The following is a 57,671-nucleotide window of genomic DNA, read 5'->3' as shown; positions in this document are numbered from 1 at the left end:
AACAAAGACTGTGGGACCCGCAGTTTTCGGGAGGTTGTCAACGAAATCTCGACCTTAATGGCATATGAGGTTTCACGCGATATGCCGCTGCAAGATAAGAAGATCGAGACGCCAGTGGCTAAGATGACGGCCAAAGAGCTTTCCGGTAAGAAAGTAGCTATTGTTCCGATCCTGCGTGCTGGGATTGGGATGGTCGATGGTATCCTTGAGTTGATTCCGGCTGCTAAGGTTGGTCACATTGGGATGTACCGGGACGAAAAAACACTCCAGCCTCATGAATATTTTGTTAAGTTGCCGTCCGATATTGATCAGCGACAAGTCTTTGTTGTGGACCCAATGTTGGCAACCGGTGGCTCTGCAATCATGGCAATTGATGCCTTAAAGAAGCGTGGTGCTAGCAATATTAAGTTTGTTTGCTTAGTATCCGCTCCTGAAGGGGTCAAGGCCTTGCAAGAGAAGCACCCCGACGTTGACATTTACACGGCGGCACTTGACGACCACCTGAACGAAGACGGCTACATTGTACCTGGTCTCGGCGATGCCGGTGACCGGCTGTTTGGGACGAAGTAAACTTTAAAGAGATTCGGCTTAATTTGGCCGAGTCTCTTCTTTATTTCAGTAAGGTCAGTTTTTTAATGATTTGGGTCATGTTTTTAGCGGGGCAATTGCGCACGCAAATAGACTGTGAAAGCGTTAACTATCCTTTTAGGGCTTGAGCTTTCCCCCATTAGTTGAGAATGTTTAGCCTGTGAAAAATTGTTTTGTTTTTTATTAGGATTGGTGGTATCATTTCCAGTGTATTTGAATGGAGCACTCGCTTCGTTCGCTATTCCGCTTTTCATGAGAGAACCGCTTGCATGAGGGGGTTCACCTTAGGAATTGCGTCCACATAGTGTTGAAAAGAGGTGATATTCGGTGAGTGATGATCCAGTTTCAACCTTCCAGTTCTTGGGACTGACATTTAGTACTGCTAACGTTGTATCCGGTTTGGTTGTTTTCCTACTGGTAGTGGCAATCGTCTTTTTCACTTCTAGGAAATTGGCCATGAAGCCGACCAAGGGGCAAAACTTCTTGGAATGGTTGATTGATTTTACCAACGGAATTTTGAAGGGATCCATTCCTGCCGGCGATGTCGGTAAGTTCGGTTTGTGGGGGTTCACTCTGTTCCTGTTTCTCTTTCTTTCTAACGAAATTGGGTTGTTTATCCAGGTGGCGACCCGAAGTGGGGCAACGATTATGCGTAGTCCAACTTCAGATCCTATCGCGACGTTAACGTTCTCGTTGATGACGATGATGATTGCCCAATTCGCAGGAGTTTGGAAATTAGGTTACAAGGCGCACTTTGCAAACTACATGAAACCCTTTGTGTTCTGGCTTCCAATCAGTATTTTTGAGGAATTCACGAACTTCTTGACGTTGGGTCTTCGTATTTTCGGGGTTATCTTCTCTGGTGAAATGCTATTAGGAGTAATCTGGGATCTGGCAGTTTCACACGGTATTGTAACGATGATTATTGCATTGCCAATCGAAATGGCTTGGCAAGGATTCTCCGCGTTCTTAGGGGCTATCCAAGCGTTCGTTTTCGTTACGTTGTCATCAGTTTATATTTCTCAAAAGCTAGAACTCGAGGAATAAGTTTTATCTAATTTAAGGAGGAAACACAGATTATGGGAGCTATTGCAGCTGGTATTGCTATGTTTGGTGCCGCCATTGGTGGGGGTATCGGTGATGGTATCGTTATTTCCAAGATGCTAGAAGGTATGGTTCGTCAGCCTGAATTATCAGGTCAATTACGGACGAACATGTTTATTGGTGTTGGGCTGGTTGAAGCCATGCCTATCATTTCCTTCGTTGTTGCTTTGATGGTTATGAACAAGTAGTTACAACGAACAACCGGTAAAAATTTGTAAATATCTGATAGCAAAAGGAGGTGTCAATAGATGCTCTCACATTTAGTAGTTGGTCAGACGCTTTACTTTGGAGATTCGCTTTTCTACATTCTTAGTTTCGTACTTTTAATGTGGATCATTAAGATCTTTGCATGGGGTCCAGTGACGAAGATGATGCAGGACCGGGCTGACAAAATCAGTAATGATATTGACTCAGCAGAAAAGTCCCGTACCGATGCCGCAAGTTTGGTTGAAAAACGCCAAGCAGCTTTGTCAAATTCTCGTTCTGAAGCCCAAACGATTGTGAGCGATGCCAAGTCCAATGGTCAACAGCAACGCGATCAAATCGTGACGCAAGCACAAGCGGACGTTCAAACGATGAAGCAAAATGCCCAAAAGGATATTGAACAAGAACGTCAAGACGCTCTGTCCGATGCCCGTAACGATGTGGCGGATTTATCTATTGAGATTGCTTCCAAGATCATTCAACGAGAATTGAAGGCTGACGATCAAAAGGCGTTAATTGATTCTTATATCGAAGGGTTGGGGAAGCAACATGAGTCTTAATAGGGCAACGGTAGCCAAGCGCTACTCTAAAGCATTATTTGATTTGTTGTCCGAAAAAGACCAACTGGAGTCAGGCTACACAGAGTTACAAGAACTTCGGCGTATCTTCCAGGACAACCCAAAATTGAGCACGATGCTCTCAGACGCTAGCCTGCAGGTTGCTGATCGCGAAGCGTTACTTCAACCACTGTTGAAGCAAGCATCACCGTATATCAAGAACCTGATTCAAATGGTCTACGACTACGGTCGCGTGGAAAATTTGGTCGAAATTATCGATCAATTCCAGGTCTTATATGATGACCTACATCACACGGTTTATGCACAGGTTACAACGGCAGTTACATTATCTGATGATCAAAAGTCACAGATTGAGACTGCTTACGCTAAGCGCGTGGGTGCCGAAAAAGTCATTTTGAGCAGCCGGGTCGACCCAGCTGTGATTGGTGGTGTCATCGTTAAGGCTGCTGATACGGTTCTTGACGGTAGCTTACGAACTAAAATTAATCGTTTACGGCAGCAACTGCTAGCATAACGAATTCGGTGATAAAGAGGTGAAACTTTCATGAGCATTAAAGCTGAGGAAATCAGTGCTCTAATTAAACAACAATTAGAAAGCTATCAAGATGAAATCTCAGTTGAAGAAACTGGTACGGTTACTTACGTTGGTGATGGTGTCGCTCGGGCCCACGGTCTGAACAACGCTTTACAAGGTGAGTTACTGTTGTTTGACAACGGGGTTTATGGGATGGTCCAAAACCTCGAAGCCAGTGACGTTGGTATTGTTATCTTGGGTGATTTCACTGGAATCACTGAAGGCGATACCGTTAAGCGGACTGGCCGAATCATGGAAGTTCCCGTTGGCGATCAATTAATTGGCCGGGTTCTTAACCCATTGGGTCAACCAATTGACGGTAAAGGGGACATTTCCACAGACAAGACGCGTCCTATCGAACATAAAGCACCTGGTGTTATGGATCGGCAAGGGGTTAATGAACCTCTACAGACCGGGATTAAGGCTATCGATGCTTTGGTTCCAATTGGTCGTGGCCAACGTGAATTGATCATTGGTGACCGGAAGACTGGGAAGTCGTCTATTGCCATTGACACGATCATTAACCAAAAGGGTCAAGACATGATCTGTATTTACGTCGCCATTGGTCAGAAGGCTTCTACGGTTCGTGCTCAAGTTTCTACGCTGGAGAAGTTCGGCGCAATGGACTACACGATCGTCGTTACGGCGAGTCCTTCTGAACCAGCGCCATTGCTCTACATCGCGCCATATGCCGGTGCAGCGATGGGTGAAGAGTTCATGCATAACGGCAAGCATGTGTTGATCGTCTATGATGATTTAACCAAGCAAGCCGATGCTTACCGTGAACTTTCTTTGATTCTGCGGCGTGCGCCAGGTCGTGAAGCTTACCCTGGTGACATTTTCTACACCCACTCTCGTTTGTTGGAACGGGCAGCTAAGTTAAGCGATAAGCTTGGTGGCGGTTCAATGACGGCTTTACCTGTCATTGAAACCAAGGCCGGTGACGTTTCTGCTTATATTCCAACCAACGTTATTTCCATCACCGATGGTCAAATCTTCCTGAACAGCGATTCCTTCTATTCAGGTATTCGACCAGCCATGGATGCCGGGACTTCTGTTTCTCGGGTTGGTGGGGACGCTCAAATCAAGGCCATGAAGAAGGTTGCTGGGACTTTACGGTTGGACTTATCTGCTTACCGTGAACTGGAATCCTTCGCGCAATTTGGTTCTGATTTGGATGCCGCTACGCAAGCACGCTTAGCACGTGGGGCCCGGACCGTTGAAGTCTTAAAGCAAGGCTTACACGAATCTGTTCCCGTTGCTAAGGAAGTTATTATCTTGTTTGCTTTGACTCATGGTCATTTGGACAAGCTTGAAGTGTCTGACGTCTTACGTTACCAAAATGAATTGTTTGATTACATGGATGCTAGTCACCAAGACCTTGAAGATACGATCACGACGACCGGGAACTTACCTGAAGGTAGTTCTCTGGAAGACGCCATCGCTGAATTCGATACGACTTTCCAGCCGACTGCCAAAGCAGATGATACGGCGACCAACTCGGCTGATTAAGAGTACTTGAAGGAAGGATGGTGAGAAATAATGGCTGAATCAATTCATGACGTTCAACGTCGAATTACGTCCACGAAAGCAACCCGTCAAATTACGGCGGCGATGCACATGGTCTCGACGGCGAAGTTAAATAAGATTCAGAAACAAGCAGTCGGCTACCAAGACTATGTTTCTAAAGTTAAGGCTGTCGTCATGCATCTTTCGCAGTCTCATCTGTTGGATAATTCCTCAAGTAGCCTGCAGTCGAACCGTCCAGTAAAGAAAACCGCATATTTAGTGATCACCTCCGATCGTGGAATGGTTGGGAGCTACAATAGCAGCGTTTTACGGGATGCTAATGCGTTCATTAAAGAACGGACGCCTAATCCTGACGACTACATGGTGTTAGCCGTTGGGGGCACTGGTGCTGACTTTTATAAGCATCGGGGCGTTAACGTAGCTTATGAATATCGTGGTGTCAGTGACGTTCCTGAATTTAATGAAGTTCGGGAAATTGTCAAGACGGTTACCACGATGTTCAATAACGAAGTCTTCGATGAACTCTTCGTGTGCTACAATCATTTTGTTAACCGGATTTCATCCCGTTTTCGGGCTGAAAAAATGTTGCCAGTCGATGGGGAAGCTCTGTCTACTGATGCGGCAAACGATACGAAAACAACACCGCTAACGGCTGAATACGACACAGAACCTTCTGAAGAGGGCGTCTTACAGGTCGTACTGCCACAATACGCAGAAAGCTTAGTTTACGGTGCGATTTTGGACGCTAAGACGGCCGAACATGCATCAAGTACTAACGCGATGCAGTCTGCTACTGATAATGCCGATGATTTAATTGCGACCCTGCAGTTGCACTATAACCGTGCGCGTCAAGCAGCGATCACGACTGAAATCACCGAAATTACTGGTGGGCAGGAAGCCTTAAATAACTAATGACGGGAGGAATTAACGAATAATGAGTGCTGGTAAAATTGTTCAAGTTATCGGACCTGTTGTTGACGTTGAATTCCCGCTGAACGATGAATTACCCGATATCAACACTGCCCTTAACATCAAAAAAGATGATGGTAGTATCCTTGTAACCGAAGTTGCCTTGGAATTAGGTGACGGGGTTATGCGGACCATTGCCATGGACGGTACCGATGGTCTTCGCCGGGGATTGGAAGTAGAAAACACTGGTGCTTCTATTTCTGTTCCTGTTGGTGACGACACACTTGGTCGGGTATTTAACGTTCTCGGGAATCCCATTGACGGCGGTGCCGAATTTGGACCAGACGCAGAACGGATGCCAATTCACCGTGATGCACCTAAGTATGACGAATTAAACCCTACGACTGAAATTCTAGAAACTGGGATCAAGGTTATTGACTTGCTCGAACCTTACGTTCGTGGTGGGAAGATTGGGTTGTTCGGTGGTGCCGGTGTTGGTAAGACCGTTTTAATTCAAGAATTAATTCATAACATTGCCCAAGGCCATAACGGGATCTCCGTCTTCACCGGTGTCGGTGAACGGACTCGTGAAGGTAACGATATGTACTGGGAAATGAAGGGGTCTGGGGTTCTGAAGCAAACGGCCATGGTTTATGGTCAAATGAACGAACCTCCTGGTGCCCGGATGCGGGTTGCCTTGACTGGTTTGACGATTGCGGAATACTTCCGTGACGTTAAGGGTCAAGATGTTCTGTTATTCATCGATAACATTTTCCGGTTCACGCAAGCCGGTTCTGAAGTTTCTGCTCTGTTAGGGCGGATTCCTTCAGCCGTTGGTTACCAACCAACGTTGGCTACTGAAATGGGTCAATTACAGGAACGGATCACGTCAACGAAGAAGGGGTCTATCACCTCTATTCAAGCCGTTTATGTGCCTGCCGATGACTATACCGACCCTGCTCCTGCCACGACTTTCGCCCATTTGGATGCCACGACTAACTTGGAACGTGCTTTGACGCAACAAGGGATTTATCCAGCCGTGGACCCATTGGCTTCAACGTCAACTGCTCTGGCCCCTGAAATTATCGGCCAAGAACACTACGATGTCGCCACGGAAGTTCAACATGTTTTGCAACGGTACCATGAATTGCAAGACATCATCTCTATCTTAGGGATGGATGAACTGTCCGATGAAGAACAGACGATTGTTAACCGTGCTCGGCGGATTCAATTCTTCCTGTCACAACCATTCTCCGTTGCTTCACAGTTTACGGGTATGGACGGGAAGTACGTTAAGTTGGAAGATACGATCCGGAGTTTCAAGGAAATTCTTGATGGGAAGTATGACGACCTACCAGAAGATGCCTTCCGGAACTGTGGCGCTATCGAAGACGCCGTTGAGAAAGCGAAGAAAATGAACGCTGCCGTTGCCGACAAGTAGGGAGGGATTCTAATTGGCTGATAATCAATCAGTGTTATCTGTTAGTATCGTTACCCCTGATGGTCGCGTCTATGAAGGAGATAGTGATTTATTAGTTGTCAAAACGACAATTGGTGAATTAGGGATCATGCCGAATCACGTGCCGCTTATCGCTTCACTAGAGGTTGATGAGACGCGGGTGAAATTAGGCGATCACGAAGACGAAATTGCCGTTAATGGTGGTTTCATCGAGTTCTCCGACAACGTGGCAACCATTGTTGCAGACAGTGCGGAACGTCAAAACGATATTGATGTTGACCGGGCGCAAAGTGCTCGTCAACGGGCTGAAGCGACGATCAAGAAGGCACAAGAGTCCCATGATCCAGATACTTTGGCACGTGCTGAAGTTGCTTTGCGACGTGCCATCAACCGGATTAACGTCGCTAATCATTAAATATTGTGTAAACCATTTTTGGTTTGCTTTTAGGCGAGTGCTTCCATTGCGAAGTGCTCGCTTTTTTGGTACCATCATGTCAGGTTCGTTCAGTTAACGTGGTTAATAAAAATAATTGTAATATTACAAATGCCGTTTTTAAAGGAATCGCAAGGACACACACGAAAAATTATGCTATAGTTAGTGAGAATGTTTAGGAAGGATTGAGGTAATGAAACTCATTGGGCTACAGGCTATATTAACGATCATCAGTCACTTGTCTTTTATCGCGCTCGCTTTTTGGGCGATTTCGGCATTGCACATTGAGCGATTAATGACGTTTTATCCGCGGCAATCTCGTGTCTTGATTGTGATGTTAGCGGTTGCGGTCGGCTTCGCCTGTAGCTCATTCTTTTTGGACTTCATTAATAACGTTCGTAATCTGGGCTATCTATTGTGATTGGCCTATAAAAATCTTTGGAGGTATCCCATGGAAAAAATTGTTATTCATGGTGGGAACCGCTTATCTGGTGTGGTCCACATTGAAGGGGCCAAGAATGCCGTGTTGCCAATCCTAGCAGCGTCCATTCTGGCTCAAGACGGACTCACTCGTTTAGCAAATGTTCCGGTTTTGTCTGATGTTTATACAATGAATAAAGTTCTCCGCTTCTTAAACTTGCGCGTCGATTTTGACGAAGCCAAACGAGAAGTGACAATTGATGCTACGAAGCAGGTTTCCAGTGAAGCACCGTTTGAATATGTCTCCAAGATGCGAGCTTCTATCGTCGTCATGGGACCGTTGTTGGCTCGTCTCGGTCACGCACGGGTTGCTTTACCTGGTGGCTGCGCTATTGGCACGCGACCAATTGATCTGCATCTGAAGGGTCTCGAAGCTTTGGGTGCTCGAATTGAACAGCATGATGGTTATATCGAAGCATTTGCTGATCGGTTACAAGGTAGTCACATTTACTTAGATTTTCCAAGCGTTGGGGCCACGCAAAACATTATGATGGCGGCTTGCTTGGCTAATGGGACAACTGTGATCGATAACGTTGCCCGTGAACCAGAAATCGTGGACTTGGCAAACGTCCTAAACAAGATGGGCGCACGGGTACGTGGTGCAGGAACCGAAACGTTACGGATCAATGGGGTCGAAAAGATGCACGGTGCAGAACACAGTGTGGTCCAAGACCGAATCGAGGCTGGGACGTTTATGGTTGGCGCTGCCCTGACTCACGGGAACGTGTTGATTAAGGATGGCATCGTTGAACATAACAAACCTTTAATTTCAAAACTGCAGGAAATGGGCGTTCAAGTGACAGAAGAACCTGCTGGTATCCGTGTTATCGGGCCAGACAAGCTCAAGCCAACGGATGTTAAAACGTTACCGTATCCTGGATTTCCAACTGATATGCAGCCACAGATGACCATTCTGCAATTGGCCGCTGAAGGAACGAGTACCATGACTGAAACGGTATTCGAAAACCGCTTCATGCATTTGGAAGAATTGCGGCGGATGAACGCACAGTTCCAAATTAACGGTCGCACCGTAGTTATGCACGGACCAACCGATTTTAACGGCGCTGAAGTGGCCGCGACGGACTTACGTGCCGCAGCTGCTTTGGTTCTCGCTGGCTTGGTTGCCGATGGTTATACACAGGTTACAAACTTGAAGTACTTAGATCGTGGTTATTATGACTTCCACAAGAAGTTGACCGCGCTAGGTGCTGAAGTTAAACGGATCGATGTCCCTGACGACGATACCGTTGTTCTGAAGAATACACATGTTAATAATTAAGTAATTTATGAGGTGGCAGGGTTGCCGCCTTTTTGTTTAGAACCATAGATATGGAAAGGCAACAACGGGCTGTTGACTGGCGAGCAGAAAGCCTGTTCTTGGGCTGGAGGTGTTCCACAACAAGCGGGATTCTTGACAGCCGGCGTGCGGTTATTTTCACTAGTTTAGCCGTGATAATTTTTACTGGCGCAAGAGTAACGTTGGGCCTGTACCCTTAGATTACGTAAAGAAAACGGTAACAAAGGGGCTTAACCGAACATTCTCCGAGAAATCATTTAGTGTTCGCAAGGATTATGGTATAATGAAATGTTGAAAATTGGCATTAAAAATCAGGAGGACGCATAAGTATGGCGAAAGACATTGGAATTGACCTAGGAACCGCGAACGTTTTAATCTACGTGGTCGGTAAGGGTATTGTATTAAACGAACCGTCCGTTGTGGCAATCGATACCAAGACGGATAAGGTATTAGCGGTAGGCTCAGAAGCTTACCGGATGGTTGGACGGACACCAGGTAACATTCGGGCAATTCGTCCCCTTAAGGACGGGGTCATTTCTGATTTCGATATTACCGAAGCTATGCTCTCCTACTTTATTAACAAGCTTAGTGTCAAAGGCTTCTTATCCAAACCCAACATTATGATCTGTGCACCCACGAACATCACGGAAATCGAACGTAAAGCCATCGTTCAGGCTGCCGAGAAGTCTGGTGGCGCAAAGGTCTACTTGGAGGCTGAACCTAAGGTAGCCGCTCTGGGTGCTGGCATGGATATCTTTAAGCCTAGTGGTAACATGGTTATCGATATGGGTGGGGGAACTAGTGATATTGCGATTCTCTCGCTGGGAGACATCGTGGCTAGCCGTTCAATTCGTGTTGCTGGTGACCGAATGAACTCTGAAATCGTCAACTACGTTAAGCGTAACCACAACTTGGTTATTGGAGAACGGACCGCTGAAACCATTAAGATTAAGATTGGGACAGCGTATCCAGAGCCTGGTAACAGCGACAAGACAATGGATGTCCGTGGCCGAGATTCCGTTAGTGGGATGCCTACCGAAGTGACGATTACCGCCGCTGAGGTTGAGGAAGCCATTCATGATTCCGTTGAACAAATTGTTTCGGCTGCCATGGCTGTTTTGGAAACGACACCGCCAGAGTTAGCCGCTGATATCATTGACCGGGGCATTATGTTGACTGGTGGTGGTGCTTTGTTAGACGGTATCGATAAGTTGTTCTCAGAACGCCTAACAGTGCCTGTCATCATTTCTGAAGACCCACTGGATAACGTGGCTAAGGGTGCCGGCGTTCTGCTGGAGCACATGGACACGAAGACGGCTAAGGAAAACAACGACTAGTAAGTCATTAAAGGGGGACTGGCGATGCGTCGCCTACTAAGCTTCTTAGTGCGGGGATATCAGCGGTTTATTTCACCACTGTTTCCCCCGACCTGTCGGTATTATCCGACCTGCTCGACCTATATGTTACAGGCCTTAGAGAAGCATGGCGCGTTCAAGGGAAGCCTGATGGGCATCGCACGTATTTTACGATGTCAGCCGTTCGTTCGGGGTGGCGTGGATCCAGTACCGGATCACTTCACCCTGAAGCGTAATGTGGCAGCGGAGAAGAAATACCGTGAAGCCATGAAATTGGATCAAGAACCCCCCATCAAGTAAAGGAGAGTTGGCATGAGCAAACGAGAAAAATCAGTAGAAGTCACCGTTGACGATCAAAAGTTGCCGGATGGTGGCACGATGTCCGTGTTGAAGATTGGCGATGAAACGATTGGAACAGTTACGCCAATGGACGACCGTTTCGAAGCCCAATTGAATGACGGCGACGTTTACCGCGTTAAGACGGTCGACGAAGGTGTCGAACTCCTGTTGCGGGATTACCACCTGCATCGTGGTTAATAAATTTTAGTAAAGTTGGCCGGAGTGTGACGTTATCGTACACTTCGGCCTTTATACTTACATTGTGTATAGCCGAAGAGGCTAGTTTGGTCGCTGCATGATAGGGTGGCGGACTGGTCGTCTTGGTAACTGAGTCTGTGACTGAGGTCGTCCGTTGTTAGCATAGTTTAGACACGGCGGACGAATTACGGGCAGGTGCTCAGGAAACAATCTATTTTGAATTAAGGAGCAATCATTGTGGCAAAGAATGCGACGGAACAACGCAGCGAGCCTGATTCCCGAATCGACTGGGGAATCATCTTCTGTGTCCTGATGTTAGCGCTGATTGGGCTAGCATCAATTTACGTGGCGGCAACCCATGACAGTAGTGCGACGAGTATTACGTCTGCCGTAGTTTCTCAAATAATGTGGTACGTCATTGGGACGGTCGCCATCGTGATTATTATGCAATTTGATTCAGAGCAACTGTGGAAGGTAGCACCAGTGCTTTACTGGTTGGGCATCTTCCTGTTGGTATCTGTGTTGGTGCTCTATAGTCGGCCATACTACCAAAATACGGGGGCGAAAAGTTGGTTTGCCATTGGTTCACTGACTTTTCAGCCGTCAGAAGTCATGAAACCTGCCTTCATCTTGATGTTGGCTCGGGTCGTAACGGAACACAATAATGCCAATCCACTTCACCTGGTGCGAACGGACTGGGCATTGATTGGGAAATTAATTCTGTGGACGGTACCGATTGCTGTTTTGCTGAAACTGCAAAATGATTTCGGGACCATGCTGGTGTTCTTTGCCATCGTTGGTGGCGTTATTCTGGTTTCGGGAATCACCTGGAAAATTATTGCGCCGGCGTTCGGTACCGTTGCCGTCGTGGGTGGTGGCGCATTGACCTTGGTCACGACTGACTGGGGCCGTAAAATTTTGGAGCGGGTCGGATTCCAGGCTTACCAATTCTCGCGTGTCGATAACTGGCTGCATCCGTCATCCGATACATCAAATTCCGGGTATCAACTCTGGCAAAGTATGAAGGCGGTTGGTTCAGGTGGTATCTTTGGGACGGGGTTCAACGTGTCTCACGTTTACGTCCCAGTCCGTGAATCCGATATGATCTTTTCCGTAGTGGGAGAAAACTTTGGTTTTATTGGGGGCTGTATCCTGATCTTCCTATACTTCCTCCTGATCTATCAAATGATTCGCGTGACGTTTGATACAAAAAACGTGTTTTACGCCTACATTTCAACCGGCGTTATCATGATGATTCTTTTCCACGTGTTTGAAAATATTGGAATGAGTATTGGACTCTTGCCATTAACGGGGATTCCGTTGCCGTTTGTTAGTCAAGGGGGATCTGCATTGATTGGGAACCTGATAGGGATTGGCTTAATCATGTCAATGCGGTATCATTATAAGAGTTACATGTTTAGTCGTAACGAATCGTTTAAGTAGAAGGAGACTGTTTGCACATGAGTGAAATGGTAAAGTATTTCTGGACTAAAGCTGTTAGCGATGGTACGCGAATTGGTTTAACGACCGAGGGCCAAGATGAACTTGGGACGATTAAGTTTGCAAAACTACCAGCAGTTGGTGACGACGTGAAGAAGGGTGAAAACCTGTTGAGCGTTGAAGCTGACAAAGCGGTTTCTGACATTCCTAGTCCTGTTTCTGGTAAGATTGCGGCCGTTAATCCAGCATTAGCCAACGGTTTCGATGCTTTAAACGGTAGCGATGTAGATGCTGCATGGTTCGTTGACGTCCAAGAAGACTAATCACGAATTGAAGCATGGCGTTGTCCTTACGGGGATGACGCTTTTTTAGCACCATGAATTCGCTAAGTCTGATTGGCCAGGACTGCACCTGCTGTGCTGGCTGGCTAATTTCAATCACGAAGTCAATGGCTTTAAATACATTTTTGTTAGTTACAATTTTGCTAATTGGGTTGTACAACTAAGGCAACGGAAGCGAAGTTGAGATTATCTGAAGGTTGAAAGTCAAAATAGTTACCTTACACTTGTGACCGTAGGAATTGTCACCGCTAAATTAATGGTACTGGTCGCACTCCGGTTGTTAGAAATTTCGCTTGCTGTGGGGGAATACCTCCAGCCAAAGGATAGGTTTCCGGTTCGCCTGAAAGCCGGAAGAACACTGACTAACATCGTCGACATGGCTGGACGACATTGCCTAATTTTAGTCTTCGTATCGTTGTGATAACAGTCATAATGAGTATTTTGAAACTTTCAACCTCAGATCATATCCTTAATCGGTTGAAACGATAATTGTAGTAGATACTTAGGGTTTTTATCGTTGGTCGGGTATAATGAGAATAGTAGCAGTTAGTGGAGCTTCTTCAGTAAGGACGGTTAACTAGCTGTTTGATGGTTTGTTAGAGCCATCTAAATGGCATCTGGAAATTCGTAAGTGTTGGTTCCGCTGGTTAAAACAGCTGCTATTGGTCTGGAAAATGGGTGAATGCGTTTTAGGTAGGAATGAACGAGGTGTCTGAGGTTTTGTCTCGCAGTCGAAGCGCGGGCCAGCTTTCGCTTCGCTATTGTTTAGATAATACATACTATTGACTGGGAATTTTAGTGGTCAGCCAACCAGCGGTTTTTAAATTTAGGGGAATGGAGCGAGTGACATGGAAGAAAAAAATGTTTTTCATATCAACGGGTATCTGGGGTTAGTCATAGTTTTGGCATTAATTATCGGGGGTGGCTTTTTACTTGCGACCGGTACGATGATCGTGTTGGGTGGCCTGATCATTGTCGTGGCCGTTTTAGCTGCCAGTAGTCTGACCATTATCAGCCCTAATCAGTCTAAAGTGTTGACGTTTTTTGGCCGTTATATTGGGACGATTCGTGAGGCGGGTCTTTACTTGACGGTACCGCTGACGAATAAGTCGACGGTGTCACTGCGAGTTCGTAATTTTAACAGTGCAATTTTAAAGGTCAACGATCTTCAAGGAAACCCCGTCGAAATTGCGGCAGTCATCGTCTTCAAGGTGGTTGATACCAGTAAGGCGTTATTCTCAGTTGAAGATTACGAACAGTTCGTGGAGATTCAAAGCGAATCTGCCATTCGACATGTGGCTTCCGAATACGCTTATGACAACTTTGGTGATGGCAAGGAGTTAACGCTGCGAAGCAATCCAACCGATGTGTCGAATCGGTTGACCGAGGAGCTGCAGGAACGATTGAATGTGGCTGGTGTTGAAATCATTGAAACACGACTGACACATTTGGCCTATGCCACCGAAATTGCTTCGGCCATGTTGCAACGACAACAGTCGCAAGCTATCCTCTCTGCCCGGAAGATTATCGTCGAGGGGGCCGTTTCCATTACGGAAGGGGCCATCGACCGGTTGGGTGCCGAAACGGATTTGAAATTAACGGATAACCAAAAACTACAATTGATCAATAACATGATGGTTTCAATAATTAATGAACGGGGTTCGCAACCGGTGATCAACACGGGAAAGATCGAATCGTAATTAAATGATGGAGGGTTTTTGATGGATGAGCAGATAGGTGCGGTCATGCAGCAACTTGCGACGCTAAATGAACAGGTCAGAAGCGGTGAGGTCTACCAATCTTTAGGCACACGGCTGGGCAAAGTAATGGACGGCATTCACCGGCAACGACGGACGCCCGTCACACTCCCAGACGACAATGATGGGGTGAAGGACATTCTGACCGAGCTGACACGTCAACTAGGCGAAAACGTTCCTGTGACTTTGTCGCGGGAAAAGCTAGGCGTTTTGATCGATCACTTATCTTCAACTGACCCTCAGATTCGCTACAATGGCATCAATTTTTCCGTGTATGATGCCTTGCAGCAAGATGCGTTTGACTCTGCACAGATGAAGTACTTATTCGAGCGTTTAACGCAACAGGAGGACCTGTTTGATCATATTCTCGAACCGGCTAATGCGGCTGTCTTTGGCCGTTCTGCACGGTTGGCATTACTTGCGGTCCTGCTTCACTTTATGGATCCCATCAATTCACGTGACGTGGATTTGCGGCCAATCGTACTTCTCACAGCGACCTATATTTGCTTGGAGACGGATACGCGGGGATTTGTGAATCATCAGGGTTGGGCACACGCCTACACGGCCATTACGGACCTGTTAGCCGTCCTGGCTGGAAACAGCGACCTACCACGAGCCGACAAACTATTTCTATTGGTGACACTGATGGAACGCCTGAAGCGACTGACCACGCCCTTAATTTATGGTGAAAATGACCGCATGGCGACTTACTTAGTTGAATTAGCCAATCGACACCCACTGTACGAGACGACCTTCTTGATGACGCTGAAACAGTGGCGTCAGCAAGTGGCCTATAAGCGGCGGCCTGATACTATCGCCGGGTGGAATCAGTTTTTTAATCGTAAACGATTGGTGGATGCGTTACGTTTACACCAAGATTTGCCAGTGAAGCTCCGTGAATACTTGAACTCAACTATCGATTTTTTAGGCTGATTTTATTCTCAATTTTTAGGAGAAATGGTATACTGAAGGCTAACCGAAATATATACGATAGGATGAGTGACAACATGGAAACGAAAAGCAAGTTACACGTAGGTCTATTATTCGGTGGTAATTCCTCGGAGCATGATGTGTCTAAGCGTTCTGCCCACAACATCTACGATGCAATGGATAAAGCCAACTATGAGGTCAGTTTGTTTTTACTGACGCGAGATGGCTTTGTACTAAGTGACGCAGCTTCACGACGCGTTTTCGATGGCGAAGATGAAGCTACCGTTGCGACTGAGGAAAAGACCAAGGTAGACTCTTCCAACCCATTGGCACCCATTTGGAATTTATCTCAGGCAAAGGACATCGATGTTTTCTTCCCAATTATTCATGGTAACTTGGGTGAAGACGGTACGATCCAGGGGCTTTTCCGCTTATTGAAAAAGCCTTATGTGGGGAGTGGCGTCTTGGCATCGGCTGTGTCCTTTGATAAGGATATGACGAAGCAGGTTTTGACGGCTCATGGCATTCGCAACACGAAATACGTGGTGTTAACGCCGGATAACCGCGACGCATTTGATTACGCCACGGTTCAAGCTAAATTAGGCGATAACGTCTTCATCAAGCCCGCAAACCAAGGATCTTCGGTTGGGATTCACAAAGCAGGTAACGCCCAAGAGTATAACGAGGGGATTGCTGATGCTTTCCGGTACGATTACAAGGTGCTGGTTGAACAAACAATCGACGGTCCTGAGGAAGTCGAAATTTCCATTTTGGGTAACGAACATCAGGAAGCCTCTAAGTTGGGTGCTATCCGGGTACCAAAGTCAGATGTCTTCTACGACTACAATAATAAGTTTGTCGATGCTAGTGGCGTGACCTTTGAGGTACCCGTCGAATTGCCCGAAGACCTGACACAAGAGATTACGCAAATGGGTCTCCAAACCTACGCGGCGTTGGGCCTTAAGGGCATGGCTCGTATCGATTACTTAGTCTCCAAGGATGGGGTGCCATACGTGGGTGAGGTCAACACTTTACCTGGGTTCACCAACATCAGCTTGTATCCACAACTGTGGCAAGCAACGGGGATTAGCTATGCCGACCTGATTGACCGCCTGATTCAGCTCGCTTTAGACGAGTTCAAGGTGCAAGATCAACTGGCCTACGACTTTATTCCACTGAGCGACAACTCGGCGGCCTCAACGTATAAGCCAAAGAACTAACAGAAACAACAAGTCGGCTGGGAGCGGAAACGTTCTGGTCGGCTTTTTTTGATGGGAGGGATTTTATGCGTGAAGAATGGCGGCAGCTGCGGCAGAGTTGGCGACGTGGGCTAACATCGCCAGGCTTATTGCGGGGATGGGGGCTACTGATCCTAGAGTTCAATGGCTTACGGTTGTTAGCGACACGGCCGGGATGGTCCGTTGCACTCGTGATGGTCTTGGTGGCAACATTAGTGACCAGTGCTGTGCAACTTACCCAGTTAGCATTGACTCTAGCCAACGTACCGGTTAGTGATCGCCGTGTCAGTTATCGTTTAGTCACACAGCACTGGATGACATGGTGCGGTGTCCTAGTTGCCGTGGTCATTTTAACGGTGCCGTGGGGGTTATGGGGATTAAGCAGTCGGTTGCTGGTACGTCTTCCAGTGCCCACCGGTTGGGTCAACTTTGTCGGTCTCAACCGGCGGCCGGTCTTAGTCGTTGCGGCGGTCATTTATTTTCTAATTGCCGGAGTCGTCCTGTTACGTGGACCGCATTACTTTCGGCGACTTACACCGCAATTAACGCAGCCGGGGTCAGTTTGGCAAATGCTTACGGGTCTAGTGATGGGCGGCGGGTTGACCCTGCTGTGGTTGACCGCTAGTGAGCTGTTGGTGGGCGCTAACGTCTGGGTCGGTCATCTGGGCAAGATGAATCACTTAGCGGTTGCTAGTGGGTCCCTGTGGCTGATTCTAATGGGCTTTACCTTGGTGGCCATCTTGACGGTGATTACAATCATCTGGAGCTGGACAGGGCAGCAACCGCAGCGGGCCAGATATTATCGCCGGCCACTTTGGCGACTGGTTGTCATGACCAGTATTGTCGGTTTAGCCGTCGTCGGCCAGACTGTGACGCAGACGCCGCAGTTTACGACCACTGCTCTGATCAGTCACCGGGGCGTCGATCATCATCAGGCCGTGCAGAATTCGATAACGGCGCTGCGGTTGATTCATCGGCAACGCCCGACTTACGTGGAAATGGACCTGCACGAGACGAAGGATCATCAATGGGTGGTCTTACATGATGAAAATCTGCAGGTGCTTGCGAAGAAACGGGTCACACCGCATCAATTGACCTTACATCAATTGCAGCGACTCACATTACGTGAGGATGGGCATCAAGCAAAATTAGCGGGATGGCCAGCCTATCTACGGACAGCCGAACGGTTGCATCAGCGCTTACTAGTCGAAATCAAAACGACGCCACAAGATTCACGGGGAATGACTCGGCGATTCGCCCAACAATACGGTCAGCGGTTAGTCCATGATCACTCGTCAGTGCATTCATTGGACTATCGAGTCGTCCGGCAATTGCGAGAAGCGGTGCCAGGGTTAAGCGTGGGATATATCACGCCATTCAATTGGGTGGCACCTAATGCGGTACCAGCTGATTTTTATTCTTTTCAACGGATATCAATGAGCCAACAATTTTTGGCGGCCGCTCATAGTACGGGGGCGCCGGCCTACGTGTGGACGCCAGACTCACATGCAGCGATGACTCGGGTCTGGGCATTAGGGGCCGATGGTCAGATTACCAATGAGTTAACGCGGTTACGAGCGGTGACCCAGCAGAATCCGGCGGCTAATTGGTGGGCAGTCATTCAGAACTTTATTTTGAGCTACATTTAAAACTGTGAGAGTGGGACGGAGGGCGATTAGCTGGCGAGCATTAAGGTTGATAACCGAATAATCCTGGGCTTTGATTATTTGATTATCAGCTAAAGGTTGAAAGCCAAAATGTTCATGTTACTCTTGCGACAGTAGGCATTATCACGGCTAAATTAGCGAAAACAGCCGCACTCCGGCTGCCAGCGATTCCGCTTGCTGTGGGGAACGCTTCCAGCCAAAGGACGGGCTTCCAGCTCGCCTGAAAGTCGCCAAAATCAGGCGTCTCCCAGGTCGTCCCACGTTTCAGCAATATAAATTCGGAGATACCAAAGGAGTCCAGGGTTTTGATCCAGGCTCGCAAGGAAAGAAGAATTCGGTCCCAAATGAAGTGGAAATTTATGGCAGGTACTGAATAGATTAATGACGAATATTATGTTCCATTAATAAATTTATATACGGTAGGAGACCGCTAATATAAATTTATTTATTTTAAAATGATAAAATGGTATAGACAGATTAGAGTTCCTTCATAAACTAGTTTATTGCTTGTAATTCCTTATAAATCGCTTATTATAATAATTAATGATGAAGCGACCGGACGGTTATAATCATCATCAGGGGAAGATTACCGGTAAATCGTGTGACGGGTCGGGGAACGGTTACTGGTGATTGCTTAGACAAATGTTCGGTTTTTATCATAAATTGGTAAGTTGCCCAGCATCACGATTCGTGAGGGAGAGATGAGATGCGTTTACTAGGGAATAAGATCAAACAATACCGTAAGCAAAAGAATTTATCGCAACAGGAGCTCGCCGAAGGAATCTGTACGCAAGCGACTGTTAGTCTGATGGAGAAGAAAAATAAGGTGCCTAGTATCAAGATCATTTTACAGATCTGTCGGCGGTTGAACGTGTCACTAGGAGATATTTTGTCTGGTCTGGGAAGCAGCATGGATGATCAGTTCGAGGCTATTTCTCAGGCAATTCGGCACGATGATTACCCAACTGCGGGAGAGTTATTGACCAAAATCAATATGACTAATGTGCAGAACTCGTTTGACCGGGAACGGTATCACTACTATCGGGGATTTATTGAGTTGAATACGCACAACCGGCCGGATGAAGCTATTTTCCATTTTAATTTATTATTACACCGGTCATACCGGATGCCATGGGATCTGTACGCAATTGTGGGGAATGTGGGGATGGCTTCAGCTTACGTTGCGCGTAAGGAGTTCGATAAGGCCCACTATTATTTGAACGAGGCAGCCGGGTACTTGGACGATTTCGAATGGCACGACGAGGCTAATTTTAAACGGTTAGTCTGGGCGCGTTACCAGATTGCACTGATGTATTTGGAATTGGACCAACCGCAACTTGTCATTGACAATGTTGAAGCAGCATTGATCGCTGTGAAGCAGCAAGCGTCCTTGTATCTGATCGATGTGTTGTACGAGGTACGGGGACAGGCCGAGCAAGCCTTGTTGGCGACAGTTGCTGCCAAACGAAGCTTGACGATTGCCAAGACGTTAGCTTTAGTGACGCACAATGTGGCCCTACAGGAGCGGCTGATGACGTCGCCACTAGGTGCAGTGGCCGATTAAAGTTGAATAAATAAGGAAACCAGTCGAATTAACCTATTTCGGCTGGTTTTTATTTACAAATCAAAAAACACCGCTACCAAATTTGGTGGCGGTGTTGCTGTTTCAAAATGACTTAGCCTTCTGGTTTCGTAACCTTGGCTGGTTGGTTGTTCAAATCAGTCCGAACAACGATAACGTCGCAGACAGCTGTCCGGGTCACGTATTCAGTCACAGAACCGATGAGGAGCCGTTCAACGGCATTCAGTCCAGTAGCACCGATCATAATCAGGTCGGTGTCGTTATCCCGGGGAACGTCGCGAGCAATAATGGTTTTAGGCGCCCCGTATTCAATCGCGTAGTCAATGCTTTGCAGGCCATCAGCCTTTGCATCGGCAACGTACTTGTCGAGTGTCTTCTTTGCTGTTTCCGTGACTTGTTCAACCATGCTGGTATCGAAGCTAGAAATGTTTTGGAAAGCCCGCGTATCAACAACGTGAACGAGATGTAAATCAGCATCGTTACGTTTAGCCACAGCGACCGCCTTCTTAAAAGCTAATTCGGCTTCGTAGGATCCGTCAACTGGAACTAAAATGTGCTTGTATTGTTGTAACATATTGTTCACCTCTCATTACTTTATACTCTTATCATACGTTATTTACCGCGAAATAAAAAGCAAAATGGTAAAAAAGGTACTGAAAGTTGTAACCGGTTACCCCTTAGGAAACCAGTGCAATAAGATGAGTTGGATTGCCATGATGGCGATAACCCCAACGAGTAAAACGGCGGCCAGAAAAATTGTATTATTCATAATAGTGGCGGCAGCCGAGAACACGCCGATGATCATCATCAGAATTCCACCGATAGACAAAACCCGTTGCAACTCACGGCTTTCTTCGGGATGGAAGACGAGAAAGGGACGTTGACGATGACTGAAAAAGTACCAGCCAAGGCCAAAGGAAATCAGGGTGTAGCAAATCATTAAAATCGTTATGGCCAAGAGAGGATTCCTCCTTAAATTATCTATTGCTTAGTATACCCGAGTCCAAGCCTAAAAGCAGTAGGCTGTTGAAATTAGTGTAGATAGAAACGCCTGCTTTTTAAAGGGCAGGAATCTAGCTAGGTTGTGCCACGATGTCAGCCCAAGGGCACCAACACATTGTCGACACGGCTAGCTGGCTTCATGCATCAATCGGAGCCAGAGTGTAGCTATTTTTAGCAGGTCTCATAGCACCAAAGGGCACCTAAGAAAGATTAATGGGCAAAAGAAAAAGGCCATTCAATGGAATGGCCTTCAAAGCACAAGGCTTTGGTTGATCTAAGTGGTGCCGTTAATTGTCCAGTCATGTTGACCCGCGATGACAATGCAGGGGGGAGCGTCTGATAAAGTTTTTGACTTCCAAGTGAAAAGGCATGTCAGCTACGATATCGTTAGGCGTTCCCGTTTAAGAATTACTTGTTCGGCAACTTGTAGTGAGACAACGCGTACACCTTAGAACCACTTGTATATTATCATATAAATAATAAAAATACAATTTTTCCATTACCGGTTGGCTTGCCGGAGTCGGCGGTATTGTTCGGCCAGCTGGGCTTCGAAACGACCATTGGTTTTGGGCTGGTAATATTCGGCGCGTTTGAGGTCATCGGGCAGGTACTGTTGCTTGACCCAATCGCCTGGGAAGTCATGGGGATACTGATAATCAGTACCATGACCGAGCTTTTTAGCACCGCTGTAGTGGGCATCTTTTAAGCGGTCCGGCACGGCACCGTTATGGCCATTCATGACATCAGCCAAGGCGGCGTCCATTGCTAGAATCCCGGAGTTGGACTTCGGTGATAAGCACAGCTCAATGACGGCATCGGCTAATGGAATTCGGCCCTCAGGTAACCCTAATTGTTGGGCGGCCTGAACGGCTTGAACCGTTCGGCCAGCAGCTGGTAAATTGGCCATGCCCACGTCCTCGTAGGCAATCACCATGAGCCGCCGGCAAATTGAGGGGAGGTCGCCAGCGGCAACTAGTTGTGCTAGGTAGTGGAGAGCGGCATCGGTATCACTGCCTCGAATCGACTTTTGAAAAGCGGAGATCACGTCGTAGTGGGCGTCCCCATTCTTATCACCCATCAAGGCCTTACGTTGAAAACAGGCTTCAGCTATCTTCAGTGTAACGTGAATTTCACCATCTTCGGCAGGGGGTGTGGACTGCGCGGCCAATTCTAGACCATTCAGAGCACTCCGCAAATCACCGTTGGTGGCACCGGCCATGAAGCCCAGTGCGTCATCATCGACGGTTAGATTCAGTTTACCGAGTCCCCGTTCGTCGTCCGCCATGGCCCGTTGCAAGGCAGTCTTGATAGCATCCAATGAGAGCGGATGTACCTCAAAAATCTGTGTCCGGCTTCGAATGGCAGGATTAATGTTGATGTAGGGGTTTTCGGTCGTTGCACCGATTAGGATGATACGACCACTTTCCAAATGGGGTAGCAAGAAGTCTTGCTTGGTTTTGTCCAATCGATGAATTTCATCGAGCAGGAGAATGACGGTGCCACTCATTTTAGCTTCTTCAGCGACAACTTGGAGATCTTTTTTGGTATCAGTTGCAGCGTTTAATTTACGAAAGGCGTACTTGGTGGAACCAGCGATGGCACTGGCAATACTGGTTTTACCGGTGCCCGGCGGTCCGTAGAGAATCATGGACGAAAGCAATTTAGCTGCCACCATACGGGCAATGATTTTCCCGGGGCCGACGAGGTCTTGCTGACCAACGACTTCTTCTAGGCGACGGGGCCGCATGCGGTAGGCTAACGGATGTTGTGCCAAAAAGGGGGACTCCTTTCTTAATGCCCCAACAGTTTGTCGAGCCAACCCTTTTTAGCGGGTTGCTCGGGAGTTGTTGGTGACTTGGGGGGATACTTCCTACTGAGGGCGATGGGACTCTGATCGATAGCGTGGTCACTAGCCACAACTAGACCAAGGTCGCTACCGTTGACGCCATAAATGGTATCTTGACGAATGGTGAATTTCAGGTTGTGTTGACTCGCCAACTTGAGATACGGTGCGAGGTCGGCTTGGTCAACGTGACCATTTAGGATGACCTGATAGTTTGGGTGGGCACTGATTTCCGTGATAAATGGATCCAAATTATCACGGTCTGTGACTTCGGCGATGGTCATTGCTAGTGAGACGCGTTCACGAAACGTCCCCAAGTAGTGGCGCTGTTCATCGGGATTGATTTTCGGTGTGCCGTAGACGGAATTTTGTAAATGTTGTTCCATTTGACTCTTCTCTGCCATGGGATTCCCTCTTTTCAAGTTGGTTTTACTAGTATAACATGGAATTGAACAGACGATTAGGAAGGGGGCTTTGGATGTATCAGGACCAAGATTTTCACGTATGGGACGACCAGACATTGCCAGGACGATTGGGGAAAATTCGGGCGCAGATCGATCCAAAATTTGCACAAACGGTCACGGAACTAGCACCAGTTTTCGCGACGCTTGCTCTGCCGATTTACGACCATGTTTCGTTGCATCGGCGCCGTTCGAAGAATCCACCACCGGATACCTGGGTTGCATTTAGCACATCCAAACGGGGGTACAAAATGTTGCCGCACATCGAGGTTGGCTTTTGGGATGACCGGTTCTTTATTTGGTTAGCTGTCTTACAGGAGGCTAAGGACCGGCAAGCCTTGTTGAGTAGTTTAAAGGAAGATACGGTCATGCAGTTGCCAGTGGGATTTGCGTGCGGCGGTGACCATACAGATAAGAACTGTGGGGTACCCTTGACGCGGGAAAACTATCAGGCGTTGATGGTGACACAGACAAACCGGCACGCTGAATGGCAGGTTGGCCGCAACTTTATGCGGGGCAGCGACTTCTTTACGCTGCCGGCCATCGAACAGACGCGGGTGATTCAAGACACCGTGCGGTCCCTGTTACCGCTGTATGATCAGTTGATTCGGATTTAGTGTTGCTAGGAAAGTTTGGTGGTTAGTTTTCAGGCTTTTGGGGAGGCTAGTAGTTGATTGCAATTGCTGCGTGACATGTGTAGGCTGAAACGTAACTGGGGTCGAAGGGGGATTTTTAGTGATTGAGATACTGAAACGATGGTGGCAAAACCCGCTAACAACGTATTACTTGGCGTTGGTCATACTGATCATCATTGCGTGGGAGGTGCGCGATTTTCTGTCGTTAGCACTCTTTACGATTATATTTATTTATCTGGGGAATGCGGCCATTATGGGTATCGAGCGACACGTGCACCTGCATCATTTGTGGTCGACGTTATTGGTCTATGTCCTGTTCCTGGGTATTCTGGTAGCGGCATTTGGTCAGATTATTCCACCGCTAGTGTCGGAGGCATCTAGCTTACCGCACACGTTAGACGCGTTGATCAAGGCCTACCCACAATTGGAGACGTCCGTGACCAAGTTAGTGAAGAACCTGTCGCAAAATGCGTCGGTCATCAGCAATGGTAAGATGCTATTCTCCAGTGGTATCGGCAAGCTGTCACGTTTAAGCTCGGGTGTGGAAACAATTATTTTGGCCTTCTTCTTCAGCTTTATTTTTAACCTGACGAAGAATCAGTTGAAGACGTTTGCCCACGCCTTTACGCGGAGTCGGTTTGCCGGTCTGTTCGTGCCAATGGGACAACTGATTTTAAAATTTGTTCACATCTTCGGAACGGTTATTGAGACACAGCTGGTGATTTGTACGATCAATACCTTGCTGATGGTTTTAGGGCTGTGGGCAATTGGCATGCCAAGTTTACTGATATTAGGAATTCTAGTCTTCTTCCTAGGTTTGATTCCGGTTGCTGGGGTGTTAATTTCGCTGATTCCACTCACCGTCGTGGCCTTTATCACGGGTGGGCTGATTCGGGTCTTGGCTGTGTTGGTACTGGTTATTTTGATTCACATGTTCGAATCGTACTTCTTACATCCGCGGTTAATGGCAAACGCAACGAACCTGCCGATTTTTGTGACCTTTATTACGTTGATCGTCAGCGAGCGTATCTTTGGCGCCTGGGGATTACTGGTTGGGGTACCCCTGGTAGCATTTTTCTTAGATGTCTTTGACGTGCAACTGAAGCCGAAACGGATTACATCAGAAGAACTGGCAGATAAAAAGTAGTCCAAAAAAATAAGCTCAGCACCCCAAGTGAGTCGGGGAATGCTAAGCTTATTTTGTCGGAGCTAGTGAACGAGTAACTTGGCAATTATAAAAATAATCAGTAGGCCAGCATAATAAGCCAACGTTTTATTAGTAACCTTAGGTGTTTTGCTGTGCCGGTCGCGTAACCACAGAATAAAAACGATGAGCAGGGCAATAACGGCCAGACCGAGTAGAATGTTTAGAATGAATGAAACACTCATGACAATATTTAGGATAGGCATAATGAAGCCTCCAGTATGTATTTCTGTTGACCACGTAGCTGTCAGCAGATTGTAAGCCTAATCTACAAGTCGTAAAATTGAATCTTCTACATCCTATCATAGGTTGACGAGTTTAGAAAAGTGCGCAATGATTTGTGAACCATTTTTAAAGTCGTGCGTTTCTATAATTCACGGTGACATCCGATAAATCTCCCACAAAATGGGGATAATCAGTCTAACTTCACGGCAAATAAAAAAGCCATGCCAGTAGGCAAGGCTTTTTTCAAACCAATTAAGACCTTAATCTTAACGGTTGTAGTATTCAACGATAAGAGAATCGTCGAGTTCTGCATCTAATTCTTCACGTTGTGGTAAGCGGGTAAGGGAACCTTCCAGCTTGTCAGCGTCGAATTGGACGTATTGTGGACGACCAACAACGGCTTCAACAGCGCCCTTGATGATGGTCATGTCCTTGGACTTTTCACGAACTGAGACAACTTGGCCAACTTCGACTTCGTATGAAGGGATGTCAACACGCTTGCCATCAACAGTGATATGACCATGGTTAACCAATTGACGAGCTTGACGACGAGTCGTTGCCAAACCTAAACGGTAAACCACGTTGTCCAGACGACGTTCGAGTAAGATCATGAAGTTAGTACCATGGGTACCTTCCTTGATCTTGCCGGCACGCTTGAACAAGTTGTAGAATTGACGTTCAGTCATGCCGTAAGTGAACCGGAGCTTTTGCTTTTCACGCAATTGCGTACCGTATTCAGAAAGCTTCTTTTGACGACCTTGACCATGATCACCAGGTGCATAAGGACGACGGTTTAATTCTTTACCAGTGCCGGAAAGGGATACCCCTAAACGACGGGAAATACGCCAGCTTGGGCCAGTGTAACGAGACATAGATAGTTCCTCCAATAAAATATTATTTGGAGTAAAATAAGCTGTATATAAGTTTAGTATTCGTGCAGATTGCTTTGCAGGTTTCACCGTATGCAGCCGCAGGTTACTTCCTGAACCAATTGAACGGCAACAATCTGTTGACGAGCTTACCACTTATCGCTGCATTATTTTACACAAACACCAGTATAACCAGAATAGCTAGTCTTTGTCAATGTGTTTTAACAAAACGCGGGCAAATTCCTCAAGAACAGCTTGGTCAGCGGTCGAGAAACGGTCCTTACTGGGGGAGTCAATGTCCATGACACCAAACTTGCCAGTTGCTGTGGTCAGGGGGACAACGACTTCCGCGTTACTAGCCGAGTCACACGCAATATGACCAGCAAACTGATGGACATCTGCTACACGTTGGGTCTCTTGTGTGGCTAAGGCTGTCCCGCACACACCACGATTGTTTTCAATGTGCATGCAGGCGACGTTGCCTTGGAAGGGTCCCAAGATCAGATCGTCAGTTTCTGGCTGGTACAAATAAAAGCCGGTCCAGTTGACATCGTCTAGGGTTTGTTTCAAAAGTGCTGAGGCATTAGACAGGTTTGCAATGGTGTTGGTTTCTTCATGCAAAAGCGCGTCAAGTTGCTCAGTGATTAAAGGGTTAATTGAGTCACTCATTTAAAAAGACCTCCTGTGGATGATTTTGGTAATTGCATATAGGAAAAAAGGTTAAGGTAATCGTGAAAACCTAGTGAAGCGTAGGCGTGAGTTATGCTATAATCGAAATTAGATTAAATTGTAAAATGAACCGAGTTATTTTGCAACTCGTTAAACGTTTAAAAGCGGATGAAGGATGGGGTCAAAATGTTAGGTGTTCTAATCGGAGTCGTCGTATTGGCGGTTATCGTCTACGTCGGTGTACTCGTTTACCAGCAACGAATACGACAACAGGTGGCGGCGTTAACCGCAAAAAAGGAAACCATGGTGGCAATTCCACTAGCTGACGAGGTTGATCTCGTTGGCCAGTTAAGTCTGACTGGACAGTCGTTGGCGCAATACCAACAGTTGCAGGCGGACTTTACTGACATTACCGAGAACCGATTTACCCGAATCGATCAGCAGCTGGCGAAGTTGACCGAAGATTCGCGGGGGCTAAATCTGGTGGGCCTTCGTCGTGACCTCACTAAGGTTGCTGAGTTGGTTAACCAAACGGACGAACTCGTTCAATCTGTCCAAGCAAAATTGGCGGCTTTACAAGAAGTCGACAAGCAGCATCGGCAAGCTGTTCGTGACCTGGAACAAAAGTATCAGGATTTACGGAAGACGTTACTTGCGAAAAACTTTGCGTTTGGTCCCAGCATTGATGGTCTCGAAGAACGGCTCAGTCAACTAGAAGATAATTTTGACACGTTTACGCGATTGACCCAATCGGGAGACCACGAGCGGGCTGCTGATGTATTGACGCAATTACAGGACGATACGGCAGACCTTGAAGACCTCATCAAGGCCATCCCACCACTGTATAAAGATTTGACCGTCGTTTACCCTGACCAGGTGAAGGAATTAAAGGGTGGCTATCAACAATTGACGGCCGATCATTATCAATTTGGCGATGAAAATATTTCGGAACTGATTCAACAGGTTGCTGACCACATCAGTGAAAACTTAGAAACCCTGAGTAAGCTACGACCGGATGATGCCAAAGTCGTTAATGACCGCATTTCAGGCCAGATTGATCAGCTCTATGATTTAATGCAAACGGAAATTGATGCCAAGGACCCAGTCGAAGCTAATTTGGACGGCGTTGCCAAGTTTATCGCCCACGCCCAAAATCAAAGCCACACGCTGCTTAATGAGTTGGACCGGTTGAGCCAAAACTACACGTTGGACCATCAAGAATTGGAAACGGCACGTGAACTTAACGAACAGTTGCGGACCATCGATGGCATTTATCAGCGTGATGTGCAAGATTTGACGGGGAAGACAGCTACCTATTCACATGTCTTGGAACATCAAAAACAACAAGAAAAAGATTTGAAGCAAATTGAAGAGCAGCAAGCACAGATTTTAAATAGCGTAGCTGGTTTGGCCGATGAAGAGCGGCAAGCCCGCGACACCTTACAACAATTCGACTTTAATCTACATAGTTTACGGCGCCAGGTGGAGAATTTAAATCTTCCTGGAATTCCTCAGGATTACTTGGATTATTTCTTCGTTGTTCGGGATGAAGTGGCACAGTTAGCGACTGATATGGATCAGCCACAGATCGACATGGAACGCATCACCAAGCAATTGTTGATCATCCAAACGGATCTGGACACCCTACAGGAAAAGACGGATGACTTGATCGATAGCGCACAGTTAGCGGAACAACTTCTACAATACGCTAACCGCTACCAGACGAGTCACGAAAACGTCGCCGAAGCCAGCAAGAAGGCCGCCGAGCTGTTTGAAAAGGACCACCAATACGCACAAGCTTTGGAAACTATCGCTACGGTATTAGATGACGTGGAACCTGGCTCGTACAAACGCTTGGAAGACGCCTATTACCAACGTAAGGGAACGGCTAAACCTAAGCGGGGCGCAGAATAAGTTGATTTTAAAATGAACAGGGGCGTTACGGCAGGATGACTATGAGCGGATAGTCTAATTGGCGTGGCGCTTCTTTTGATTAACAGGTTGTGTGATTTGACTGCTTATCAAACTGGGGTGTTATACGTCTGATGGCCGATTTGGGGCTGCCATTGTAGGGGTCTTATTCAACGTGAATTAAATGGCTTCGTGAATCTGTGGGTAACGCCTAATTTTGGTTCTTATTGGGGGCGGCCTCTAAACATGCTGGCTCAATTGTCATAGGGCTTCAACGTAAACCGGACAGCGGGTAAATCGCCAGCTTGTCCGACCAAGCACACCTAATATTTCGGAATTAGAATTCATCAGAAAGCCATGAGATTTAGGCCGCACCACTTGTGGTTCGTAAGGTTTGTGTTTATAATGAAAAAGAATTTCTATCGGAGTCGAACCAATAGAAAAGAGATAAGAGGGTTCTGAATGATTTATTTTGATAACAGTGCAACGACTAAGGCAGCACCCGAAGTCGTTGATACTTATGCAAAGGTTAGCGCAAACTATTGGGGTAATCCTTCAAGCTTACATAAGTTTGGGGAACAAGCTTTTAACCTGCTTGAACAATCCCGGCAACAGATTGCTGATCTGTTAGGCGTCAAACTCAGTGAAATCCTGTTCACCAGTGGTGGTACCGAGGGCGATAACTGGGCCATCAAGGGAACAGCGATGGCGAAACGAGAATTTGGGAACCACTTGATTACGACTGAGGTCGAACATCCAGCGGTTCATAATTCCATGGAACAGCTCAAGCAGTTGGGGTTTGAAGTCACTTATTTACCAGTTGATGAGAATGGACGAGTTTCCGCAGAAGATTTGCGGGCCGCCATTAAACCATCGACGATTTTGGTGTCCACGATGGCCGTGAACAACGAAATTGGGGCCGTGCAGCCACTTGATGAGATTGCAGCGGTCCTACGTGACTTTCCTCGGATTCATTGGCACATCGATGCTGTTCAAGGAATCGGGAAGGGTTTGGCTGACAAGATCTTTAACGACCGAGTCGACTTTGTTACCTTTTCTGGTCATAAATTTCACGCACCACGCGGTATCGGTTTCATGTACAAACGGCAGGGCCGGAAGTTGGCACCGTTAATGGCCGGTGGGGGGCAGGAACGTAATCTGCGCTCTGGAACCGAAAATTTACCGGCTATCGCTGCCATGGCGAAGGCTTTGCGCCTGTTACTTGATAATGAGGCAGCTAAGGTCAAACAGCAACGCGAGATTCGGTTAGCCATTCTGCATCACGTTGAAAAGTTCCCGAACGTGACAATTTTTTCCAAGGATTTACCCGTTTTCGCACCGCACATTCTGTGCTTTGCCATCGCTGGTGTCCGGGGCGAAACCATCGTTCATGCTTTTGAGGAACACGATATTTACATCTCAACAACCAGTGCTTGCTCTTCTAAGAAGCATGTAGAATCTAGCACGTTACAGGCCATGAAGATCGATGATGGTATTGCCACGAGTGCGGTGCGAATCTCACTAGATGAACACAACACCATGGCGGAAGCCGAAGAATTCAACCGCGTGTTTGACGACTTGTACACACAATTTGCAAAATTAAACTAAGCTCAACTACAAAACGAAAGGGGTCGCGCAATGGAATACAGCGAAATTATGGTCCGTTACGGCGAACTGTCGACGAAGGGAAAGAACAAAAAAGACTTCATCAAGCAGTTGGGCCAAAACGTCCGCAAGGCGCTCAGTACCTTTGAGGGTATTGAAGTCAAGGCACAACACGACCGCCTACACGTTACTTTAAACGGGGCGGATTCAGAGGCCGTTATGAAACGTTTGAAGGGTGTTTTTGGTATCGAAAACTTTTCGCCATCGGTCAAGGTGGATAAGGATATCGACGCCATCAAGAAAACGGCCGTGGCCATGGTTAAGGAAGCCTTCAAACCAGGTATGACCTTTAAAATCAATACGCGACGTCAAGATAAAGAATTCGCGTACGACACTTATCAGATGAACGAAATTCTGGGGAGCACGCTACTCGAAAATATTCCCGAATTGACCGTTAAAATGAAGCACCCTGATCTGGAATTACGGGTCGAAGTGCGGATGAACGGGGTCTTCTTATCCGGCGAAACCGTCCAAGGTGCCGGTGGATTGCCTGTGGGTACTGGCGGTAAGGCCGTGATGATGCTTTCTGGTGGGATTGACTCACCGGTTGCGTCCTACTACGCTTTACGGCGGGGCGTTAAGATTGACATGGTCCACTTCTTTAGTCCACCCTACACGTCCGAACAAGCCTTGGCTAAAGCAAAGGAATTAACGGCACGGTTGGCAGGGTACTCTGGTGGTATCCAATTCATCCAGGTACCGTTCACTAAGATTCAGGAAACTATCAAGGAAAAAGTTCCCGAGGGTTACCTGATGACGGTGCAACGTCGGTTGATGTTACGGTTGACGGCAGCGATTGCTGAGAAGCGTCACGCCAAAGGGATCTTCAACGGAGAATCTTTGGGCCAAGTGGCATCACAAACGTTGGAAAGCATGGCTGCCATTAATGATGTTACGTCCATGCCGATTTTGCGGCCATTGTTGTCGATGGATAAGACGGAAATCATTAAGGTTGCCAAAAATATCGACACCTATGACCTGTCGATTTTGCCATACGAAGATTGCTGCACGATTTTCACGCCACCGGCACCCAAGACGCATCCCGACTTGGAAAAGTCACGGAAGTATGAAGGCTACATTGACGTTGAGGGGCTGATGCAGGAAGCACTCGACGGGATTACTATCACGGAGATCCGGCCAGGGGACAACTACCTGAACCAAAATGAAGATGTATTTGCGGAACTATTGTAAACAGAGAATGTGCAAGGCGTATTGAGCAGGTTTAAACGTAACCTGTTTCCCTCTGGGCACATGGGCCATCTAGCCCAATCAAAGACGTAGAAAAGAGCTGTGCAAAATTTGCACAGCTCTTTTGTATACCGAAATTTAGTTAACTGCGTGACGGCTACGACCACCAGTGATGATAGTTTTAGCATCGTTCAGCGCGATTTCGAGACCGTTCTTAACGGCTAACTTGGTGAAAAAGGCCACGTGAGGTGTAATGACCACATTTGACATGGCATTTAGTTCTTGGAAGTCTTTCGGTGTCTCGGCGTATGGTTTCTTGAGACGGAAGAAGCCGACTTCATTAGCCAACGTATCCAGACCGGCACCAGCAATTTCTTTGGCTTTGAGGGCGTCAATCAATGCTTGCGTATCAATCAATTCGCCACGGGCCATGTTGATCAGAATCGCGTTGGCTTTCATTTTTTTCAAGGCGGCCGCGTCGATAATGTTCTTGGTCGATGGTAAGAGTGGCGTGTGCAGCGAGATAATATCGGCTTCCTTTAAGATTGTTTCTAAGTCGGTGTAGGTCGTGTAGGGTTCTAAGGCCGCATCGTAGAAGGGGTCGTAGGTCAAGACCTTAGCCCCCAATGCGCTATAAATTTGTGCGGTGGCCCCGCCAATGTGACCGGCGCCAATCAGGCCGACCGTGCAGTTGAAGATTTCGGTACTGATGGTGGACCCATCCCAAGCGAAGTTGCCGGCGGCCATGCGTTCTTGATAGACGCCGATGTGACGCAGCAGGTACATCGCTTGTGTCACGCCCATTTCCGCAATGGCGCGGGGGGAGTAGGAGGCCACGTTCGTCAGTGTGATCCCGTGTTTGCTGGCGGCCACGAGGTCTTGGTTGTCGACACCGACTTGACGAATGGCTAGCTGTTTAATGCCAAATTTTTCAAAGGTTGCATAGGCCCCTTCAGTGACGGGCGTGATTCCTTTAGAGGAGACACCGTTATATCCCTTCGCTAATTCAGCGTTGTCAGCACTGAGTTCTGAACTAGTGGTGCCAACTTCGACGTGGTTTGCTTTGCCCCACGCTTGTGCATAGGGTTCTTCGACGGATAAGACGCCGTAACAAAAGATTTTCAATCTGAAAGCCTCCAATTATATTTTTAAACCGCTTTCTTTAATTGAACTACAGAGAGGGTGGGGAGTGCAAGCCGAAAGGTGGCTTTCGGTGGAATTTATTTTGGACATAGCTGTCGGCCAAACTAATAACGCAATTGAATATCGCCATCTTGTTGTGTGTGACAATTATATTTCGTTTGGTGGAATTGTTCTAGCTATTTACGTGAGTCAGTGGGGATTGTTTAAATGGCTCGAGAAACGCTAAAAAACATGTGGAAATAAGAAATCAAAAAATGCGAATCCGGCAACTGTCGAATGCGCACTTTTTGTTTAGGATAGTAGTCAGCTTTATTGACGTCGCAGACTTACAGGAGTTTATCCAGCGTTTGCCCAAAGCCGATAATGCTCTCCTTGACGTTATCCCAGCCACGAACTCTTAAGCGTGACGTTGGACCGGAAACACTGGCGGCAGCGACCACTTTACCGTCTTGATAGAGGGGAACGGCCATGCAGGTTAGACCGTACTCGTATTCTTCATTATCATAGGCCAGCTGGTCTTTTTTAGCTGCCGCAATTTCCACCTTTAATTTATCCGGATCGACAATCGTATTGATTGTTCGCTCGTCAAGTTCTTCCTGGGCTAGATAGGTATCTAAATCAGTCGGTGAGAATTCACTTAGAAATATCTTGCCAAGACTACTGCAGTAGAGCGGAGCAACTGGGAATAGGTTGACTTGAAGCCGGAACTTATCTCCTTGTTCAGAATGTAGGTAAAGGACCTGATCCTTGTAGAGGACACCGAGGTTAATGTCTTCCTTGGTTTGCTTAACAAAGTCTTTCATGAACGGAATTGCCGTTTGCACGAGTAGATTTTGGTGTTCCACACTCTTGGCATAGGGAATTAAGCGGGGACCGATTTTATATTGTTGATTTGCATTTTTGTCCACCGCGTTAACTGCTTCTAGGGTAGTTAGTAAGCGGAAAACCGTAGTCTTAGGCAATTTGGTCAGGTGTGTTAAGTCACTTACCCCAATTGAGGTATCGGCGGCGTTAATCGCATCTAAAATGTCAAAGACATGAATAACTGTTTTGTTTAATTTAGTTTCGTCAGCCATGAGGTAGTCATCTCCTTAAAGCTTAATCAAGAAAAGTACACGATGAGGTGTACTTTTTCTTACGCTACCTAAATGATAGCGACATTGTCTTCAATTAACAACCATCTTCTGTGGAGCGGCGGCTTTTAGTTAACCGTGTTGTGGCTACGGTCACCGTTGATGATGGTCTTCGCGTCATTCAGTGCGATTTCCATACTGTTCTTGATGGCTAGCTTGGTGAAGAAGGCCACATGTGGCGTCACCAAGACATTGGGCATTTGAGTGAGTATTTGATAGTCACTTGGCGTCTCTTGACAGTCCTTCTGTAGACCGAAGAAGTCGATTTCATCGGCTAAAGTGTCTAGACCAGCGCCGGCAATCTGCTTGTTCTTGAGCGCCGTGATTAAAGCACCTGTGTCAACAAGTTCACCACGGGCCATGTTAATAAGAATGCTGTTAGGCTTCATTTTCTGAAAGGCAGTAGCAGCAATCATATTCTTTGTTGACGGGAGCAGGGGAGTATGTAGCGAAATAATATCCGCTTCTCTTAACACAGTGTCTAAGTCGGCATAGGTCGTGTAAGGTTCCAGTGCCGCATCATAGAAGGGATCATAGGTTAAGACCTTAGCACCGAGGGCGCTGTAAATTTGTGCAGTGGCACTACCAATATGACCAGCGCCGACCAAGCCGACTGTACAATTGAAAATTTCCGTACTGATTGTTGATTCGTCCCAAGCAAAGTTACCAGCGGCCATGCGTTGTTGGTAGATGCCAATTTTTCGCAGGAGATACATCGCTTGCGTGACGCCCATCTCGGCAATGGCACGTGGTGAGTAGGAAGCCACGTTGGTTAAGGTGATTCCATGTTTCTTAGCAGCAGCGAGGTCTTGATTATCCACGCCGACTTGTCGGATGGCTAACTGCTTGATGCCGAATCTTTCAAAGGTAGCGTAGACACTTTCGTCGACTGGCGTGATACCTTCTGAAGATACGCCGTCGAATCCTTCAGCCAGAGTAGCATTGTCCTTGCTGAGTTCATCACTGATCATTTCGACGTCAACATTATTTTCTTTGGCCCAAGCCGTAATGTAAGGCTTTTCTACGGGGAGCACAGCGTAACAGAATAATTTCATTTTTAATTCCTCCAAAGTTATTTGCTCAAGTCCACTTTCCAATCGTTTTCGTTGTATACCTTAGGAAGCTTCTTGAAGATAAAGTAAACGACTAGGGAATAGATGATTGGCAGAATGAAGTAGATTAGTGCTAGGACGATGACGTTATAAATTACTGATCCCTGCATATAAGTAAATGAGTTGATTGGACCAACGGGTTGACCAAACCCGGCATAAGCAGAACCGGCTTTAATGTTTAAGAAGGAATCCGTAAATCCTGTCAAGGCACCAACCACGGCGATAGGCAGTAGCATCCGGGGATGTTTAACGAAGTTAGCGAGCATCATCTTGACACCGCCCCAGAACATAGCGAATGAAACGCCTTTACCGTTCATTTTATAGGTCGCAACGGCAACCATCATGAAACAGGCGGTTGCACCAACGGATGCGGCACCGCCGGCGATGCCATTTATCCCAATAGCATAAGCTAGTCCAACGGTGGAAAGCGGCGTGGCAATGATGATGGCAAAAGACATGGCGATTAGTGTGCAGAGCAGAATTGGTTGGAGATTGGTGAATGAATTGAGAATGCTACCGACACCCATTGAGATCATGTGAACGTAAGTGTAGGACCACATCCCAAAGCCGCCGATGATTGAACCACAGAGGATAGGTTCTAAAATAATTGAGAAGCTCCCGACGTAATTTCTTACTAGGAAAATAGCAACAATGGCTAAAGCAATAATGAGAATGGTATTAATCAGGTCGCCCATGCCCACGAGCGTCCAAGTCCCTTTTGAATAAACAACGGCCCCGCTTCCGGCGATAGCTGCCAGAGCGACACTGGCTTTTTCAATCATCGTAAAGCCAAATTGATCTGCGGCTAATGCGGCAGCAGCAACCGGAACAATGTAGGTTCCCATGTTGGTTGCGGTATTGATGGTTGCCCAGAAACTACTGTTTTGAGCTAGACCGCTAATGAATGGTGCGATGATGGCACCTGGCGTAACGGCAACAACGATTGCCATAGCAACTCCAGAGAGCAACTTGTTCCAAAACTCACCCATTTTATATTGTCGTAGTTCTTTCATAATTTGAACGCCTCGCTTAATTTAATTTCAGAAATGGAACAGTGTTCCATTTCTGTTTTCGAGATAAATACTAAGCTCTTGTGATTGTTTTTGCAAGAACTTTTTGTGTAGAGGTGAACATTTTGATGGGGCACTATATGTAAGACTAAAATATTAAAAATAATTGTCGATGTTCTTGCGAAGAAATTATGGCAGCTGATTGTCCAGTAGTAGCTAGACTTTTGAGACAAAGACGCTCTTTGTGACGTGTTTATGGCGTTCTATTCACAGCATTTCAGCTAAAGAAGGTTCCCCAATAATTATGATGACTTTTGGAATAGCAATCCCGAAACTGAAATTAGGTAACGTAGACCGGTCTTCACCTTACCAGTCGGCAGATATGAGCTGGAAAATAGTGTGAACGGTAGTCCCTCTAATTGCTTGCCTATTACTTTTTTAGTATTTTCTATCAAAAAGCTTGTCTTTCACCCGCCGAATGCGCGATAATTGAAGCAATTAATCGGTGAAGAACCGATAAATATCTCGAAGGGGTTGATCTGCGTGGAAGTTACACGACTCGGCGATACATTCTCTCTTTCCGGCGACTTGCCAGAAGTAGGGGATCAGTTACCAAAGTTTAAGGTGTTTGATCAGAACAATGTCAAAGTTAAAACTGCTAATTTAATTGGTAAGGTGACTTTGATTAGTGTTGTTCCGGACCTCGATACGCCCGTTTGCACGATTCAGACGCGGAAGTTTACTCAGCAGGCAGACCATTATCCAGATGCTAGATTCTGTACAGTTTCAAACAATTCGATTGCAGAACAAACTGGTTGGTGTGCCGCTCAGGGTGTGGAAAATGTTGACCTGTTATCCGATGAAGAATTATCATTTGGGTACGAGATGGGCCTATACGTTCCTAACCTGGGCAACCTGGCGCGTTCTATCTGGATCATTGATGACACTGGTAAGATCGTTTATCGGCAAATCGTCAAGGAACAATCGAGTGAACCAGATTACTTGGCTGCCATTAACGCCCTCGAAAAGTTAGTCCCACGTGTTGACCTTTAGGCTAAAATTGAGTACACTATGTGAAAGTGGCGTTGAACAAGTGAGTAGTGTTAGTTAAACCGCATAGAGAGCCGGAATTGCTGGAAACCGGTGGGTAGACTAACGTGAAAGTAGCTTGCGAGCTGACGGACTGAACCAGTAGTAAGTCCGGACCGGAGCACTCTCCGTTAACAAAGAAGTTAAGTGGGGCATGAACGCCCAATTTAGGTGGTACCGCGAAGAAATCTTCGTCCTAATCTTTAGGATGAAGATTTTTTGTACCTTCAGAAGTTAACTTTGTTTAGACAAGAAAGGAATTGATTACAAATGGCTGATAAGCAAATCGATATGCCAACCAAGTACGATCCGACCGCCGTTGAAGCTGGTCGTTATCAAACTTGGCTTGATGAAGATGTTTTCAAACCCAGCGGTGACAAGAAAGCCACCCCTTATTCCATCGTGTTACCGCCGCCAAACGTGACCGGGAAGCTCCATTTAGGCCATGCTTGGGATACGACCTTACAAGACATGATTGTTCGACAAAAGCGGATGCAGGGTTATGATACACTCTGGATTCCAGGGATGGACCATGCCGGAATTGCCACGCAAGCTAAGGTCGAAGCGCGATTACGCGAACAAGGAATCACGCGTTATGATTTAGGTCGTGAAAAGTTCGTCGACAAGGTTTGGGAATGGAAGGACGAATACGCCGCAACCATTCATAAACAATGGGCTAAGATGGGATTGTCCATGGATTACTCCCGTGAACGGTTCACTTTGGACAAAGGCTTATCCGATGCCGTTAAAAAGGTCTTCGTGACGTTGTACAAGAAGGGCCTGATCTACCGTGGTGAGTACATCATTAACTGGGATCCGCAAGCACGGACGGCGCTATCTGATATCGAAGTTATTCACCAAGACGACAAGGGCGCCTTCTACCACGTTAAGTACCCATTCGCGAACCCGGATGATACATTTAACGGCAAGCACTATATCGAAATTGCGACGACTCGTCCAGAAACCATGATGGGGGATACTGCTGTTGCCGTTAATCCTGACGATGATCGGTACAAGGACTTAGTTGGTAAGAAGGTTATCCTGCCATTAGCCGACCGTGAAATCCCGATTATTGCCGACCAATATGTCGATATTAACTTTGGGACCGGGATGGTGAAGATTACACCAGCCCACGACCCTAATGACTTCTTAGTGGGCAATCGCCACAACCTCGAACGCATCAATACCATGAACGAAGATGCTTCTATGAACGACAAGGCCGGTAAGTATGCTGGCATGGACCGTTTCGATGCGCGGAAGGCCATGGTCGCTGATTTAGACGCGCAAGGGTTAATGATTAAAATCGACCCGATCGTCCACTCCGTTGGTCACTCCGAACGAACTGGGGTTCAAGTCGAAGCCCGGTTGTCAACGCAATGGTTTGTGAAGATGAAGCCCCTTGCCGAAGCTGCCATCAAGAATCAAACGGGTGACAATGCGGTTGATTTCGTGCCAGAACGGTTCGAACATACCTTTACGCAATGGATGGAAAACGTCCATGACTGGGTTATTTCCCGTCAACTCTGGTGGGGTCACCGGATTCCAGCCTGGTACAACAAGAAGACCGGCGAAGTTTACGTCAACGAGGAAGCACCTAAGGATATTGAAAATTGGGAACAAGACCCTGATGTCTTGGACACCTGGTTCTCCAGTGCCCTGTGGCCATTTTCGACGATGGGTTGGCCGGACGAAGATAGCGCCGATTACAAACGTTACTTCCCCACCGACACCTTGGTTACTGGTTACGATATCATCTTCTTCTGGATTTCCCGAATGATTTTCCAAAGCCTCGAATTTACTGGCAAGAAACCGTTCAAACACGTACTCATACATGGTTTAATGCGGGACGAAGATGGTCGGAAGATGAGCAAGTCGCTCGGTAACGGGATCGACCCAATGGATGTGATCGACAAATACGGTGCCGATGCGCTACGATGGTTCCTATCTACCGGTTCGACGGCGGGGCAAGATGTCCGATTCAGTTATGATAAGATGGATGCGGCCTGGAACTTCATCAACAAAATCTGGAACGCCAGCCGATTTGTTATCATGAACTTAGGCGAAAACACGAAACCAGAAGTGCCTGCTACTGACGAGTGGGACCTGACCGACAAGTGGATCTTAAGTCGCTTGAATAACACGGTTAAGCACGTAACGGAAATGTTTGACAAGTTCGAATTCGGTGAAGCCGGTCGCGCATTGTACAACTTCATTTGGAATGATTTCTGTGACTGGTATATTGAAATGAGTAAGGAAGTCCTGACGGGCGATGATGAGGCGGCTAAGGCGAACAAGCAGGACCTGTTGGCATACGTTCTGGACCAAACCTTACGCTTGTTACACCCAATCATGCCATTCGTGACGGAAGCTATCTGGCAAGCTATGCCACATGACGGGCAATCACTGGTAACAGCGGCTTACCCAATCGACCATCCAGAATTTGACAACGCCACGGCGGAAGACGACATGACTAGCCTAATCGATTTGATCAAGGCTGTCCGGAACATCCGGGTTGAGGCCAATGCGCCAATGTCAACACCAATCGATTTGCAGATCAAGACCAGCGACGATCAACTTCAAGGTGTCTTTGAAAATAACCGTGACTACATTGATCGGTTTGTTCATCCCAAAAACTTGGAGATCGGTGCCAACTTAACTGCTCCTAAGTTAGCCATGACCGGTGTTATCACGGGTGCCGAGGTTTCCGTACCATTAGCCGAATTGGTCGACCTTCATGATGAGGTTAAGCGTTTGGACAAAGAAGTTGATAAGTACACGGCTGAAGTTCAACGGGCAACCAAAAAGCTTGGTAACGAACGTTTCGTTGCCAACGCCCCAGAAGACGTGGTCAACGCCGAACGAGAAAAGCAAGCGGACAACGAAAAGAAGCTGTCAGCTACGCAACAACGGTTAGCTGACATCAAAGCACAACTTTAAGCTTTAAAAATATAAGTGAAGCCTAGTAAGATTAGTGCTGTGACGTGACTAGTCCCTTGAGAAACGAAAATTAGATTGGGACATAAGGCGGTTAGTTTGCGAGCATAATTTCTGCTATCGGATTAAGGACAATAATGCCTTATGGCGCACGTTTCGGTATTATGGTGGCGTAAATAAAAGTTGTTCCTTTCAGAATTATTAGATTCTGAAAGGAACAACTTTTTGAGTTATGTCCCAATTTCACTTTTACGTCTTGGATTGTTTAGACTGACCGACTGCAAGCAAGCCGAGAGTAGGTAGTGGTAGTGCAGTGATGATCCTGGTTGCTATTCGGGCCCTATTGACACGAATTGAGAAAAAAGTAATCGGTAATTTAAATCCGGGCAACCAATTAACACTTCCCTAGCCCAAAAAATCTGCTAGACTGAGAAATAGCGATTATTCGGGAGGTTTTAATTTTGGTAAAAACTTACGCTGAGGCTCTGCAGTTCATTCACGGCAGAGACCGCTTTAAGAAGAAGCCCACGCTGAACCGGATGCGGCAGTTTATGCACATCTTGGGGGACCCGCAGGAACAGTTGAAGGATACGATTCACGTTGCCGGTACCAATGGTAAAGGGTCCACGGTTGCCTTTTTACGGGACCTGTTCATGGCTGAGGGCCAGACAGTTGGGACCTTTACCTCTCCGTTCATTACACGTTTTAACGAACGCATCAGCACGGATGGCCAACCAATCAGTGATGCTGATTTAGTCACCATGGTCAATCGGATTCAGCCCGTAGTGACACGGTTAGATGCCGAATTAGCTGAAGAGGGTCCAACGGAATTTGAAATCGATACGGCCCTGATGTTCTGTTACTTCGCCAGTCATCCTGTGGATATTGTGATCGTTGAAGTTGGGTTGGGTGGGTTGTATGATTCGACCAACATCATTCAACCAGCAGTGTCCGTAATCACTACGATTGGCATGGATCACATGAAAATCTTGGGTGACACGATTCCGAAGATTGCTGCACAAAAGGCGGGTATCATTAAGCCCAATGTACCGGTGGTCTGTGGCCGGTTAACGCCGGATGCACTGGATGTTATGGACCAGACGGCCACGAAGAACCAGACCGAAGTTCGCGCGTTGAACCGGGATTTCCACGTTCAGGACCAGCCTGAATCCGGGTGGGGTGAACGCTTTGACTATGCTTGGAATGATTTACGCTGGCATCATTTAGAAATCGATTTGTTGGGGCAATATCAAATCGACAATGCGGCAACAGCTCTTACGGCATTTATCACGTATCATCAGTTGCGAAAACTGCCGTATGACATTGCCGATATTCGTGTGGGTTTTAAGCACACTGTCTGGCCAGGTCGGTTTGAACGGTTAACGAACGAACCTCTGATTGCTATCGATGGTGCACACAACGAGCCAGCGATGGTTGAAATGGTTCGGCTCTTACGGCAGCACTTTAAGCAACACGACATTTATATTGTACTGGCAGTATTGGCCGACAAGCAGTATGAGAAGATGGTGCAGACCTTGCTGAAAGTGCCGAACGTACACATCATCGTGACACAGTTTCAAGGGCCAGGAAAACGGACAGCCGCGACACCTCAAGCGCTGGAAGATGCGGTGGCATCGAACAGACGAGTCACAATGGCTGCTGATTGGCCGAGTGCTTTAAAGGAAGCCATGGCGAACATTTCAGCCGATGATTTGATTCTATTAACGGGCTCGCTCTACTTTATTTCGGAAGTTCGGCAATATTTTAAAGAAACTGACGAATAATTTGCTCTCTTTTACGGAGTTAACCGTAAGGGGATGAGTTGATGCAACGAGTAAAGGTAACGAGTCATACAGAACGCCAGCTGGTTGGGCAGATTCTGACACAATTGGGATTGCCTACCACAAAAGAGACAGATCGTTTCTTTCACTACTTTCATAGCGTGGCCGATTTACGGTACGCAAGTCGTTTACAGACGCAGCGTTATGTGGCCGGCCATGGGAAACGACGTGCCTTACTAACGGCCATTGATCTTGGACGGTGGGCACAACAAGCTCCCCGATTGATCTTAGGCGAGGTATTGGCTAGCAGTCAACTTGGCCAACTCTTGATGGATGATCTGCGTTATGTCCCTCAGGAACGTCTAGAGGTGTTAGTGGTCGATGCCAAACACCAGATTATTGACCGGCAGATCGTTTTTCAGGGGACGTTGGACAGCTGTCCAGTTCATCCCCGCGAGATTTTCCGAGTTGCCGTTCTGGCAGGCGGCGCGGCCATTGTGGTTGCGCATAATCATCCCAGTGGGGTCGCGGAACCATCGGGGAATGATCTACGCTTTATGCGGCGGTTAGCTCATTGTGGAGAATTGATGGGTATTCCGTTACTAGATGGTTTTGTAATTGGGCTAACCACCTATTTTAGCCTCCGTGAGACCGGTCGATTACCGATAGGCCAGGGGGCAAATGAGTCAGAACCTTTAAAAACTGATTAAAATCGCTTTTTGCTATTTCTTTCTCGTTAAAAGTTCGGTATTCTTGACATTGACGACGTGTTCTCACGTAGATAGGTATGTTATAATACGTCTATCAATGAATAAGACAAAGCATATTAATATTTTGTTGACAATGAAGGGATGAAACACAGTGTTCGGATTAGGAACGAAAAATATTGGGATCGATTTAGGTACCGCCAATACGATTGTGTACGTTGACGGTAAAGGAATCGTTCTTCGCGAACCTTCTGTTGTCGCCAAGAACACAAAGTCTGGGGAAATTGTGTCCGTTGGTGAAGACGCTCGAGCAATGATTGGCCGGACTCCGGCAAGCATTGTTGCCATTCGGCCCATGAAAGATGGGGTTATCGCCGATTACGATACAACGGTTGCCATGATGAAGTACTTCATCGACAAGACAGTTGGTCGCTCAGGCGGTAAGCCTTATGTCATGGTTTGTGTACCAAGCGGTGTAACGGAAGTTGAAAAGCGGGCCGTCATTGACGCAACCCGTGTTGCTGGTGCTCGTGATGCATACGTCATCGAAGAACCATTTGCTGCGGCCATTGGTGCCGGGTTGCCCGTTATGGACCCAACCGGTAGTATGGTTGTCGACATTGGTGGTGGGACGACTGACGTAGCCACGATTTCCTTAGGTGGGATCGTTTCTAGTCGTTCAATCCGAATGGCTGGCGACAAGTTGGATGACGCCATCTCGACGTATGTCCGCTCAAACTTTAATTTGTTGATTGGTGAACGGACGGCTGAAAAGCTGAAGATGGACATTGGTTCCGCTTCAGTTGAAGATGCCGCTAAGATCGAGGGTGCGACGATTCGCGGCCGAGACTTAGTTACCGGTTTGCCAAAAGCAATTGAAGTCTCAGCGGTCGACGTGGCGAAGGCCATCCAAGAACCCGTTCAGGCAGTTATTACGGCAATCAAAGAAACACTTGAAGAAACCTCACCAGAAATCGCTGCTGACGTGATTGATCACGGCATCGTGTTAACTGGTGGTGGTGCCCTTCTCAAAAACTTCTCAGAAGTTATTGCTGATGCAACCAAGGTTCCGGTCTCCATTGCAAATGATCCGTTGGATTGTGTGGCAGCTGGTACTGGTGAATCCTTAAAGAGTATCGATGTCATGAAGAAAAAATAGGGACTAGCGGGAAGGCAGCTTCCCGCTTCTTTATTGTGACGGTATGCTTATTAATCTAATTAACATGCCGAACAAGATGGAGGTCAAACATGCAGAAATTTTCTTTCAATCGGCGACTGGTCATTATTATTGTCTGCTTGATTGTTAGCTTTGCTTTGATGACGGTGTCCGTAACTATTCGTAATAAGAAGTCAACGCCACCACTGATTCAGCAATTTGGCAATGATATTGTCGGACTGGTCGACCGGGTCGTTGCATTACCTGCTAATGGTCTGAGCGGTTCAGTTAGTTCCATTTCGGAGTTGTTGAATACGTATCAAGAAAATCAACAACTCAAACAACAGGTTAGCGAATTGGCACAGACTAAGGTACGGGACCAGACCCTCGCCAAAGAAAACAAGCAGTTGAAAAAAGAACTCAAGTTAAATGCGTCATTGACGGATTACACGGCCGTTTCAGCCGCCGTAATTACGCGGACACCATCATCTTGGCAAAACCAAGTGGTTATCAATAAGGGCTCCGCGGCAGGTGTGCAGAAGAACATGCCTGTGATGTCAGGCTCCGGTCTGATTGGTCGAATTGCTGAAGTGAACAAGACCAACTCTAAGGTTGAATTGATCACGGATAACAATGATTCTGCCAACCGATTTGCCGTTCAAATTACCACTAAGTCCGGAACCACGGTCAATGGGGTGTTGAGTGGTTACAAGTCAACGACTGGCCAGATCACAATGGACAACATTACCACCAAGGCTAAGCTCAGTAAGGGTGACAAGGTTGTGACGAGTGGGCTCGGTGGTGTGACACCTAAGGGTCTGTATGTCGGGACTGTGGCCAAGGCGTCAGGTTCTGATTACGGTTTGGCAACTAAACTTTATATCACACCTGCAACGGACCTGAGCAGCCTAAACGTTGTGACGGTAGCCGTTACGAAACAGTAGGGGGGATAAGTCGTGTATCGATTATCAAAGTTACGCTTCGGTTTCCCCATCGGTTTATTCTTACTGTTACTGTTAGATGGTTCGATTAGCCAGAGCTTTAGTGTGCAATTATTCCACTACCCGTCGGCGATGGTCAGCCATCTGGTCGTGTTGTGGTTAGTTTGCGGCGCCATTTTTGAAGCCGACCAAGGGGAAGCATATCCTATGCCGTTAGCGGTGTGGGCGGCTATTGCAGGAGCGGTATTTGACTTGTATTACACCGGTATTTTCGGGGTATACGTCTTCGTTTTCCCCGTCGTCATCTACGTCACCCGGCGGTTAGTCCTGTACATTCGACCTAACTTTTTGAGCGGTCTATTAATCTATTTCATCGACATTACCATTGTGGAAGCGCTAGGGTACCTGGCGAGTCGGGCAATTCATTTAACGACGATGTCTGGGAGCTCATTTTTAGTGAACACCTTAGGGCCCACGCTTGCCTTTAACCTGGCAATGTTTGTAATTTTATATTTCCCCATTCGATGGGTGTATAATTGGTTAAAATAGGTGAAGGGAACGAACGCTATGCAAGCTGCCGTATTACGGGGAACGCAAAACGGCTATGATTTGGTGCTCAAACAGTCGGCAAGTTTGGACCAAGTCTTGGTCGATTTAAAAGCACTACTGGAAAACCTCAAGGTCGATCCACAGACGATGGACGCCAAGGTTTCGTTGGACGTCTTGACTGAGGACCGAATTTTGACGGCCGATGAGAAAACTAAAATTGAACAACTTGTGGCGGGTTATCCGCGATTTGAAATTCATAAGATTGCGGCGAACGTGATTACGCTGGCGGATGCAATTCAACTCCGCGAACGGGAGAACGTTCACCTATTGAGCAAAGTAATTCGTAACGGTCAAGAAGTGGTCATGCAAGGAGACGTCTTGTTTCTGGGCACGATTCACGAAGGTGGTAAGCTCCGGACAAGTGGCAATATCTTTTCCATGGGTAGCGTCGCTGGAATTCTGCAAGCGGGCTATCCCGATGATGAATCCAAGCTGATTATGGGAAATCTTCAGACGGCACAACAGGTCCGCATTGCAGAACAGTTTGACATCGTTGAACCAGCACAGCTGACTGATTCGCGGCAAACCATCGCTTACGTCAACGACCTACACGTTTTGTCGTATGGTAAGCTTGAGCAATTAAAGAAGATCAATCCGAAGTTGTATAACCAGATTGGAGGAATTTAGAAATGGGAAAAGCAATTGTGATCACCTCCGGTAAGGGTGGTGTTGGTAAAACCACAACGAGTGCCAACATTGGAACGGCGTTAGCCTTGATGGGCAAGCGGGTGTGTCTAATGGACCTCGATATTGGGTTGCGGAACCTGGACGTGGTGTTAGGCCTCGATAATCGGATTATTTACGATATCGTGGACGTCGCCGAGGGCCGGGCAAAGTTGCCACAGGCACTGGTCAAAGACAAACGCTTTGACGATAAGCTTTACCTGTTGCCAGCCGCACAAAATACCGATAAGACGGCCCTCCAACCTGAGCAGGTCAAGGAAATCGTGGATGAATTGAAGCCGGATTACGACTACGTTCTGATCGATTGTCCAGCCGGAATCGAACAGGGATTCATGAACGCCGTTGCTGGTGCCGACGCCGCTATTGTGGTTACCACACCAGAAATTTCAGCGGTACGAGATGCCGATCGGGTCGTTGGGTTGTTAGAACAACACCCCTTGACTGAGGCACCGCGCTTACTGATCAACCGGATTCGCCGGAACATGATGCAGGATGGATCGATGATGGATATTGATGAGATCACCCATCATCTGGGGATTGAATTGCTTGGCATCATCTTTGACGACGACGCGGTTATTACCACGTCTAACAAGGGTGAACCCATCGTCATGCAGACCGACAATCCAGCTTCACAAGGTTACCGCAACGTTGCTCGTCGTCTAGAGGGTGAAACGGTGCCTTTGATGAAGATCACGGAGCAAGAGGATACTGGTTTCTGGCATAAGGTCAGTGGCTGGTTCCACCGTGGTTAATAGAAAATATTAAAAATTAGGGACTGGTAGGTTACGTGTTGACGTGACTTACTGGTCTTTTTGCGGTTCTTTGGACTCTTTGTCAACCGGTGTTGATGGAAGGAATTTCAGAGGGGCAATTCACTTTCGAATTGTGCCCTCTTTTTTTGTACAGATTTAGTAAAGGCCCTTTACAGCTTTTCGAGGGGGACGCTATACTGAATGAATCAATCTTGGGGAAACTGTGAAAGATTATAGGGGGTAGGGGTTTTGCATAATTGGAAATATTTTGGGATCGACGCGCCACTCGTTCTAATCTTGTATCTCTTGTCAGCAATTTTTTTGTTTGTTCAGGGGTACGTGTTACGGCCGTCGTCGCCAATTCTGCTGGAAGTCATTGCGGCGGGCATCGTGTTCATCGAATGGGGACTCTTTTTACATACCACAATCCGGGGGAAGTATCGCCTGTTTGATCAGGTTACTGAGCGACTCGGACTAAAGGCGACGGATCAGGTTTTAGATTTAGGATGTGGACGCGGTGCTTTGCTGACACGATTGGCTAGCCGGTTAGAGCCAGCGGGGCAAGCAGTTGGACTGGATTTGTGGCATTCACGTGACCAATCGCATAACGCTGCTGCGGTCACTCAGAGAAATGTGACGGCCTTACGACTTACCGATCGGGTCAAATTGGTCACTGGAGATATGGTGGCCTTACCCTTTCAGGATGCGCAGTTTGATGTTGTCACGACCAGTTTCGCGCTACATAATATTCATGACGTTCAACAACGACAGCGGGCTCTACAAGAGGCGATGCGGGTATTAAAACCAGGTGGCCAGTTGGTGATCATTGATACCGGGCACCATGCTGCTGAGTATCGCCAGGCCCTCGACACAGGTCATTTAGATATCCGCGAAGTCCATTCTCTGGGTGTTAATGGCTGGTGGTCCGGTCCTTGGATGAGCAGTTATTTGGTGTACGGCGTTAAGCAGTAAACAACGGGAACCCTTTTTGTTGTTTACGGTAGGCTGAAAACTAAAATTTTCGCGTTACTCTTGCGACAATCGGATTGGGGTCGCTAAATCGGTGAAAATGGGCGCACTTCGGCTGCTAGGGACTCCGTTTACTGTGGTGGGAAACGCCTCCAGTCAAGGGGCGGACTTCCGGATTACCTGAAAGTCACCAAGTTCATGCGTCCCTCAGATCGTCGTACGATGTAGGTCGAAAAGACCTGACTAAAATCGTCGCCATGGCTAGTGTATTCCGGACCTGATGGTGCATGCGTAATGGTGTGTCCCATAATTTAGCCAATAACGACCATTTTAAAGCCAGAGTCAAAATAAAGACTTGACGCTGGCCAGAATTAATCGTAGTATATTGGCAATGAAACAAAAGACGTTGAACAGAAGAGTAGAGTAGCTAAGGTTTACCAGAAAGCCCCGCTGATGGAAACGGGCAGTCTTAGTTAATCGAACCACATCTGTGAGTTGACCGTTTGAAATGAGTAGGATGGTCCGGGGTAGCCCGTTATCGCTGGAGTTGCTTGCAACTCACTGAGGTCGTTTTAGTGATAGAACGACGAATCAGAGGTGGAACCACGATGTGATCGTCCTCTTAGGCTTTTGGGCCTAAGGGGACTTTTTTATTTATCGGGGCCATGTTGCAAGCAACTCGCTGAGTCGACGTGGCGTGAGCCCGTCGAGTACATGAGGTGGCACCGCGTTGATACGCCCTCTTGAGATAAAAGTCTCAAGGGGCGTTTTTTGTCGTCTAAATGCCAATTACATAATGATTGTCTGTTAGAGTTGTTAAAGGAGGAAGCATACGATGCATTATTTTAGCGAAATTTTACCGTCATTGATTTCTGGAACCGGTATGACGTTATCAATCTTTTTTTGGACCATTATTGTCTCAGTTCCCTTAGGTATTTTAGTTGGGTTGGGGATGAAGACCAAGTTTAAACCCTTAACGTGGCTCATTGACATTTATGTCTGGCTGATGCGGGGGACGCCACTCTTACTGCAATTGATTTTCGTTTTCTATGGTTTGCCAATTATTGGAATTGTTTTCCAGCGTTACGATGCCGCTTTATTTGCCTTCATCCTGAACTACACGGCTTACTTCGCTGAGATCTTCCGGGGCGGGCTACAAGCTATTCCCATTGGTCAGTATGAGAGTGCCCGAGTGTTACGGTTGACACGGTGGCAAACACTGCGGAAGATTGTGATCCCACAAGTGGTTAAGATCGTGTTACCCTCTATTGGCAACGAAGTAATTAACTTAGTCAAAGATTCCTCGCTGGTTTATGTTATTGGTTTGGGCGACTTGTTGCGGGCCGGTAATGTGGCCATGGCACGAGACGTAACGATTGCACCAATGCTGCTCGTCGGCGTTATTTACCTACTGTTAACGGCCGTCTGCACGTTAGCTTTGCATCAATTGGAGAAGCACTACAGCGCTTGGCGCTAGGGAAAGGATGGTCAATATATGTTAGAGCTTAAAGGGATTACGAAAAAATTCGGTGGCAAGACCATCTTGGACGACGTTAACCTTACCGTAGAAGATGGTAAAATCTTAACGATCGTTGGACCTTCTGGTGCTGGGAAGACCACATTACTTCGGTGTATCAGTGGTCTAGCTGAAGTCGACGGTGGCAAATTTATTTTGGACGGTCAGACATTTGACCCGGCCACTAACCGGGACAATGATGCCGTTATTGGGGTCGTTTTCCAGGATTATCAATTGTTTCCAAATCTGACGGTCTTACAAAACGTCACGCTAGCACCAACGATGGTGTTGAAGCAATCAACTAACGATGCGAAAAGGGAAGGTAAACGGTTGCTGGACCAATTGAACTTAAGTGATAAAGCAGACTTGTATCCGTATGAATTGTCCGGCGGGCAAAAGCAACGGGTTGCCATTGTCCGGGCATTGGCGATGCACCCGAAGTTGCTGTGTTACGATGAACCAACGTCGGCACTGGATCCTGATTTACGGCGTGAGGTGCAACAGATTATTGTGAAACTCCGCGATGAAGGGATTACTCAGATTGTGGTCACACATGATATTCCCTTTGCTGAAGCCATCGCTGATCAGATGATGCGGGTCGAACCCAAGAACTAGGAGGCAACACGGATGAAAAAATTAGGACGTATGTGGACACTAATTGCCGTGATGATTGGCCTCAGCGGTGTACTGGCAGGGTGTACGACCGTCACGCAAAGGGCCAACGATACGGATAAATGGTCGCAAATCAAAAAGCAAAAGAAGGTCGTCGTGGGGCTTGATGATAGTTTTGTACCGATGGGATTTCGGCAAAAGAGTGGTAAATTAGTCGGCTATGATATCGATCTCGCGCGGGCTGTGTTTAAGCTCTACGGCATCAAGGTCGACTTTCAGACGATTGATTGGTCGCTGAACGTCACGGAACTTCACAATGGGACGATCGACCTTATCTGGAATGGGTTCTCGATTACGCCGCAACGGGCCAAGCAGGTGGCTTTTTCCGACACTTACCTCAACAATGATCAAGTGTTGGTCACACTGAAGAAGAGCAAGATTAAGTCGTTTGCGGACATGCAGGGCAAGGTTTTAGGCGCGCAAACTGGGTCATCTGGCGCCCAAGATATCGATACGTACCCGAAGCTGCTGAAGGACCGAATCAAGAATCATGAAGCCGTCACGTATGACTCCTTCACCAATGCCTTTATCGACTTGAACGTGGGTCGAATCAAGGGGCTACTAATCGATAGCACTTACGCCAACTACTACGTCAAGCACCAAGCACACCCTGAAGATTACCGGATCACCGTTGGGAGCTTCCCTAAGGAAAAGTTTGCCGTGGGTCTTCGAAAGGGTGACGTTACGATGCGGCGTAAGATCAATGCTGGTCTTAAGCAATTAGCTGAAAATGGAACGCTCGAAAAGATCAATGAGAAGTGGTTCGGTAAGAAAGTTGATACCCCATTGTTGGATTCTAAATAAAATAGGATAAATTACGGTTACTTACTAAAGATTACAAGTTCTACAAACTGCTCAGTATTGTTGTCACAACGCTATTGAGACTAAAACTAGGCAATGTCTCCAGTCATCGCGTTACCGGTCGGCAGAGTACTAAAGGTGTTTTCCACAGCAAGCGAAGCCGCCGACAGCCATAACGTGAAAATGGCATGCTATTTCGCTCTGATTTAGCTATCAATAAATTCTAGGTAATCGACGATAATCACAGTTAGGCCGCGACATGGTGACCGGTTTAGCTGTGATTTTTTGTTGTCGTCGCTTGTATTTAGGCCGTGGTTCCCTTAGAATTAAACACCGATTAGGTTTTTGCTGAAGGAGGCAATAGCGCGTGCATTTTCGCATTCGAGATGGGGTAACATTAGACTTGTTACCCACTGAACAATTCAAGACTATTGGTATCAAGGTGGACTTTGTAGCGCCTCTGCAAGCAACGGCGATTACGGCGCGAGCACTGCTGGCACAGGTTTTAGAGACCAGTACTGCGGCTTATCCCACACAGACATCACTGGCGCGGCAACTGTCCCGGCTCTACGGGGCTAGTTTTGGCATTAGTGTCATTAAGTTAGGAACTAAGCATGTGATCCGACTAACTGTCTCTGTGGTTGATGAACAGTATTTGGACCATTTTACGGATAAAATCCCTTTGTTTGAACAAGGGATGGCGCTCTTAAGGGCAGTTTTATTTGACCCGTTGTTGCCACAAGGTAGCTTTGATCCGATAACGTTTACGCAGCAACGACAAAACTTACTGACGGCTATTAAATCGTTGGATGATGATAAACAATACCTCGCCAACCGACGTTTACAGGAACTCTTATTCAGCGGTCAACCAGCCCAAGCAATGAGTGCCTTGGGTGATATCACGACCCTTGGTGAGCTCTCAGCTACGGCCGTTTTGCAGACGTATCATGATATGCTGGTTAACGATGCGGTTCACGTTGCGGTTATTGGTGATGTCACACCTGAACGGGTCCAAACCGCGTTAGCTGACTGGCCATTGATGGACCGAACGGTGGCTGATCAGTCGTTATACTATCGATGGGAGAAGCGTGACCGTGTCCAAAATGGGGACGACTTAGCGCCCGTTGTCCAGGCCAAGCTCAACTTAGGTTATCAACTACCTGTTTACAGAGATGATGCGGACTTCTTACCTGCCGTGGTCTTTAATGCGGCTTTCGGCGGTTCGCCGTTATCCTTGCTCTTTACGAATGTCCGGGAAAAGGCGAGTCTGGCCTATTATGCCAGCAGTGGGTACAGCCCGTTTACCGGAACTTTGTCCGTTCAGGCTGGAATTCAAGCCGAGAATCAGGATCGAGTCGTGGCGATTATTGACGAGCAGCTAAAGGCCTTGCAACGTGGCGAATTAACGTCCGACCTGTTAGCTGAGGTAAAAGCGAGTCTGTTAAATGCCCGTCTTGCTGGGTTAGATAGCCCACAGCGCCGGCTAACAGGACTCTTGAATTCACAATTAACACATTTAAATGAACCCTTAAAAGAATGGGAAGAAAGCTTGGCAGCCGTTACAATCGCTGACGTTCAACGCGTCGCACAAAAAGTGACGCTGCAAGCAACTTACTGCTTACATGGAGGTGCCCAGCATGCTGAATAAACAAGTGTATGATCGGTTGGGCGAGACCATTTATCAAACCACATTGGCTAACGGGCTAAAGGTGATTTTAATGCCCAAGGCGGGCTTTCATAAGACGTTTGCAATTATGACGACTGACTACGGGTCGATAGATAACGAATTTGTTCCTCGAGGACAGACAGAGCCCGTGCGATTTCCAGACGGAATTGCCCACTTCTTGGAACACAAGTTGTTTGAGAAAAAGGATCATGATGCTTTTGATCTCTTTGGTCAGTACGGGGCTAGTGCCAATGCATTTACCAGCTTTACACAGACCAGTTATCTGTTTTCAACGACGAGCCATTTAAAAGAAAATTTGAATATTCTTTTGGATTTTGTTCAGCAGCCTTACTTTACGGCGGCAACGGTGAACAAGGAGAAGGGAATTATCGGCCAAGAAATTCAGATGTACGACGATGATCCGGGCTGGCAGAGTTATTTTGGAATGATTGGCCAATTGTATCCCAAAGAGCCTCTACACATTGATATTGCTGGGACTGTAGCGTCTATCGATAAGATTACGGCCGATGATCTGTATGCGGCTTACAACACGTTCTACCAGCCCAGCAACACGAGCTTAGTGGTCGTGGGCCAACTTGATCCGGAGGAAACTTTGGACTGGGTGACCGGCAATCAAGCTGGCAAAGACTTTGGACCCGCCGAACCAATCAAACGAATTCCGAGTCCCCAAGCGACGCCCGCCGACATTGTGCCAGCCATGACGCGCCATTTGTCTGTGACCCGGCCTAAGGTCAGCATTGGTATCCGGGGCTTCAATGAGGTTCCAAGTGGTCGAGATGGGTTAGACTACAGCGTGGCGATGTCCTTAATGTTTGACCTGTTGTTTAATGATACCAGCGATAACTATTTGCGGTTATATGATGCTAACGTGATCGATGACAGCTTTGGATACGATTTTCAGGTTCAACGCGGCGCCCAATTTGCCCAATTGGCTGGTGATACGGATGATCCAGAGACCTTTATTAGTGAGTTAACGGCGATTCTAGACGATGCACCGGCTCAACTAAAGGGCGCAGAAAGCCAATTTGAGTTGGTCAAGCGGGAAGCCATTGGTCGTATTATTGGGGCCATTAATTCGGTTGAAGCTATTGCCAATCAGTATGACGGGCCGCTGTTCGCGGGGGCAACTATTTTTGATGAGCTCGCGACACTTGAACGTATACAGTTCACGGACCTCATAGATGTTACCCAAACTTTCTTAACCAACAGTCAACGTACGACCTACACGGTTTTGCCCTAGCTGGAGGTTAAGAAACCGTTAAATCCTGAAATCTAGGAGCTGTTGCTGAAAATGCGGCGGTGCCTATGCTATACTTTGCATGATAGAGAAATTTTGAACAGGTGGAGAATTTAATCATGAGTGATAATAGTAAAATTACATTGGGAAAGACGCTAAAAGATGCGCGGATTGCCAAGGGCTTTACCTTAGACGACCTGCAGCAGGCGACGAAGATTCAGAAACGCTATCTCATTGCAATCGAAGACCAAAATTTTGACGAACTGCCCGGCGACTTTTATGTCCGGGCCTTCATTAAACAATACGCGGACATGGTTGATTTGGATGGTGCGGAACTGTTAAAGCAGTTTGACAGTGCTTTGCCAAGCACGCAAACGCAGGAGTACGTTGATAAGGTTAATGAAAATAACCCGGAGACCCGCTCACAACAGCGGCAGGTCGATGAACGCTACGTGAAGTTGCGACGGACGATTCCAATCGTCGGAATCGTGGTCGTGGTTCTAGTAGTATTGGTGGGTATCTGGGTCGCGGCTTCTCGTAATGGTGGTTCTTCGACTAAGAACAACGTTGATAGCAGTTCTGTGAGCGTTTCTGGTAGCAGTAGCAGTGCGAAGTCGAGCAGTAGTTCTAGCAAGAAGTCTTCTTCTAAAAAGTCGTCATCTAAGAAGACAGCTAGCTTCAAGCAATTGAGCACCACGAGTTCTGGTTCGACTTGGGAAATGAAGAATGCCGCTTCCAAGCCAAAAATTAGCTTATCCGCAACGGGTAGCGCTTGGCTTTCCGTAACGGCTAATGGGTCCACGGTTTGGCAAGGGACGTTGTCCAGCTCGACCACACACTCTTTGACGTTACCAAGTTCTGCGACTAGTGTGACCTTTAAGTTTGGGAACGCACCCGCAACTAAGGTGAAGGTCGATGGTAAGAGCTTTGACTTCACATCAACAACGGCGACGAGTAGTGCTTCTAGTTCAAGTTCGAGTGCGACAACGACCACTTCTAGCAGCTCCAGCACAACGTCTCAAGTACAAAGTGTTATTTTGGAATTCAAATAGTCAAAGAGCGGGTCGGTCCGTGGCGACCGGCGCGCTTTTTGTGTGAAGTGGGAATTTAAGGAGGAATTTTTTGTGAATTTGCCGAATCGGTTAACTATTATTCGAATTATTTTGATCCCCGTCTTTCTGTTATTACTGGTCTTACCATTGGATTGGGGCACCGTTACCTGGTTGGGAACGGCAATTCCAGTGACGCAGATCTGGGGAGCGATAATTTTTGCGATAGCTTCCATTACGGACTTTTTGGACGGTCAGATTGCGCGGCGACAACATTTAGTTACGAATTTTGGAAAATTCGCTGATCCGCTAGCAGATAAAATGATCGTCATGACGGCTTTCATCCTTTTGGTTGCTATGGGAGCCGTTCCAGCTTGGGGCGTGGCCATCATCGTTTGTCGGGAATTGGCAGTGACCGGGCTGCGACTGATTGTGGTTGAAACGGGTGGTAAGGTCCTTGCTGCAGCTTGGCCAGGGAAAATCAAGACGACAACTCAAATGGTGGGCATTATTCTCTTACTGTTAAACAACATTGGTTTTGGCACGATTCACGTGCCAATGGCATTGATTTTCTTCTACATCTGTCTCTTCTTCACAATTTACTCTGGAATCGACTACTTCATTAAGAATCGCGAAGTCTTCGCAGAGTCCTCAGCTGAATAAACATGTTATGATAACCTTCGTTGACTAACGAGGGTTATCTCTCGTTAGGGGGTAATGCAAACTTAGGTGCATGGCCGGCCCACTAGGGGATACGTCACCCTGAGATCGAGGTTCTCGCTTGATTTGAAATCAGGTACTAAAACGTGTATTTTCGGAGCTACCCATGGGGGTTATATTCCGTCTTATAGTTAGACCGAAATGTGGCAGCCAAAGTGAGCACCAAGTAGCTGGTTTTTGATCAAACGATTTTAAAAAGGTTTGTTAAATAAAAAATATTCGTAGCGTTTTTACGGAGATAACTATGTAACCGTAGGAGGGGTCACCAATGCAAGCGGAGATCATTGCCGTTGGAACGGAAATTTTATTGGGTCAAGTCGTGGATACCAACTCAGCGTTTGTTGCACGGGAGCTGGCCGAGGCCGGCATTGAAGTTTATTATCATTCTCTAGTGGGTGACAACGCCGATCGTTTAACGGCGGTACTGGAACAGGCACGCTCACGAAGTGACTTGGTGATCATTAGTGGGGGGTTAGGACCGACTAAAGATGATCTGACTAAGCAGACAGTGGCACAATTGCTTGGTGTTAAGCTGGTAGAAGATGAGGTTGCCATGGCGAAGATTCAACATCACTTTGCTGTGACCGGCCGAAAATTAACGCCTAATAATCGATTACAGGCACTTTACCCTGCCGGCAGTCAATCCCTCAAGAATACAACGGGAATGGCTGTAGGTGCCTTCTATCAGTCTCTTAATGGGGCAGATATGTTGTTGCTGCCTGGACCACCAAGTGAATTGGAGCCAATGTTTCTGAAGGAAGCCTTACCGCGATTGAAGCGGGCCTACCAACGCCAAGAATACTTGGTGTCACGGGTATTGCGGTTCTTTGGTATTGGCGAATCACAATTGGTGACGGAACTGAATGATTTGATTGCGCATCAGACAAACCCGACGATTGCCCCTTATGCTAAGGAAACCGAAGTCACGCTACGATTAACTGCTAGGGCTGAAGACGAGGTTACTGGACAGCACTTGTTGGATAACATGATTGTGACAATCAAGGATCGGGTGGGGGATTACCTTTATGGTTACGGCGATGACAATACATTAGCCCAAGTTGTCGTGAACGAACTGATTGCACGGCATTTGACCATTACGGCAGCTGAAAGTTTAACGGCTGGCGAGTTTCAGAGTACGCTAGGTGATGTTCCTGGCGTCTCGGCCATCTTCCCGGGTGGTTTTGTGACTTATGCCAATGAAGCAAAGCATGTGTTGCTGGGTGTTCCTGAAAAGACGATTGACGAACAAGGGGTCGTAAGTGAAGCTACAGCCAAGGAAATGGCGGAACGTTCCCGGCAAAAATTAGACACCGATTTTGCGTTGAGCTTTACCGGTGTCGCTGGTCCAGATGCATTGGAAGGCCAACCCGCGGGAACTGTGTGGATCGGCTTAGCCCAGCGTGGGCAAGCCGCGCAAGCACAGCTGATTCGGCTGACAGGGACCCGGGCTAAGATTCGCGAAAGAACAGTCATGACCGGATTAGACTGGATTCGTCGAATTTTGCAAGCTAAAAAATAAAGGGGAACTTTTGTTCTTCTTTTGCTTGCATTTTCGAACATAAGCCGGTATAGTGTTACTTGAATATTGATGTTTCAAAGGAGGATTTGGATGGCTGACGAACGGCAAGCGGCGTTAGATAAAGCGCTGAAGAAAATTGAAAAAGACTTTGGTAAGGGGTCCATCATGCGGATGGGCGACAATACCAAAATGCAAGTAAGCGTCGTACCATCTGGCTCGTTAGCTCTTGATGTAGCGTTAGGGGTCGGCGGATATCCCCGAGGACGAATCGTAGAAATCTACGGTCCAGAATCTTCAGGGAAAACGACTGTGGCCTTACACGCCGTTGCCGAGGTGCAAAAGCGCGGTGGGACTGCAGCTTATATCGATGCTGAAAACGCTTTGGACCCAGCTTACGCGACGGCCTTAGGGGTTAACATTGATGATCTGCTGCTCTCACAACCGGATACCGGGGAACAAGGGTTACAGATTGCTGATGCCTTGATTTCTAGTGGTGCTGTTGACATCGTGGTCGTTGACTCCGTTGCTGCTCTGGTACCACGTGCCGAAATTGAAGGCGAAATGGGTGACGCGCATGTGGGCCTACAAGCCCGGATGATGTCACAGGCTTTACGGAAGCTTTCTGGGACAATCAACAAGACTAAGACAATTGCCCTGTTCATTAACCAAATTCGTGAAAAGGTTGGGGTTATGTTTGGTAACCCTGAAACCACGCCTGGTGGTCGGGCCTTGAAGTTCTACGCAACAGTTCGGCTTGAAGTTCGGCGCGCAGAAC

General features: G+C 47.2%; 56 protein-coding genes, 1 other RNA gene and 2 other annotated features (2 of these 59 cut by a window edge). Of the genes, 45 read left to right on the top strand and 12 right to left on the bottom strand.

The genetic code is table 11. The features are described from left to right. From upp to EKM89_RS02645, 21 genes are all read left to right on the top strand, one after another. Window positions 1-570: the 3' portion of a uracil phosphoribosyltransferase gene (gene upp / locus EKM89_RS02750; RefSeq protein ID WP_125685632.1), read on the top strand. Its footprint begins 60 nt before the window's first position; 570 of the gene's 630 nt are visible here — the last part of the coding sequence; the start codon falls outside the window, past its left edge; it ends in the stop codon at window positions 568-570. Window positions 571-915: 345 nt separating this feature from the next. Continuing rightward, window positions 916-1,635, top strand: coding sequence for a F0F1 ATP synthase subunit A (gene atpB / locus EKM89_RS02745; protein WP_125685631.1), 720 nt, complete (start codon window positions 916-918; stop codon window positions 1,633-1,635). A 32-nt stretch (window positions 1,636-1,667) separates the two neighbouring features. Then, window positions 1,668-1,880, top strand: a complete 213-nt coding sequence (gene atpE / locus EKM89_RS02740) for a F0F1 ATP synthase subunit C (RefSeq protein WP_048732192.1) — start codon at window positions 1,668-1,670, stop codon at window positions 1,878-1,880. A 60-nt stretch (window positions 1,881-1,940) separates the two neighbouring features. Further along, complete coding sequence (gene atpF / locus EKM89_RS02735; RefSeq protein ID WP_125685630.1) at window positions 1,941-2,456, top strand: F0F1 ATP synthase subunit B; 516 nt, start codon at window positions 1,941-1,943, stop codon at window positions 2,454-2,456. Continuing rightward, entirely contained in the window at window positions 2,446-2,988 is a 543-nt protein-coding gene (gene atpH / locus EKM89_RS02730) for an ATP synthase F1 subunit delta (protein ID WP_125685629.1), read from the top strand. The genes atpF and atpH overlap by 11 nt, the downstream gene beginning before the upstream one ends. A 30-nt stretch (window positions 2,989-3,018) precedes the next feature. Beyond that, window positions 3,019-4,560, top strand: a complete 1,542-nt coding sequence (atpA, locus tag EKM89_RS02725; RefSeq protein ID WP_125685628.1) for a F0F1 ATP synthase subunit alpha — start codon at window positions 3,019-3,021, stop codon at window positions 4,558-4,560. A 30-nt stretch (window positions 4,561-4,590) separates the two neighbouring features. Continuing rightward, window positions 4,591-5,490: a F0F1 ATP synthase subunit gamma gene (locus EKM89_RS02720; RefSeq protein ID WP_125685627.1), complete on the top strand. Its 900-nt coding sequence runs from the start codon at window positions 4,591-4,593 to the stop codon at window positions 5,488-5,490. 22 nt (window positions 5,491-5,512) lie between these two features. Continuing rightward, window positions 5,513-6,928 (top strand): F0F1 ATP synthase subunit beta, encoded by a 1,416-nt coding sequence (atpD, locus tag EKM89_RS02715; RefSeq protein WP_125685626.1) that lies wholly within the window; start codon window positions 5,513-5,515, stop codon window positions 6,926-6,928. A gap of 13 nt (window positions 6,929-6,941) precedes the next feature. Continuing rightward, complete coding sequence (locus EKM89_RS02710) at window positions 6,942-7,361, top strand: F0F1 ATP synthase subunit epsilon (RefSeq protein WP_125685625.1); 420 nt, start codon at window positions 6,942-6,944, stop codon at window positions 7,359-7,361. Window positions 7,362-7,572: 211 nt separating this feature from the next. After that, window positions 7,573-7,800 (top strand): DUF1146 family protein, encoded by a 228-nt coding sequence (locus EKM89_RS02705; protein WP_048732179.1) that lies wholly within the window; start codon window positions 7,573-7,575, stop codon window positions 7,798-7,800. Between the two features lie 30 nt (window positions 7,801-7,830). Then, the gene (gene murA / locus EKM89_RS02700) at window positions 7,831-9,138 is read left to right on the top strand and encodes a UDP-N-acetylglucosamine 1-carboxyvinyltransferase (RefSeq protein WP_125685624.1); all 1,308 of its coding nucleotides are present in this window, start codon (window positions 7,831-7,833) and stop codon (window positions 9,136-9,138) included. Window positions 9,139-9,485: 347 nt separating this feature from the next. Then, the gene (gene mreB / locus EKM89_RS02695; protein ID WP_125685623.1) at window positions 9,486-10,493 is read left to right on the top strand and encodes a rod shape-determining protein; all 1,008 of its coding nucleotides are present in this window, start codon (window positions 9,486-9,488) and stop codon (window positions 10,491-10,493) included. Between the two features lie 24 nt (window positions 10,494-10,517). After that, entirely contained in the window at window positions 10,518-10,811 is a 294-nt protein-coding gene (yidD, locus tag EKM89_RS02690) for a membrane protein insertion efficiency factor YidD (protein WP_125685622.1), read from the top strand. A gap of 12 nt (window positions 10,812-10,823) precedes the next feature. Next, complete coding sequence (locus EKM89_RS02685) at window positions 10,824-11,048, top strand: DUF2969 domain-containing protein (RefSeq protein ID WP_048732168.1); 225 nt, start codon at window positions 10,824-10,826, stop codon at window positions 11,046-11,048. Window positions 11,049-11,285: 237 nt separating this feature from the next. Further along, entirely contained in the window at window positions 11,286-12,491 is a 1,206-nt protein-coding gene (locus EKM89_RS02680) for an FtsW/RodA/SpoVE family cell cycle protein (protein WP_125685621.1), read from the top strand. A gap of 17 nt (window positions 12,492-12,508) precedes the next feature. After that, a complete protein-coding gene (locus EKM89_RS02675) occupies window positions 12,509-12,811 on the top strand; it encodes a glycine cleavage system protein H (protein ID WP_125685620.1) in 303 nt (100 codons plus the stop codon). A gap of 866 nt (window positions 12,812-13,677) precedes the next feature. Beyond that, window positions 13,678-14,529, top strand: coding sequence for an SPFH domain-containing protein (locus EKM89_RS02665; RefSeq protein ID WP_125685618.1), 852 nt, complete (start codon window positions 13,678-13,680; stop codon window positions 14,527-14,529). Window positions 14,530-14,550: 21 nt separating this feature from the next. Then, entirely contained in the window at window positions 14,551-15,519 is a 969-nt protein-coding gene (locus EKM89_RS02660) for a DUF2785 domain-containing protein (RefSeq protein WP_125685617.1), read from the top strand. Between the two features lie 74 nt (window positions 15,520-15,593). Beyond that, the gene (locus EKM89_RS02655) at window positions 15,594-16,736 is read left to right on the top strand and encodes a D-alanine--D-alanine ligase family protein (RefSeq protein ID WP_125685616.1); all 1,143 of its coding nucleotides are present in this window, start codon (window positions 15,594-15,596) and stop codon (window positions 16,734-16,736) included. Between the two features lie 65 nt (window positions 16,737-16,801). Continuing rightward, the gene (locus EKM89_RS02650; RefSeq protein ID WP_125685615.1) at window positions 16,802-18,403 is read left to right on the top strand and encodes a glycerophosphodiester phosphodiesterase; all 1,602 of its coding nucleotides are present in this window, start codon (window positions 16,802-16,804) and stop codon (window positions 18,401-18,403) included. 724 nt (window positions 18,404-19,127) lie between these two features. Further along, window positions 19,128-19,985 (top strand): helix-turn-helix transcriptional regulator, encoded by an 858-nt coding sequence (locus EKM89_RS02645; protein WP_125685614.1) that lies wholly within the window; start codon window positions 19,128-19,130, stop codon window positions 19,983-19,985. Window positions 19,986-20,097: 112 nt separating this feature from the next. Here EKM89_RS02645 and EKM89_RS02640 read toward each other — a convergent pair whose 3' ends face one another. From EKM89_RS02640 to EKM89_RS02625, 5 genes are all read right to left on the bottom strand, one after another. Beyond that, window positions 20,098-20,577, bottom strand: a complete 480-nt coding sequence (locus EKM89_RS02640; protein WP_048732154.1) for a universal stress protein — start codon at window positions 20,575-20,577, stop codon at window positions 20,098-20,100. A 96-nt stretch (window positions 20,578-20,673) separates the two neighbouring features. Next, window positions 20,674-20,961, bottom strand: a complete 288-nt coding sequence (locus EKM89_RS02635; protein ID WP_125685613.1) for a hypothetical protein — start codon at window positions 20,959-20,961, stop codon at window positions 20,674-20,676. A 311-nt stretch (window positions 20,962-21,272) separates the two neighbouring features. Then, window positions 21,273-21,463: non-coding RNA, 6S RNA (gene ssrS / locus EKM89_RS14415), on the bottom strand. Window positions 21,464-21,504: 41 nt separating this feature from the next. Beyond that, window positions 21,505-22,752 carry a replication-associated recombination protein A gene (locus EKM89_RS02630; protein ID WP_125685647.1) on the bottom strand — a complete coding sequence of 416 codons (1,248 nt, stop codon included), beginning with the start codon at window positions 22,750-22,752 and terminating at the stop codon, window positions 21,505-21,507. Between the two features lie 44 nt (window positions 22,753-22,796). Continuing rightward, window positions 22,797-23,252 (bottom strand): YueI family protein, encoded by a 456-nt coding sequence (locus tag EKM89_RS02625; protein ID WP_125685612.1) that lies wholly within the window; start codon window positions 23,250-23,252, stop codon window positions 22,797-22,799. A gap of 74 nt (window positions 23,253-23,326) precedes the next feature. On the opposite strand from EKM89_RS02625, the gene EKM89_RS02620 reads away from it, so the two are divergent. Both EKM89_RS02620 and EKM89_RS02615 read left to right on the top strand, forming a co-directional pair. Continuing rightward, window positions 23,327-23,926 (top strand): DUF1054 family protein, encoded by a 600-nt coding sequence (locus tag EKM89_RS02620; RefSeq protein ID WP_125685611.1) that lies wholly within the window; start codon window positions 23,327-23,329, stop codon window positions 23,924-23,926. A 118-nt stretch (window positions 23,927-24,044) separates the two neighbouring features. Next, complete coding sequence (locus EKM89_RS02615; protein WP_125685610.1) at window positions 24,045-25,091, top strand: AI-2E family transporter; 1,047 nt, start codon at window positions 24,045-24,047, stop codon at window positions 25,089-25,091. A 62-nt stretch (window positions 25,092-25,153) separates the two neighbouring features. Here the strand turns inward: EKM89_RS02615 and EKM89_RS02610 are convergent, their stop codons facing one another. The 3 genes from EKM89_RS02610 to EKM89_RS02600 form a co-directional block, all read right to left on the bottom strand. Beyond that, entirely contained in the window at window positions 25,154-25,354 is a 201-nt protein-coding gene (locus EKM89_RS02610) for a hypothetical protein (protein ID WP_125685609.1), read from the bottom strand. 285 nt (window positions 25,355-25,639) lie between these two features. Further along, window positions 25,640-26,245: a 30S ribosomal protein S4 gene (gene rpsD / locus EKM89_RS02605; RefSeq protein WP_125685608.1), complete on the bottom strand. Its 606-nt coding sequence runs from the start codon at window positions 26,243-26,245 to the stop codon at window positions 25,640-25,642. Between the two features lie 198 nt (window positions 26,246-26,443). Further along, complete coding sequence (locus tag EKM89_RS02600; RefSeq protein WP_125685607.1) at window positions 26,444-26,911, bottom strand: GAF domain-containing protein; 468 nt, start codon at window positions 26,909-26,911, stop codon at window positions 26,444-26,446. A gap of 186 nt (window positions 26,912-27,097) precedes the next feature. Between EKM89_RS02600 and ezrA the strand changes: the two genes are divergently transcribed. From ezrA to thiI, 3 genes are all read left to right on the top strand, one after another. Then, window positions 27,098-28,825, top strand: a complete 1,728-nt coding sequence (ezrA, locus tag EKM89_RS02595; RefSeq protein WP_125685606.1) for a septation ring formation regulator EzrA — start codon at window positions 27,098-27,100, stop codon at window positions 28,823-28,825. A 459-nt stretch (window positions 28,826-29,284) separates the two neighbouring features. Continuing rightward, window positions 29,285-30,430, top strand: coding sequence for a cysteine desulfurase family protein (locus tag EKM89_RS02590; protein WP_125685605.1), 1,146 nt, complete (start codon window positions 29,285-29,287; stop codon window positions 30,428-30,430). Window positions 30,431-30,460: 30 nt separating this feature from the next. Continuing rightward, window positions 30,461-31,678 carry a tRNA uracil 4-sulfurtransferase ThiI gene (gene thiI, locus EKM89_RS02585; RefSeq protein WP_125685604.1) on the top strand — a complete coding sequence of 406 codons (1,218 nt, stop codon included), beginning with the start codon at window positions 30,461-30,463 and terminating at the stop codon, window positions 31,676-31,678. A gap of 135 nt (window positions 31,679-31,813) precedes the next feature. Here thiI and EKM89_RS02580 read toward each other — a convergent pair whose 3' ends face one another. From EKM89_RS02580 to EKM89_RS02565, 4 genes are all read right to left on the bottom strand, one after another. Next, the gene (locus EKM89_RS02580) at window positions 31,814-32,800 is read right to left on the bottom strand and encodes a D-2-hydroxyacid dehydrogenase (RefSeq protein WP_125685603.1); all 987 of its coding nucleotides are present in this window, start codon (window positions 32,798-32,800) and stop codon (window positions 31,814-31,816) included. Between the two features lie 344 nt (window positions 32,801-33,144). After that, on the bottom strand, window positions 33,145-33,894 hold the full coding sequence (locus EKM89_RS02575) for an IclR family transcriptional regulator (protein WP_125685602.1): 750 nt from the start codon (window positions 33,892-33,894) through the stop codon (window positions 33,145-33,147). 125 nt (window positions 33,895-34,019) lie between these two features. Then, on the bottom strand, window positions 34,020-35,006 hold the full coding sequence (locus EKM89_RS02570) for a D-2-hydroxyacid dehydrogenase (RefSeq protein WP_125685601.1): 987 nt from the start codon (window positions 35,004-35,006) through the stop codon (window positions 34,020-34,022). 17 nt (window positions 35,007-35,023) lie between these two features. Then, window positions 35,024-36,076 carry a PTS sugar transporter subunit IIC gene (locus tag EKM89_RS02565; RefSeq protein WP_125685600.1) on the bottom strand — a complete coding sequence of 351 codons (1,053 nt, stop codon included), beginning with the start codon at window positions 36,074-36,076 and terminating at the stop codon, window positions 35,024-35,026. Between the two features lie 540 nt (window positions 36,077-36,616). Here EKM89_RS02565 and EKM89_RS02560 point away from each other — a divergent pair. From EKM89_RS02560 to recA, 19 genes are all read left to right on the top strand, one after another. Beyond that, window positions 36,617-37,126 carry a thiol peroxidase gene (locus EKM89_RS02560; protein WP_125685599.1) on the top strand — a complete coding sequence of 170 codons (510 nt, stop codon included), beginning with the start codon at window positions 36,617-36,619 and terminating at the stop codon, window positions 37,124-37,126. Window positions 37,127-37,149: 23 nt separating this feature from the next. Beyond that, window positions 37,150-37,364, top strand: a binding site (T-box leader). 68 nt (window positions 37,365-37,432) lie between these two features. Continuing rightward, window positions 37,433-40,099 (top strand): valine--tRNA ligase, encoded by a 2,667-nt coding sequence (locus tag EKM89_RS02555; RefSeq protein WP_125685598.1) that lies wholly within the window; start codon window positions 37,433-37,435, stop codon window positions 40,097-40,099. A 458-nt stretch (window positions 40,100-40,557) separates the two neighbouring features. Beyond that, on the top strand, window positions 40,558-41,880 hold the full coding sequence (locus EKM89_RS02550; protein WP_125685597.1) for a bifunctional folylpolyglutamate synthase/dihydrofolate synthase: 1,323 nt from the start codon (window positions 40,558-40,560) through the stop codon (window positions 41,878-41,880). A 41-nt stretch (window positions 41,881-41,921) separates the two neighbouring features. Continuing rightward, window positions 41,922-42,587 (top strand): JAB domain-containing protein, encoded by a 666-nt coding sequence (locus EKM89_RS02545; protein WP_125685596.1) that lies wholly within the window; start codon window positions 41,922-41,924, stop codon window positions 42,585-42,587. Between the two features lie 151 nt (window positions 42,588-42,738). Further along, the gene (locus EKM89_RS02540) at window positions 42,739-43,743 is read left to right on the top strand and encodes a rod shape-determining protein (RefSeq protein WP_048732126.1); all 1,005 of its coding nucleotides are present in this window, start codon (window positions 42,739-42,741) and stop codon (window positions 43,741-43,743) included. Between the two features lie 89 nt (window positions 43,744-43,832). Then, window positions 43,833-44,684 (top strand): rod shape-determining protein MreC, encoded by an 852-nt coding sequence (gene mreC / locus EKM89_RS02535; protein ID WP_125685595.1) that lies wholly within the window; start codon window positions 43,833-43,835, stop codon window positions 44,682-44,684. A gap of 12 nt (window positions 44,685-44,696) precedes the next feature. Beyond that, window positions 44,697-45,230 carry a rod shape-determining protein MreD gene (gene mreD / locus EKM89_RS02530; protein ID WP_125685594.1) on the top strand — a complete coding sequence of 178 codons (534 nt, stop codon included), beginning with the start codon at window positions 44,697-44,699 and terminating at the stop codon, window positions 45,228-45,230. Between the two features lie 18 nt (window positions 45,231-45,248). Next, window positions 45,249-45,917, top strand: coding sequence for a septum site-determining protein MinC (locus tag EKM89_RS02525; RefSeq protein ID WP_125685593.1), 669 nt, complete (start codon window positions 45,249-45,251; stop codon window positions 45,915-45,917). Between the two features lie 2 nt (window positions 45,918-45,919). Then, complete coding sequence (minD, locus tag EKM89_RS02520; RefSeq protein WP_125685592.1) at window positions 45,920-46,726, top strand: septum site-determining protein MinD; 807 nt, start codon at window positions 45,920-45,922, stop codon at window positions 46,724-46,726. Between the two features lie 249 nt (window positions 46,727-46,975). Next, complete coding sequence (locus tag EKM89_RS02515; protein WP_125685591.1) at window positions 46,976-47,698, top strand: class I SAM-dependent methyltransferase; 723 nt, start codon at window positions 46,976-46,978, stop codon at window positions 47,696-47,698. 394 nt (window positions 47,699-48,092) lie between these two features. Next, window positions 48,093-48,320, top strand: a binding site (T-box leader). A gap of 210 nt (window positions 48,321-48,530) precedes the next feature. Beyond that, window positions 48,531-49,172 carry an amino acid ABC transporter permease gene (locus EKM89_RS02510; protein WP_125685590.1) on the top strand — a complete coding sequence of 214 codons (642 nt, stop codon included), beginning with the start codon at window positions 48,531-48,533 and terminating at the stop codon, window positions 49,170-49,172. A gap of 18 nt (window positions 49,173-49,190) precedes the next feature. Continuing rightward, a complete protein-coding gene (locus EKM89_RS02505) occupies window positions 49,191-49,826 on the top strand; it encodes an amino acid ABC transporter ATP-binding protein (protein WP_125685589.1) in 636 nt (211 codons plus the stop codon). Between the two features lie 12 nt (window positions 49,827-49,838). Continuing rightward, entirely contained in the window at window positions 49,839-50,687 is an 849-nt protein-coding gene (locus tag EKM89_RS02500; RefSeq protein WP_125685588.1) for an amino acid ABC transporter substrate-binding protein, read from the top strand. Window positions 50,688-51,051: 364 nt separating this feature from the next. Next, entirely contained in the window at window positions 51,052-52,332 is a 1,281-nt protein-coding gene (gene yfmF / locus EKM89_RS02495) for an EF-P 5-aminopentanol modification-associated protein YfmF (protein ID WP_125685587.1), read from the top strand. Next, window positions 52,325-53,611, top strand: a complete 1,287-nt coding sequence (gene yfmH / locus EKM89_RS02490; protein WP_164510488.1) for an EF-P 5-aminopentanol modification-associated protein YfmH — start codon at window positions 52,325-52,327, stop codon at window positions 53,609-53,611. Before yfmF ends, yfmH begins: the two co-directional genes overlap by 8 nt. 116 nt (window positions 53,612-53,727) lie before the next feature. Continuing rightward, entirely contained in the window at window positions 53,728-54,660 is a 933-nt protein-coding gene (locus EKM89_RS02485; RefSeq protein WP_125685585.1) for a helix-turn-helix domain-containing protein, read from the top strand. A gap of 72 nt (window positions 54,661-54,732) precedes the next feature. After that, window positions 54,733-55,320, top strand: coding sequence for a CDP-diacylglycerol--glycerol-3-phosphate 3-phosphatidyltransferase (gene pgsA, locus EKM89_RS02480; protein WP_125685584.1), 588 nt, complete (start codon window positions 54,733-54,735; stop codon window positions 55,318-55,320). A gap of 325 nt (window positions 55,321-55,645) precedes the next feature. After that, on the top strand, window positions 55,646-56,896 hold the full coding sequence (locus tag EKM89_RS02475) for a competence/damage-inducible protein A (protein ID WP_125685583.1): 1,251 nt from the start codon (window positions 55,646-55,648) through the stop codon (window positions 56,894-56,896). Window positions 56,897-56,986: 90 nt separating this feature from the next. After that, window positions 56,987-57,671, top strand: the 5' portion of a protein-coding gene (gene recA / locus EKM89_RS02470) for a recombinase RecA (RefSeq protein WP_125685582.1). It continues 452 nt past the right edge of the window; 685 of the gene's 1,137 nt are visible here — the first part of the coding sequence; its start codon is at window positions 56,987-56,989; its stop codon lies off the right edge, out of view.

The sequence above is a fragment of the Levilactobacillus fujinensis genome, from assembly GCF_003946335.1.
In the GTDB taxonomy this organism is placed as follows: domain Bacteria; phylum Bacillota; class Bacilli; order Lactobacillales; family Lactobacillaceae; genus Levilactobacillus; species Levilactobacillus fujinensis.
This window is presented reverse-complemented; position numbering and strand designations above follow the sequence as displayed.

What these genes read in the sequence shown, in the direction of transcription:
- atpF (WP_125685630.1), top strand. Translation starts at nt 1,941, where the DNA reads ATGCTCTCACATTTAGTAGTTGGTCAGACGCTTTACTTTGGAGATTCG.
- EKM89_RS02610 (WP_125685609.1), bottom strand. Translation starts at nt 25,354, where the DNA reads ATGCCTATCCTAAATATTGTCATGAGTGTTTCATTCATTCTAAACATT.
- EKM89_RS02630 (WP_125685647.1), bottom strand. Translation starts at nt 22,752, where the DNA reads ATGCGGCCCCGTCGCCTAGAAGAAGTCGTTGGTCAGCAAGACCTCGTC.
- EKM89_RS02545 (WP_125685596.1), top strand. Translation starts at nt 41,922, where the DNA reads ATGCAACGAGTAAAGGTAACGAGTCATACAGAACGCCAGCTGGTTGGG.
- EKM89_RS02505 (WP_125685589.1), top strand. Translation starts at nt 49,191, where the DNA reads ATGTTAGAGCTTAAAGGGATTACGAAAAAATTCGGTGGCAAGACCATC.
- EKM89_RS02650 (WP_125685615.1), top strand. Translation starts at nt 16,802, where the DNA reads ATGCGTGAAGAATGGCGGCAGCTGCGGCAGAGTTGGCGACGTGGGCTA.
- EKM89_RS02565 (WP_125685600.1), bottom strand. Translation starts at nt 36,076, where the DNA reads ATGAAAGAACTACGACAATATAAAATGGGTGAGTTTTGGAACAAGTTG.
- EKM89_RS02640 (WP_048732154.1), bottom strand. Translation starts at nt 20,577, where the DNA reads ATGTTACAACAATACAAGCACATTTTAGTTCCAGTTGACGGATCCTAC.
- EKM89_RS02570 (WP_125685601.1), bottom strand. Translation starts at nt 35,006, where the DNA reads ATGAAATTATTCTGTTACGCTGTGCTCCCCGTAGAAAAGCCTTACATT.
- EKM89_RS02575 (WP_125685602.1), bottom strand. Translation starts at nt 33,894, where the DNA reads ATGGCTGACGAAACTAAATTAAACAAAACAGTTATTCATGTCTTTGAC.
- yidD (WP_125685622.1), top strand. Translation starts at nt 10,518, where the DNA reads ATGCGTCGCCTACTAAGCTTCTTAGTGCGGGGATATCAGCGGTTTATT.
- atpE (WP_048732192.1), top strand. Translation starts at nt 1,668, where the DNA reads ATGGGAGCTATTGCAGCTGGTATTGCTATGTTTGGTGCCGCCATTGGT.
- EKM89_RS02555 (WP_125685598.1), top strand. Translation starts at nt 37,433, where the DNA reads ATGGCTGATAAGCAAATCGATATGCCAACCAAGTACGATCCGACCGCC.
- atpD (WP_125685626.1), top strand. Translation starts at nt 5,513, where the DNA reads ATGAGTGCTGGTAAAATTGTTCAAGTTATCGGACCTGTTGTTGACGTT.
- EKM89_RS02600 (WP_125685607.1), bottom strand. Translation starts at nt 26,911, where the DNA reads ATGAGTGACTCAATTAACCCTTTAATCACTGAGCAACTTGACGCGCTT.
- EKM89_RS02665 (WP_125685618.1), top strand. Translation starts at nt 13,678, where the DNA reads ATGGAAGAAAAAAATGTTTTTCATATCAACGGGTATCTGGGGTTAGTC.
- EKM89_RS02625 (WP_125685612.1), bottom strand. Translation starts at nt 23,252, where the DNA reads ATGGCAGAGAAGAGTCAAATGGAACAACATTTACAAAATTCCGTCTAC.
- EKM89_RS02500 (WP_125685588.1), top strand. Translation starts at nt 49,839, where the DNA reads ATGAAAAAATTAGGACGTATGTGGACACTAATTGCCGTGATGATTGGC.
- EKM89_RS02705 (WP_048732179.1), top strand. Translation starts at nt 7,573, where the DNA reads ATGAAACTCATTGGGCTACAGGCTATATTAACGATCATCAGTCACTTG.
- mreB (WP_125685623.1), top strand. Translation starts at nt 9,486, where the DNA reads ATGGCGAAAGACATTGGAATTGACCTAGGAACCGCGAACGTTTTAATC.
- EKM89_RS02620 (WP_125685611.1), top strand. Translation starts at nt 23,327, where the DNA reads ATGTATCAGGACCAAGATTTTCACGTATGGGACGACCAGACATTGCCA.
- EKM89_RS02525 (WP_125685593.1), top strand. Translation starts at nt 45,249, where the DNA reads ATGCAAGCTGCCGTATTACGGGGAACGCAAAACGGCTATGATTTGGTG.
- atpH (WP_125685629.1), top strand. Translation starts at nt 2,446, where the DNA reads ATGAGTCTTAATAGGGCAACGGTAGCCAAGCGCTACTCTAAAGCATTA.
- thiI (WP_125685604.1), top strand. Translation starts at nt 30,461, where the DNA reads ATGGAATACAGCGAAATTATGGTCCGTTACGGCGAACTGTCGACGAAG.
- EKM89_RS02645 (WP_125685614.1), top strand. Translation starts at nt 19,128, where the DNA reads ATGCGTTTACTAGGGAATAAGATCAAACAATACCGTAAGCAAAAGAAT.
- EKM89_RS02685 (WP_048732168.1), top strand. Translation starts at nt 10,824, where the DNA reads ATGAGCAAACGAGAAAAATCAGTAGAAGTCACCGTTGACGATCAAAAG.
- mreC (WP_125685595.1), top strand. Translation starts at nt 43,833, where the DNA reads ATGCAGAAATTTTCTTTCAATCGGCGACTGGTCATTATTATTGTCTGC.
- EKM89_RS02675 (WP_125685620.1), top strand. Translation starts at nt 12,509, where the DNA reads ATGAGTGAAATGGTAAAGTATTTCTGGACTAAAGCTGTTAGCGATGGT.
- EKM89_RS02660 (WP_125685617.1), top strand. Translation starts at nt 14,551, where the DNA reads ATGGATGAGCAGATAGGTGCGGTCATGCAGCAACTTGCGACGCTAAAT.
- rpsD (WP_125685608.1), bottom strand. Translation starts at nt 26,245, where the DNA reads ATGTCTCGTTACACTGGCCCAAGCTGGCGTATTTCCCGTCGTTTAGGG.
- ezrA (WP_125685606.1), top strand. Translation starts at nt 27,098, where the DNA reads ATGTTAGGTGTTCTAATCGGAGTCGTCGTATTGGCGGTTATCGTCTAC.
- EKM89_RS02510 (WP_125685590.1), top strand. Translation starts at nt 48,531, where the DNA reads ATGCATTATTTTAGCGAAATTTTACCGTCATTGATTTCTGGAACCGGT.
- EKM89_RS02485 (WP_125685585.1), top strand. Translation starts at nt 53,728, where the DNA reads ATGAGTGATAATAGTAAAATTACATTGGGAAAGACGCTAAAAGATGCG.
- murA (WP_125685624.1), top strand. Translation starts at nt 7,831, where the DNA reads ATGGAAAAAATTGTTATTCATGGTGGGAACCGCTTATCTGGTGTGGTC.
- EKM89_RS02590 (WP_125685605.1), top strand. Translation starts at nt 29,285, where the DNA reads ATGATTTATTTTGATAACAGTGCAACGACTAAGGCAGCACCCGAAGTC.
- EKM89_RS02655 (WP_125685616.1), top strand. Translation starts at nt 15,594, where the DNA reads ATGGAAACGAAAAGCAAGTTACACGTAGGTCTATTATTCGGTGGTAAT.
- atpA (WP_125685628.1), top strand. Translation starts at nt 3,019, where the DNA reads ATGAGCATTAAAGCTGAGGAAATCAGTGCTCTAATTAAACAACAATTA.
- minD (WP_125685592.1), top strand. Translation starts at nt 45,920, where the DNA reads ATGGGAAAAGCAATTGTGATCACCTCCGGTAAGGGTGGTGTTGGTAAA.
- EKM89_RS02720 (WP_125685627.1), top strand. Translation starts at nt 4,591, where the DNA reads ATGGCTGAATCAATTCATGACGTTCAACGTCGAATTACGTCCACGAAA.
- EKM89_RS02475 (WP_125685583.1), top strand. Translation starts at nt 55,646, where the DNA reads ATGCAAGCGGAGATCATTGCCGTTGGAACGGAAATTTTATTGGGTCAA.